Here is a 57671-nt window from a genome sequence, read left to right on the forward strand (position 1 = left end):
AGAGTCCGGGCATGTGCAGCACCTGCATGAGATGCGTCTGGACTGCGACGGCGACGTCATCATCCTGATGGTCGAGCAGGTCGGCGAGATTGCCTGCCACACCGGCCGTCAAAGCTGCTTCTATCGCGTCTTCGAGAACGGCGACTGGAAAACCGTCGACCCGGTGCTCAAGGACCCGCATGCCATTTATTCAGGACATACCCATGAGTGACACCCTGACCCGCCTGGCCCAGGTGCTGGAAGAGCGCAAGGGCGCCGCCGCCGACAGTTCCTATGTCGCCAGCCTGTACCACAAGGGCTTGAACAAGATTCTGGAAAAAGTCGGCGAAGAGTCGGTCGAGACCATCATCGCCGCCAAGGACGCCGCCATCAGCGGCGATTGCAGCGACGTGATCTACGAGACCGCCGACCTGTGGTTCCACAGCCTGGTCATGCTGGCCCAACTGGGGCAGCATCCACAGGCCGTACTGGATGAACTGGACCGTCGCTTCGGTCTGTCCGGGCACGTCGAGAAAGCCTCGCGCCCGTCCGCCTGATCAATTTTTGAGAGGAGTAGCCACATGGGTATCTTTGACTGGAAACACTGGGTCGTCATCCTGGTCGTCGTGGTGCTGGTGTTCGGTACCAAGAAACTGAAGAACCTCGGCACCGATGTCGGCGAGTCGATCAAGGGTTTTCGCAAGGCCATGAACGATGACGAGAAACCGGCCGATCCGACGACCAACCAGGCTCAGCCCGCACAACCGACCCAACCGGTACACCCACAGGCCACTCAGCCGGTGAATGCGCCGAACACCATCGACGTGCAGGCCCAGAAAGTCGAAGAGCCCATTCGCAAAGACTCGTGAGCACTGACTAATGTTTGGGATCAGCTTCACTGAACTGCTGCTCGTCGGCCTCGTCGCCCTGCTGGTATTGGGCCCCGAGCGTCTGCCGGGCGCTGCGCGCACCGCCGGTCTCTGGATCGGGCGCCTGAAGCGCAGCTTCAATGCGATCAAACAGGAAGTTGAACGTGAAATCGGCGCCGACGACATCCGTCGGCAACTTCACAACGAACACATTCTGTCCCTGGAGCAGGAAGCGCGGAAAATCTTCACGCCGACCCAGCAGGAACCGACGCCAGTCCAGCCTGTGGCCGAGCCGATCGTGGCTTCCCAAGCGCCAGAGAGTGGCACGCCGGTGGCTGAACCGGCGCCCGTGACACCGACGGCAGCGGATACAGCGCCCCACGCTGTCCCTGCGCCTAACGATCCTACTTTGCCGCCGCGAGCCCCATGAGCGATATCCCTGAAAACGACCAGCCGATGCCGCTGGTATCGCACCTCACCGAGTTGCGCACCCGCCTGCTGCGTTGCGTCGCGGCGGTTTTCATCATCTTCGCCGGGCTGTTTTCCTTCACCCAGCAGATCTACACCTTCGTCTCCACGCCGCTGCGCCAGTACCTGCCGGTAGGCGCGACGATGATCGCCACCGACGTGTCGTCGCCGTTCCTGACGCCACTGAAGCTGACGATGATGGTCTCGCTGTTCCTGGCGATCCCGGTGATCCTGCACCAGATCTGGGGTTTCATCGCCCCGGGCCTGTACAAGCATGAAAAACGCATCGCCGTACCGCTGTTGGTATCCAGCATCCTGCTGTTCTACACCGGCATGGCCTTCGCCTATTACCTGGTGTTCCCGCTGATCTTCAAGTTCTTCGCCGCCGCCACCCCGGCGGGCGTGGAGATGATGACCGACATCAGCAGCTACCTGGATTTCGTCATGACGCTGTTCTTCGCCTTCGGCGTGGCGTTCGAAATCCCCGTGGCCGTGGTGCTGCTGGTGTGGATCGGCGTGGTCGACGTGGCCTACCTGAAGAAGATCCGCCCCTACGTGATCATCGGCTGCTTCGTGGTCGGCATGATCCTCACCCCGCCGGACATTTTCTCCCAGACCCTGCTGGCCGTGCCGATGTGGCTGCTGTTCGAAATCGGCATCCTGTTCGGTGGCCTGGTGCGCAAGCGCCGGGAAGAAGAACCCGAGGACCAGCCGGTCGATGACCACAACGACCAGCCGCCAGCGACCCAAGCGTGAACCTGCTGCTGCTCGAAGAGGCCGACTTCATTGGGCCTGACCGCGTGATCCTGAGCGATCGCCGGTTGACCCACATGCAGGAAGTCCATCGCAGTGCCGTCGGTGACAGCCTGCGCGTCGGGCGCATCGGCGGGTTGATGGGCTCGGCCCAGGTGCTGCGCCTGGAGGCTCGCGAGGCCGAACTGCAAGTGACCCTCGACCAGGCGCCGCCGGCCAAGTTGCCGTTGACCCTGGTGCTGGCGCTGCCGCGCCCGAAAATGCTCCGGCGAGTGTTCCAGACCATCGCCACCATGGGCGTGCCGCGGGTGGTGCTGGTCAACAGCTATCGCGTGGAAAAGAGCTTTTGGCAGACGCCGTTCCTCGAACCCGAGGCCATTCGCGAGCAACTGATCCTGGGCCTGGAGCAGGCCCGGGACAGCGTGTTGCCTGAGGTGGTTATCGAGAAACGCTTCAAGCCTTTTGTCGAGGACCGCCTGCCGGCCATCGCCAACGGCACCCTCGGACTGGTCGGCCACCCTGGCAACCACCCACCCTGCCCGCGAGCACTCACGGAGCCGGTGACCTTGGCCATCGGCCCCGAAGGCGGTTGGATTCCCTACGAGATCGACCTACTGGGCAAGGCCGGCTTGCAACCGGTACAACTGGGCGAGCGGATTCTGCGGGTCGAGACCGCGGTTACCGCATTGCTTGCAAGGTTGTTCTGAAAGGCATCTCTGCTTCGCCACAAATAAGCCACTCGGAGAATCCTGAGCTCATTTCTACAGATCCCGTCAAAGCCGCCGATACAGTGCCCATAAAACCAATTCAGCGCTCCAAGGGAGTATCAGCATGTTCCGGTGGCTTGCCCAGGGTCTGGGAAATGTAAGCGTTAATCGCAAACTCGGTGCAGGCTTCGGCCTGGTGCTGTTCCTCACCTTGATGATCGCATTCACCGGTTGGTCCGGCCTGGGCAATGTCATCAGCCGGGGCGATAAACTGGGGTTCATTGCCAGTCTCAACGACTTGAGCAAAGACTTGAATCTGGCCAGCATCGACTACAACAGCACGCGGGGCGAGAAAGGGCCGCAACAGGTCAACGACCTGCTGGGCAAGCTCGAAGAGGGCCTGAAGACTGCTCGCCAGTTGATCGAACAACCGGCCGATGTGGCGTTGATCGATGCACAGCTGGCCGCCGTTGCCGAATACAAGAGTGCCTTCGCCCAGATGACCAGCGCCACCGTCAGCCGCGAAGACGCCCGCAGCAAGCTCGGCGCCAGCGCCGACAACGCCGTGGCCCGCGTTGCCGAGGTGGAAAAAGCATTGCTGCAAAGCGGCGACGTTACTCAATTCAACAACGTGGTGGCCCTGAGCAAGGCGATCCAGCAGGCCCGCTATCAGGTTCGCGGCTACACCTACAGCGGAAAAAGCGAGGCCCAGCAGCCCGCCATCGATGCAATCACCGATGTCCTGAAACTGCTGGCACGCTTGCCGGCCCAGCTACCCGAGGAGTTCGCCGATAGTCTTCAGCAGGCCAGCGACTCGATGAACGTCTATCGCGCGGCGGTCAGCCAGTTCCGCGACTCCCAGATCGATAATGGCGCCGCGTTGCAGCGCATGAGTGAGCAAGGCCACGTACTGATCGATTCCAGTCAGAAGCTCACCGTGTCCCAGACGGCGGTGCGAGACCACGATACCGCCCAGGCCAAGACCGTTCTCATCGCAGCGGCTGCGCTGGCCCTGCTGTTCGGCGTGATTGCAGCGCTGCTCATCACCCGGCAGATCGTCGGCCCACTCAACGACACCTTGAAGGTTGCCGAACGCGTAGCCGCTGGCGACCTGACCCACAACCTCACGTCTGACCGTCGCGACGAACTGGGCCAACTGCAACGCGCCATGCAAAGCATGACCGTGGGCCTGCGGCAATTGATCGGTGGCATCGGCGAAGGTGTCACGCAAATCGCCAGCGCCGCCGAACAGCTCTCGGCCGTGACCGAGCAGACCAGCGCCGGGGTCAACAGTCAAAAGGTGGAAACCGATCAGGTCGCCACCGCCATGCATGAAATGACCGCCACGGTGCAGGAAGTCGCCCGCAACGCCGAGGAAGCCTCCGAAGCCGCCGTCGCTGCCGACCAACAGGCCCGCGAAGGCGAAAAAGTCGTCGGTGAAGCCATCGCCCAGATCGAACGCCTGGCCCTCGAAGTGGGCAACTCCACCGCGGCGATGGGCGACCTGAAGCGTGAAAGCGACAAGATCGGCAGCGTGCTCGACGTGATCAAGTCCGTAGCCCAGCAAACCAACCTGCTGGCCCTCAACGCCGCCATCGAAGCGGCCCGTGCCGGGGAAGCAGGGCGTGGTTTTGCAGTGGTCGCCGATGAGGTTCGCAGCCTGGCGCAGCGCACCCAGAAGTCCACCGAAGAAATCGAAGAGCTGATCGTCGGCCTGCAATCGGGGACCCAGCAGGTCGCGACCATCATGGACAACAGCCGCAACCTGACCGATAACAGCGTCGAACTGACCCGCCGCGCGGGGGGCTCGCTGGAGAACATCACTCGCACGGTTTCGGCGATCCAGTCGATGAACCAGCAGATCGCCGCTGCGGCCGAGCAGCAGAGCGCTGTGGCTGAGGAGATCAACCGTAGTGTGCTGAATGTACGTGATGTTTCGGAGCAGACGGCGTCGTCCAGTGAGGAGACTGCCGCTTCGAGTGCGGAATTGGCCCGGCTAGGCGTGCACTTGCAGACGCTGGTAGGGCGGTTCAAAGTTTAGAGGCATAGGCGCGTTTGTCACCAACGGCCGCTTAACGAGTTGCTCCAAACACATAACGCATGAAGCAGTGCATCAGTCCCTATTGGAGCTGAGGCACTGCTCTACCAATATGTGATGTTCGACATGTGTCTCTGCAGATTTATCATCCTTAAATAACCTCGCTGCTTTGGCCACCGGCCTACTTTAACTTTCAGACATAATTTATAACTGCGGCATTATCGTCAAACGATCGCAGCCAACATAAACAATGACAAAAGCATCAGAAAAATCGATTGGACTTTTCTAGAGCTCACGACAGAATGGCACCTCCATTAACTATACGAAACATTCTTCACGGAAGAGGAATTATGGTCACCTTTAACAAGCTTATACCTGAACTGATTGTGTCCGACATCAAGGCAAGCTCAAGATTTTATTGCAAGATCATTGGGTTCAGCGTTGAGTATGAAAGACCGAACGACGGCTTCATGTTCATCTCCTATCACGGTAGCCAGTTAATGCTGGAACAAGACGATCACGAAGAGTCACCGTGGCGAGTAGGCCCGCTACAAAAACCTTATGGACGCGGAATGAACCTCTCAATTGATTGCCCCGATGTCAGAGCGTTAGCGAAAACATTGATCGGTTCGGGATACGAGCTGCATAAACCAATAGAAGAATGCTGGTACAAAGAGAACAACCTGCTTCAAGGTCAAAGCAATTTTCTCGTATTAGACCCGGATGGTTATTTACTTAGGTTCGCTCAATACTTAGGCTCCAAGTCCAGCCGCAATGAACTAAGGTAAGCAAATGCTTGACTGAACACTCACCTTCTTGGAGAAGGTGAGCGTTTGTCACTCAAACGCCAAAAGGCCAATCATTAGGCAATAACCAATACAGCGCATGCCAATTTTTTTCGATAAACCTTTCGAATGAAAACTCATTGATCTTAACGCCCACTGACACCATGAAGGGTTTTCACAGCCTGAAGGAAAATGTTTTTAACGGTTACTTTCTCCTGTGCCGCCAAATGCGAGGTAACCACTAACTTTTTTGCGGGCAATGAGAGCAAACCATAGGGATCATCATGTTGTCCTTTGTTATCCACCCATTCGCTGTAATAGCCATCGATAAAACAAAATGCATCCGTATTGCGATTGAGGTAGGTCTTGAGCGCACGCGGGCAGATAATTTTTGGGTTGGACAAGTTCAATATCATCAGCTCCGTTGACGCGCGGGCCAATACAGATTCATCGATAAGATTGAAGGTTTCGGCACAACCACTAAGATGAATACATAAAACATCAACGGTGTTAACCAGATCACCGAGTGAGGTATACTGCAGGCCCAATGATTTTTCCAGAGACTCCTTCCGATTCCGGGACCAATAGCACATATTTTCAGATCCACGCATATGAAGCTGATATGCCACCTCTCCCGCAATCGATCCCATGCCAACAAAGCCAACTTTAAGATTCAACAATGATCGCCTGGGCGTCTGTATCCAAGCGTTACCCGCCTTCACACCTTCAGCGCTTTCAAATACCCTTGCCGAACAGAGGACAATCATTGCCAACGTAAACTCAGCCACCGCCTGCACGTTTAGGTTGGGCGTATTGGCTAATTTTATGCCTTTGTCGGTAACACACTGCACGTCCACAAAACTGGAGGTACCTGTTCCCATCACAACTATATTCTCTAACCGAGTGGCGGCTTCAATCAGCTCCGCAGACAGGTATTCCGGCCCACCCAAAATATAGTCGTGCACATCGGGTAATACCTCTAAAATTTGCCGCTCATCAATAGGACGTCTAATGTGAATGAGTTCAATACTGTCTGGGAATACCGCCTTGTCAATATCAAAATCCCCAGTTACCAGGAGCTTTCTCATTGCGAAATCATCTCTACAGAATCATTGTAATCTTTGGCCGATTCAAGCTCGAGTAGGGCTTGTCTCAAGCGAGAGAGCGAAAACTCGAATTGATCATCAGGTTTCAAAAGCGCAATTCTTATACGGTCGTGCCCTGCAACCTCATGACTATTCCAATAGAAATACCTCCCCGGCAACACGGCCACATCATAAGTTGCAAGATAGTCAGTTAATTCAAGGTCCGATAGCCCAGTTCGTTTTATGTCAAGCCACATGACTGTCATGCCCGAATGCGAATGTGGCGAATCAACACAAACCTGTGTTCCTACGAGCTGGGATCGGACTATTTCTGCATTTTTGGTAATAATCGAATGCACATAAGTGAGCCCCCCTCTTTTTAGAGTCGCCTCAATAAATGCAATGATCACCCTCAGTACAAAATTGGAACAGCAAAGATAAACTTCTTCGTAGATGGCTCTGATTTCCTGTGCCAAATTTTTGCTATATGACAGCAGACTGGCCTTGGCATCCAACGTTGGCCATTGCTTACCGGTATCCTCCAGAACGATAAATGACGCGCCCTTTTCAACCAGGAGTGCATACTCGTCGATAGCGGTTTTATGGCAGAACCGAAAAGAGGTATCGAGGATTAAAATTATATTGAGCCGACAGCATAGCACCACAATATTTTTCATCATGGCTGCATCAATGACGAAACCTGTCGGGTTATTGGGATTGACCATGAACAAAGCGTCAAGTTTTTTGTTCTGAATAAACCTTTCTAGCAAACCCAGGTCCGAAAACATGCTTTCTGGAACAGCTTCAAGCTCGACTTCCCTACGCCGAAGTAACTGGGCGAGGTTGTCAAATGTGGGTTCGACAAGGCCTATTTTCAACTGCTTTGATCGCGCCCACGCTCCCACTATGTCTATGCTGTTTGATGCGGTAGGGCAGATCGAAAAATGCTGGTGTTTTTTTAAACCAGGAAGCGCGAAATAATCTGCAAAAACATCTTTGAAAGCCATTTCCATTTGCGGAATAGGCGTCTCGGCCGCCGAACCCCATAAGTCAGGCAACTCAGACAACACACCTCTAAAATGCGCTATCGCGGAAATGTAACTATGACCATCGGCAAGATTATATTTTGCCGACAATCCAAAAACTTCATGTTCAGTCAGGCTCTGGCTTTGGTAATCAGGCATAAGGCTCATCGGGTTTCCAATCGGCTAATTTTATATTTAGTTCGACCTTGATCCAAGACTGCCTTCCATGACGAACCAAACCTTAATAACCAGGCACCTGCATGTAAAGTTGATATACCCACAACTAGTTATCTAGATATTTCCCACGCTTAACCGACAGACAAAGCTGATACTTACGACAGGAAATTTTGTAACGTAGATATTCGACAAACCATCGACTTTATAGGCTAAAGTATTGTTACCACGACATGCCTACTAGCGCACCTACTCGCAACACACCCAATAACTTATCCCGCATTTCAAAATATCTCACAGTAATAATTTGTATGCCTTTGGCAAGCATAGGGTGGACATTAAAAATGTTACAATCTGTCACCTTTCAGTGAAAGCGCTTGACCTGCCATCGCCCACGCTGAGCACTCTCAAAAACCTATCAGTTCTGATAGTAGACAACATTTCCATTCCGGCCGAGACTGAGTTAATTGTCTGTTTCCTGGAAAACGATCGATGTCGAACACTTCTGACAGACTATTAATTCAATATCGATACGATGCTCTCGATCTTCTGGTCAGCTACGTGCCTACCAACCAACCCCGGTGTGACCGGTTCTATCTATTAGATCGGCTCGCTACAGAAATCCAAGGATCCATTCAGTATCAGGTTTTTCAGACCATGGATGTCTTGCTGGCGGAAAACTACAGAGGAAACAACCCGCGTACGTCACTCCTGTTGACCGACAAGCATCGCTCGGTGCTGCAGAGCAGCGACGGCACCTCAATCTATACGCCTTACGGTCATCGCACCGCTCAAGGGGGCCTGAGCAGTCTTCTGGCTTTCAACGGCGAAAGGAACGATACAATCACGGGTTACTACTTGCTGGGAAATGGGCACCGTGCGTTCAATCCTGTTCTGATGCGTTTTAACAGCCCTGACAGCTTGAGCCCCTTTGGGGACGGAGGACTGAACTGTTATGCATATTGCCAGGGGGACCCCATTAATCGTACGGATCCCACGGGACGGATTCCGCACGGGTTGCTGTGGTTTGCAAATGGGCTGATGGAGTTCGGCGGGAGCTATGTACTTCCGTTCCTTGCTCCTAAAGCGCTGGCACGACGGCTTCCATTTGTCGCTGGCGCCAAATTCGGGCGCGCCACCAAAGTAGTGGCGGCCAGCAGCGCCTTCGCAGGGACCGTCAGCTATATAGTGCTGAACCGAATGGAGGCGCATCATCCTGAATCACCCGTCAATGACCCGCTCCTGATCGCCCTGGTGGCGCTGGCGGCGATTGGCATGGTGAGTGGTTTTGGTGCTTTGCTGCATAAACGAGCTCAACTGCCCCGAGCTCTGAATCCATTGAACCCACGCCGCCCTGGTCACTATCTTATTGCCAAACGCCCTAGCCATTCATCAATACCTACCGCCCCCCGAGAATCTCTAGTCTCCTCACCTGTTTCCTCGACGACTCCACGAAATTCAGGTTTTAACGAACGAAGGAGAATATTTGATCAGGGCGAGTTCAGGTTTACGCTAAAAGCTTTGGATATCCGAAGAAATTCCCGTTAGCAATGACCCTATGAATGGCGCACACAAACAAAAAGCCCCGCTAGTTAGCGGGGCTCTTCGTCATGCAACTTGAGGCTGAACGCTCACCGGCTGTAGCGGCAGCAACGGTGCATGAGGGTCGGCCTTGACCGACTCACGCCACGCCGCCAGCCACTCTGGATGTGCCTCGCTCCAGACCTGCTCGTGCAGGCGAGACAAGGCCACCGGGTCGCTCAGCAGGGCCAGGCGCTCGGCATTGCTGAGACCGGCAGGGCCGACCTTCAGGGCGTGCCGAACACGCTCGACCCGCAGCCATTCAATCGGCTCGGCCTGGCCGTGACGCGAGGTGGCCAGCGCATACGCCAAGGCGTTCTGTTGTGGATCGACCACTGCCCGGATGAAACCGTCGTTCAGTGCATGCCAACGGTTCTCATGGGTGTACTGGTCCGTCGACAACAGTTCCTGCGGCGGTGCGTATTCCTCGGGAATCAGGAACAGGCTTTCGTCACGGGACTTCAAGCCCAGGCCCACGCGGCTGGAGATAACCGATACCGGGATCGACAGCATCAGCGAACCAACGATCGGCACCAGCCACCAGAGGAAGCTTGGGTTCAGCCAGATCACCAGCAAAGCCCAGAAGAAGCCCAGTAAGGTTTGTGGGCCGTGGCGCTTGACCGCTTCGCTCCATGGCGTGGAGTCGTCGTCACGTTTCGGCGAGTTCCAGGTCGCGGCCCAGCCCAGGAAAGCGGCAAGGACGAAACGAGTGTGGAAGATCATCCGCACCGGCGCCAGCAGCATGGAGAACAGCATCTCCAGCAGCATCGACATGGTCACCTTGAACTTGCCACCGAATTCCTTCGCGCCTTTGGCCCAGATCAGGACGATGCTCAAGAGCTTGGGCAGGAACAGCAGCACGATGGTCGTCGAGAACAGCGCGATGGCTTTTTCTGGATGCCATTGCGGCCACAGCGGATACAGCTGGCGTGGCTCGAGGAAGTACTGCGGCTCCATCAGCGTGTTCACCGCCAGCAGCGCGGTGGACAGCACCAGGAAGAAGAACCACAGCGGCGCCGATAAGTAGGACATCACGCCGGTCAGAAACACCGCACGGTGCACCGGGTGCATGCCCTTGACCAGGAACAGCCGGAAGTTCATCAGGTTGCCGTGGCACCAGCGACGGTCACGCTTGAGTTCGTCCAGCAGGTTCGGTGGCAGCTCTTCGTAGCTGCCCGGCAGGTCATAAGCAATCCACACGCCCCAGCCGGCACGGCGCATCAGCGCGGCTTCGACGAAGTCGTGGGAGAGGATCGCGCCCGAGAACGCACCTTTACCCGGCAACGGCGCCAAGGCGCAGTGATCGATGAACGGTTTCATGCGGATGATCGCGTTGTGACCCCAATAATGGGATTCGCCCAACTGCCAGAAGTGCAAACCAGCGGTGAACAACGGGCCATACACCCGCGTGGCGAACTGCTGCATGCGCGCATACAACGTGTCCATGCCCGAAGCCCGTGGCGCGGTCTGGATGATGCCGGCGTCCGGCGTGGCTTCCATCAGGCGCACCAGGCTGGTCAGGCATTCGCCGCTCATCACCGAGTCCGCGTCGAGCACGACCATGTACTTGTAATCACTGCCCCAACGACGGCAGAAGTCGTCGAGGTTACCGCTCTTGCGCTTCACGCGACGGCGACGACGGCGGTAGAAGATCTTGCCGAAGCCCCCGGCTTCACGGCAGACATCCAGCCAGGCTTGCTGTTCGGCCACGCAGATGTCGGTTTCGTTACTGTCGCTGAGCACGAAGAAGTCGAAACGATCCAGGTCACCGGTGGCGGCCACCGACTCGAAGGTCGCGCGCAAACCGGCGAATACCCGCGGCACGTCTTCGTTACAGATCGGCATCACCAACGCGGTGCGGGCGTCCTTGGGAATCGGCTCGTTGCCGGCGCTGGCGCCGGAAATACGGTATTTGTCATGGCCGGTGAGCAATTCGAGAAAGCCCATCAGCGCCGTCCAGAAACCCGCCGACACCCAGCAGAACAGGATCCCGAACAGAATCAGGATGCTGGTTTGCAACGCATACGGCAGCACTTGCGTAGCCGTCTGCAGCAACGGTTGGTGCAGGACTTCGTCCAGGTCCACCAGCGACCAGCCCTGGTACGGCATGATGCCTTTCATGTACCAACCAGCCACGATGGTCTGGCCGAGCATCAGGATCAGCAGGATGTAGCGGCGGATCGAACCCACGGTACGCCAGCGTGCATGGGGCAGCACGCGCTCATCCTTGGGCGGCTTCGGCGGGTTGGTACGCCCGGTCAGGCGCCGCCAACCGCGCACCAGGATATTGGTGCGCCACGGTTCCGGCACGACCTTGGTCCGGCGAATCGGCGGAGTCGCCTTCAAGCACACCCGGCCGTTGGCATCGAGGGCCAGCATTTCGGCGTCCTCGAGTTCCTCGGCGGTGCTCAGCGTCAGGCGACGGCCCACCGAGGCTTGAGCCGCCTCGTTGGGTGCGTCGAATGTCGAAGAAGCCAGGCGCTTGTGCAACTCGCTGAATGACGAGCAGCCCGCCAGCTCGGCGCGCTGCTCGTCGGTCATCGGCAAATGGGCCAGATACTCACTGAGAGATTCTGGTTGTACGGACGTATTACTCATCGGCAGGCAACTGGTAGCTCCAGGTCTCGGTCAGGACTTGTTCAGTCTGTTCCGGTTCCTGTGGGGTTGGGGTCGGCTCGGCGGCGGCGGCGGACGCCTTGACGGCCTTGGCTTCTTTCTGCTCGCCGGCTTGCTCGTTGGCTTTCTCTTTTTCGCTCTGCTGCTTGGCGACCTTGTCGGCCTTGGCCAGTGTGGTCACGGAATGCCCGCTGGCTGGCAACTCGACAGGAACCAGCGGCCTGACCAATGCGGCACGCATCTCGGTCGCTTTGCTCGGGTCCTTGATCTTCAGGCGCAGCGTCAGGCGCCAGCCTTTGGTATCAGGGTTGTAGCGCACGCTGTTCTCGACGATCTCGCCGTTGTCGCCCACGCTCACCTGGCTACGCACCTCGGCGTCTTCAGGCAGCGCTTGCAGGGACGGCCCCTCGAAATCCACCAGGTAGGCCACACTGCCGTCCGGTTGACGGATCAGGTTGGACTGCTTCACGTCACCGGTGGAACGCAGGGTCTGTTTGACCCAGGCGCTGTCCGGCGAGTGTAGGTTGGCTTCGTCGAGGGTCCAGTGCAGACGGTAGGCGAAGTCCAGCGGCTGGCCTGGCTCAGGCAGCTTTTCCGGGCTCCAGAACGCAACGATGTTGTCGTTGGTTTCGTCGGCGGTCGGGATTTCAACCAGATCGACAGTACCTTTACCCCAATCGCCTTTCGGTTCGATCCAGGCGCTTGGACGTTTTTCGTAACGGTCATCCAGGTCTTCGTAGTGGCTGAAGTCACGACCCCGTTGCAGCAGGCCGAAACCACGCGGGTTTTCTACCGAGAAGTTGCTCACGGCCAGGTGTTTCGGGTTGTTCAGCGGACGCCAGATCCACTCGCCGTTGCCGGCATGGATGGACAGGCCGCTGGAATCGTGGAGTTCACGACGGTAGTTCAGCACCTTGGACGGCTGGTTGGCGCCGAACAGGAACATGCTGGTCAACGGAGCGATGCCCAGTTTGTTGACGCGATCACGCAGGAATACGCGTGATTTCACGTCGACGACGGTGTCGGTGCCCGGACGCACGGTCAGGCGATAGGCGCCAGTGGCCCGTGGCGAATCCAGCAGGGCGAAGATCACCAAGTGCTTGTCGGTCGGTTTCGGACGCTGGATCCAGAACTCGCGAAAGCGCGGGAATTCCTCACCGGATGGCAGCGCGGTGTCGATGGCCATGCCACGCGCGGACAAGCCGTAGACCTGGCCCTTGCCGATAACGCGGAAATAACTCGCGCCCAGCATGGTCATGATTTCGTCTTGCTTGTCGGCCTTGTTGATCGGGTACAACACGCGGAAACCGGCGTAGCCCAACTGTTCGGTAGCCTTGGGATCGAACTTCACATCACCGAAATCGAAACGTGTCGGGTCGTACTTGATCTCGTCGACGGTGGTCGCGGTGATTTCGTTGATCTTCACCGGCGTGTCGAAATGCATGCCCTGGTGATAGAAGGACAGCCGGAACGGGGTCTTCTGGTCGGCCCATTCAGCTTTTTCGGTGCGGAAACGGATTTTCTGATAATCGGCGAATTTCATTTCGCGGAATTCGTTCGGCAAATTGCTGCGCGGGGCTTCGAACTTCTGCCCGGCCAATTCTTGTGCCTTCGCCGATACATCATCCAGGCTGAATGCCCACAGTTGGCCCGCGCCGAACAGGCACAACAGGGCCGAGCCCGTTACCAGGGCGCTTCTCAACCGTTTGGCAGTCATTTTTGGTGCATTACAGGGACTAACAATCACGAGCAACCCTCGCCGAAAACTGATCAAAAAACCAACGGCCAGATAAAGTATCTGCACGGTAACGGTGCTGAAAAACCGTTCCTGCGGACCACTCTTGCCAAGTTGGCGAGCATTGTTCCGACTCCGACGGGGCAAAATGATTCCCCAAACGGTCCAGGACAACTCTCTACCTAAGTCAAATGGATCAGCGAACGCTGATCCCCCGTAGCGCGCGATTATCTAGTAGCCCGCGTGACAACGCATCAGGGGTAGCAAAGTATTTATCGAGAAAACTCCCTGTTTGACCTCGAAACAGAACCGAAAAGATGTTTCAAACGCTTTCAGGACTGTAACAGGAAGGTTACCGGGCCATCATTGACCAGATGAACCTGCATGTCGGCGCCGAATCTACCTGATGCCACAGTGCCATGCACCTGTTTCGCCTGGGTCAGCAAATAGTTGAACAACTCTTCGCCCAAGGCCGGTGGCGCGGCCGTGGAAAAACTCGGGCGCAAGCCGCTTTTGGTGTCGGCCGCCAAGGTGAACTGCGACACCAGCAGCAACCCACCACCGACATCCACCAAGGACAGGTTCATCTTGCCCTCGGCGTCGCTGAACACTCGATAGTTAAGCAGTTTGTGCAGGAGTTTGTCGGCGCTGGCCCGGGTATCCCCGGGCTCAACGGCCACCAACACCAACAAGCCCTGGTCCACGGCCCCGACGATCTCGCCCGCCACTTCGACCCGGGCGCCACGCACCCGTTGCAACAGCCCCTTCATGCTTCTTCGGGCGGCAGATCAAGCAGGCGCCGGGCCATTTGCGCGGCGGCGCGCACCAGTGCATCGGTAATCCCCGGCTCCGAAGCGGCGTGACCGGCATCGCGGATCACCTGCAGCTCGCTGTTGGGCCAGTTCTGATGTAGCTCCCAGGCATTGTCCAATGGGCAGATGACGTCGTAGCGGCCGTGCACGATGACGCCCGGCAAATGGGCGATCTTGCCCATGTCGCGAATCAACTGGTTGGGTTCGAGGAAGGCGTTGTTGGTGAAGTAGTGGCATTCGATCCGGGCGATGGACAGCGCCCGTTGCGGCTCGGAGAAGCGATCGACCACCAGCGGGTTCGGACGCAGGGTCGCGGTGCGACCTTCCCAGGTGGACCAGGCCTTGGCCGCGTGCATCTGGGCGATCTGGTCGTTGCCGGTCAGGCGTTTGTGGAAAGCGCTGAGCAGGTCATCGCGCTCGTCCAACGGGATCGGTGCGATGTAGTCCTGCCAGTAGTCGGGAAACAGGCGACTGGCGCCAGCCTGATAGAACCACTCGATTTCCTGCGGACGGCAGAGAAAGATCCCACGCAGGATCAGGCCATGCACCCGCTCCGGATGGGTCTGGGCATACGCCAGGGCCAGGGTCGAACCCCAGGAACCGCCGAACAGCACCCATTTCTCGATGCCCAGGTGCTTGCGGATGCGCTCCAGGTCTTCGACCAGATCCCAGGTGGTGTTGTTTTCCAGGCTGGCGTGGGGGGTGGACCGACCGCACCCGCGCTGGTCGAAGGTGACGATGCGGTACAGGTTCGGATCGAAGTAACGACGGCTCTGCGCATCGCAGCCGGCACCCGGGCCGCCGTGAATGAACACCACTGGCAGGCCTTCCGGGGAACCGCTTTCATCGACATAGAGCGTGTGGGTGTCATCGACAGCCAGATCGTGCCGGGCATGGGGTTTGATCTGCGGGTACAAAGTCTGCATTGCGCGCTCCGTAAGGGGTCGAGTCATCCCTGTAGGGACTTCTATTTAGTCTGCCGTTCGGCATCATAAACCCGAATGACCTTAATGAGCATGCCCCCTGCGCAGTCAAAGCATGTCAGCCAGGTACGCCAACAGCGCGCGATACATCCGATCGACCTCTGGCACCTGGCCCCGGCCACGCAGGCAACCGTGGACCAACCCTTTGCCGAGATACAGCACGGCGTCGCCTCCTGCGGCGTTCAGCCGCTCGCTGTAACGGACGCCATCGTCGCGCAGCGGGTCCCATTGCGCGACGGCGACCAGGGCTGGCGGCAAGCCGCTCAAGTCGGCGGCAAGTAGCGGCATGGCATAGGGCGAGGGCCGAGCGCCACCCAGGTACAGCGCCTCATAACGTGCCAGGTCGCGGCTGCTCAGGAGTGGGGCATCGAAGCACTCGTGGCGCGAGGGCAGATCCGCGGGGCCGCCGAGCGCCGGATAAATCAAGACCTGGGCCCGGGGTAATGGTTGTCCATCGTCGCGCAAGGCCAGGCATAACGCGGCGGCGAGATTGCCGCCGGCACTGTCACCAACCACCAGCCGACGACGCGGGTCGATGGCAAACGGGGCGTCCGTCAGGTGACGCCACACTGCGAGGCAATCTTCGAAACCGGCCGGAAATGGATGTTCCGGGGCCAGCCGGTAATCCACCGCCACCACCAACGCGCCCAGCTCAGCCGCCAGCGCCATGCAGATGAAGTCATGGGAGTCCAGGTCCCCCACCACCCAACCGCCACCGTGCAGGTAAAGAAGGCATGGCCAGCCGGCAATCGGTGCCGCGCGCTGCGGGTAATAGGCCCGCACCGCCACGCCGGCCAGCTCGAAATCCTCGATGGCCAGCGTCGGCGGACATGGGGGACTGAACGCCCGGCACATTCGGCTGTAGGCCTGGCGCGAACCGGCGAGGCTGTCGTCCGGGCTGGTGAAGCTCAGGGTCTGGTCGATGAAGGCTGATATCTGTTTAGAGAGTGGATATGAGGCCATGATGAACACCACCTATTAAAATGTGGGAGCAAGGCTTGCCCGCGATGGCAGTGGTACATCCAATCGTTATGTCGACTGACACATCGCTATCGCGGGCAAGCCTTGCTCCCACAGATAAATCATTCCACCACAGATAAATCACTCCATCACAGATAAATCACCCCGCCGCAGCTAGGTAGGTCATTTTTTGAGACTGGCCTGCACCGCCGCTACGCCATCCTTGCCATCAAAGCTCGTGATGCCAGCCAGCCAGCGCTGCAAATCCTCGGGATGCTCGCGCAGCCATTGCCGGGCGACATCCTGGGGTGTCTTGCGCGCCATGATCGGCACCATCAACTGACTCTCCTGGGCAGCGGTGAAGGTGAGGTTTTCCAACAGCCGGTTCACATTCGGGCACCGCTGTGCATAGTCCGGCGCTGTTACGGTGGACACGGTCGCGGCGCCTTCGTTCGGGCCGTAGACGTCCTCGCTGCCAGTCAGGTACGTGATATTCATATTGATGTTCATCGGGTGCGGGGTCCAGCCGACGAAGACCACGAACTCCTTGCGGTTCACCGCCCGCTGCACCGCCGCCAGCATCCCCGCTTCACCGGACTCGATCAGTTTGAAGTCCTTGAGGCCGAAGTGGTTGGTTTCAATCAGGGTCTTGATGGTGGTGTTGGCGCCGCTGCCCGGCTCGATGCCGTAGATCTTGCCGCCGAGCTGATCCTTGAACCGGGCGATGTCGGCAAAGGTCTTGAGCCCCGCCGCCGCCACGTAATCCGGTACGGCCAATGTAGCCTGGGCGTCGGCCAGGCTTGGTTTGTCCAGCACCTTCACCTGGTTGGCCGCCAGGAACGGCGCGATGTTCTTGTCCATCGCCGGCTTCCAATACCCCAGGAAGATGTCGAGCCGCTTGTCGCGGATGCCGGCGAAGATGATCTGTTGCACGGCGCTGGTCTGCTTGCTGTCGTAGCCCAGTCCGGTGAGCAGCACATCGGCCATGCCGCTGGTGGCGATCACATCGGTCCAGTTGACCACGCCCATGCGCACGGTCTGGCAGGACGCAGGCTCGGCGGCCATCGCGCCGGTGCTCAAGATAGCGGTACCGCAGAGGATCGACAGACAGCCTTTGAACAGTCTTTTCATCGGGGGAGGTCTCGTGCGGCAGCGGGATTATTGTAGGTCGGTGTCTTGGCGCACCGTGACCGGAACATTACGCAGCGTCGAGGGGGCGAAGGTGAACTGTGGCGACGCGGTTTTGCACGGTGGCGACAGTTTCCGCCCGAGGCTCAAGAACAACACAAACCTGTAGCGAGAGGATCTGTGGGAGCAAGGCTTGCCCGCGATGAAGACACCGCGGTTCCCCTGAAACCGAGGCGCCTGTATCGCGAGCAAGCTTTGCTCCCACAGGTAAGTCCCCTCGCTCCAGGAGTATTGGTAGGCCTTTATTTCTTGTAAGCCTGCTGCCCCCACGCCAACAAACCTTCCAGCAATTCCCTGAGCACCACCTGGGTCGGCGCCGCCAGATCCGGGCGGTAGTTGAACGGTTCGAACTCTTCCATGTAGGTGCTCTGGCACAGTTCCAGTTGCACCGCATGGATGTCTTCGGCCGGGTTGCCATAGTGCCGCGTGATGTGGCCACCCTTGAAACGCCCGTTGAGCACGTGGGTGAACTGACCATGGCGGGCGCAGATGGCTTCGAGTTTACTGGCCAAGGTCGGATCGCAACTGGCACCGTTGAACGTTCCGAGGTTGAAGTCCGGCAGTTTGCCGTCGAACAGGTGCGGGATCATCGAGCGAATCGAGTGGGCATCGAACAGCAAGGCATAGCCGAACTCGGCCTTGAGCCGTGCCAGTTCCTGCTGCAGTGCTTGGTGGTACGGCATCCAGACCTGTTGCAGATACGTCGCCCGTTCCTCGGCCGACGGTTCCAGCCCTTCGCGAAACAACGGCACGCCATCGAACAGCGTCGCCGGGTACAACCCAGTGGTGGCGCCGACGTACATCGGTTTGTCATCGGAGGGGCGATTCAGGTCGACGACGAACCGCGAGTACTCCGCGGCCAGGGTGCTGGCGCCCAGCTCATTGGCGAATTCATAGAGCTTGGGAATGTGCCAGTCGGTGTCCGGCAGGCTCTGGGCTTCGGGGATCAACCCAGCCTTCACCGCCGGCGTCAGGCGCAGGCCGGCGTGGGGCATGCTGATCAACAGCGGCACACGCCCTTGCTTGAAATTCAGGACCTTCTCCACAACCGTTCTCCTCAATCGATTTCCACGCCGTGACGCACGACGCGTTTTTCCAGATCGCCACCGAGCCAGTACGCCAGGTCGGCCGGGCGGTCGATGTGCCAGGCGACAAAGTCCGCGACTTTGCCGACTTCCAGCGAACCGTGGGTGTCAGCCATGCCCAAGGCCTGGGCCGCATGAATCGTCGCCCCCGCCAGGGCTTCTTCCGGGGTCATGCGGAAACAGGTGCAGGCCATGTTCAACATCAAGCGCAATGACAATGCCGGCGAGGTGCCGGGGTTGAGGTCGCTGGCCACGGCGATTTTCACCCCGTGCTTACGCAGGGCATCCATAGGCGGCAGTTGAGTTTCGCGCAGGAAATAAAACGCCCCCGGCAGCAACACTGCCACGGTGCCGGCCTCGGCCATGGCCTTGGCATCGTCCTCGGTCATGAACTCCAGGTGATCGGCCGACAGCGCCTGGTAACGCGCCGCCAGGCTGGAACCGTGCAGCGACGACAGTTGTTCGGCGTGCAGCTTCACCGGCAGCCCCAGTTGTTGTGCGGTGATGAACACACGCTCGACCTGGGCCGGGGAAAACGCCAGGTATTCGCAAAAGGCATCCACCGCATCCACCAGCCCCTCGGCCGCCAGGGCCGGCAGCATCTCGGTGCAGATGTGTTCGATGTAGTCATCGGCGCGATCTTTGTATTCCGGCGGCAAGGCGTGGGCCGCCAGGCAGGTGCTGCGTACGCTGACCGGCAACTCGGTGCCAAGGCGACGGATGACTCGCAGGATCTTGCGTTCGCTGGCCAGGTCGAGACCGTAGCCGGACTTGATTTCCACCGTGGTCACGCCGTCGTGCATCAGGCTTTGCAGGCGCTTGGCGGCACTGGCGAACAGCTCGTCTTCACTGGCGGCGCGGGTGGCGCGCACGGTGCTGGCGATGCCACCGCCGGCCGCCGCGATCTCGGCGTAGCTGACGCCTTGCAGGCGCTGTTCGAACTCACCGCTGCGGTTGCCGCCAAACACCGTGTGGGTGTGGCAATCGATCAACCCCGGCGTGACCCAGGCGCCCTTGAGGTCGTTGACCGCCGGGTAGTCACCCGTCGGCAGTTCGGCACGCGGGCCGATCCAGTGAATGTGCTCGCCCTGGGTGACAATGGCCGCGTCTTCGATGATCGAGTAGACGCCCTGGGCCATGGTGGCGGCGTGGCAGTTTTGCCAGAGGGTTTTCATCCCGAGTCTCCTCGTCTCATTCAAAATCGATTCGCGAGCAGGCTCGCTCCCACAAGGGCCAGTGTGTATCCCAAATGAATGTTCAACCCCTACCCCTGTGGGAGCGAGCTTGCTCGCGATGAGGCCCTTACAGGCTCGGCAACAACTGCGCCGTGACCAATTCATTCAGGCAACGACTGGCCAACAATTCAGTAGCCGCATTGATGTCCGGCGCAAAGAAGCGGTCCTTCTCATAAAACGGTACTTCTGCACGCAGCAGTGCCCTGGCCTGCTCCAGTTTGACGGAGGTCTTCAAACCGCCGCGCAGGTCCAGCCCCTGGCACGCCGCGAGCCATTCCACCGCCAGAATCCCACGGGTATTTTCGGCCATTTCCCACAGGCGCTTGCCGGCGGCCGGGGCCATGGAGACGTGGTCTTCCTGGTTGGCCGAGGTCGGCAGGCTGTCCACCGAATGGGGATGGGACAGCGCCTTGTTTTCACTGGCCAGGGCCGCAGCGGTGACCTGGGCGATCATGAAGCCGGAGTTCACCCCGCCATTGGCCACCAGGAACGGCGGCAGTTGCGACATGTGCTTGTCCATCATCAACGAGATACGACGCTCGCTCAGGGAGCCGATTTCGGCAATCGCCAGGGCCATGTTGTCGGCGGCCATCGCCACCGGTTCGGCGTGAAAGTTGCCACCGGAAATCACGTCACCCTCGGCGGCGAACACCAGCGGGTTATCCGACACCGCGTTGGCCTCGATCACCAGCACCTCGGCGGCCTGGCGGAACTGAGTCAGGCAGGCGCCCATCACTTGCGGCTGGCAGCGTAAGGAGTACGGGTCCTGGACCTTGTCGCAGTTCTGGTGCGATTCGGAGACTTCGCTGCGCTCGCCCAGCAGATCGCGGTAAGCGGCGGCGGCATCGATCTGGCCTTTCTGGCCGCGCGCGGCATGGATGCGCGCATCGAATGGCGAACGCGAGCCGAGCACCGCTTCCACCGTCAGGCTGCCCAGGGCCAGGGCGCCGGCAAACAGGTCTTCGCCTTCGAACAGGCCACGCAGGGCAAATGCGGTGGACACCTGGGTGCCGTTGAGCAGTGCCAGGCCTTCTTTGGCGGCCAGGGTCAGCGGCGCGAGGCCAGCGACTTTCAGGGCATCGACAGCCGGCAGCCATTCGCCTTTGTAGCGGGCCTTGCCTTCACCCAGCAGCACCAGGGACATGTGAGCCAGCGGTGCCAGGTCGCCGGAAGCACCGACCGAACCTTTCAGCGGAATGTGCGGATAGACCTCGGCATTGATCAGCGCAATCAGCGCATCGATCACCTGCCGGCGAATGCCCGAAAAACCCCGGCTCAGACTGTTGACCTTGAGCACCATGACCAACCGCACCAGCGCATCGCTGATCGGCTCGCCCACACCGGCGGCATGGGACAGCACCAGGGAGCGCTGCAGGTTCTCCAGGTCTTCGCTGGCGATGCGGGTCGAAGCCAGCAGGCCGAAACCGGTGTTGATGCCGTACGCAGTACGGTTCTCGGCCAGGATCTGCTCGACACAGGCGACGCTGGCTTCGATCTGCGCCGACGCGCTGGCGTCGAGGCTGAGGGTCACGGGTTGCTGATAGATGTCACGCAATTGAGCCAAGCTCAATTGGCCGGGAATCAGGTTTAAGGCAGTCATGTATTGCTCCTTTTGAGAGTTTTGTTTTTTCACCCGCCAGTCGCTCCGGAATGTTCCGTTATCCGTCACCCTCGCCTTTTGGGCGATGGATGCCTTGGCACGCCGGCGGTTTTTTGATCAATTCAAATTCGGTAAAGCATCGTGCAGCACGGTTGGATCTTTAAGCAGCGCCGCAGCACTGGCGATGTCCGGCGCCAGCCAGCGGTCCTGGTCGTAGGCCGGTACGCGCTCGCGCAGCAGCTTCCAGGCGATGTCGGTGCCGGCGCCGAAGCGCTGGGCCTTGAGAAACTCAAAGGCCTGAGCCGCCAGCAGGTATTCGATGGCGAGGATCTGCGTGCAGTTTTCCAGCGCCCGGTGCAGCTTCAGGGCCGCGTTGGTGCCCATGCTCAGGTGATCTTCCTGCAAACCGGAGGTGACGAAGTTGTCCAGCACCGCCGGTTGCGCCAGTTGCTTGTTCTCCGCGCACAGCGACGCGGCGACATATTGCACAATCATCATCCCCGAGTTCACGCCGGGGTTGGCCACCAGGAAGGCTGGCAGGCCGCTGACGTGGGGGTTGATCAAGCGGTCGAGGCGACGCTCGGCGATGGAACCGATCTCTGCCATGGCAATCGCCAACAGGTCCGCCGCCAACGCCACCGACTGGCCGTGGGGATTGGCCTGGGACATGACCCGGAAATTCTCCGGCGTACCCAGCAGCAGCGGATTATCGGTGACCGCGTTGAGTTCGGTTTCGATCTGTTGCCGGGCGTGGGCCAACTGATCGCGAGCGGCGCCGTGCACCTGGGGAATCGAACGGATGCTCAAGGCGTCCTGGGTACGGATGCCCAGGCTCGCGGCGATGACCTCGCTGCCATCGAGCAATGCCCGTAAATTAACGCCGACCTGCTGCATGCCCGGGTGCGGCTTGAGGGCAATGACGTCGGCGTCGAACGCGGCAATCTGGCCGCGCTGGGCCTCGAAGCTCATGGCGCCGATCACGTCGGCCCATTGCACCAGGCGCGTCGCATCGGCCAGGGCTAGGCAGCTCAGGCCGGTCATGCACGGCGTGCCGTTGACCAGGCACAAACCGTCCTTGGCCCCCAGTTGCACCGGTTGCAAACCCTCTGCCGCCAAGGCCTGTTGCGCCGGGACTATTTGTCCGCGGTAGCTGACCTGGCCGACACCCAGCAGTGCGATGCCGATGTGGGCCATGTGGGTCAGGTAACCCACCGAACCTTGGGATGGCACTTGCGGTGTGATACCGCGATTGAGCAGCGCCAGCAACGCCTCGACCACTCGGCGATGGATACCGGACTTGCCCTGGCTGTAGTTGAGGATGGCGGCGCAGATAATCGCCCGGGTCTGCTCATCGGAAAGCACCGGGCCGACGCCACAGGCATGGCTGAGCAGGGTGTTGCGCGACAGCTGGCTGAGTTGTTCGTCCTTGAGCGAGACATTGCACAAGGCCCCCAGGCCGGTGTTGACGCCATAGGCGCGCTCGCCGCTTGCGACGATGCGCTGGACGATGGCCTGGGCATTGTCGATCCGTGCCCAGGTCTGGGTCGACAGCTCGAGCACAGCGCCGAAGCGGGCGACGGCGACGACGTCCTGCCAACGCAATGGAGCGCCGGTGATGATGATTTTTTCAGCCTGGGACATCTAAAGCCTCATGCACATAAAGTTGCCAATAACATTTGTGGCAAGGAGCGGACATCTGTGGGAGCAAGGCTTGCCCGCGATAAAAACAACGCGGCCTCTCTGGAACCGAGGCGCCTGTATCGCGAGCAAGCTTTGCTCCCACAGATAAATCCCCTCGCCACAACTGAGTTCAGCCTTACACCACCGCAGCCCGCCGCTGCACAAACCGATCGACATACTCATCCGCCGGCGAGTGCAGGATCTCTCTCGGCGTGCCGACCTGGATCAGCTTGCCGTCCTTGAGAATCGCAATACGATTGCCGATGCGCACGGCCTCATCGAGGTCGTGGGTGATGAAGACGATGGTCTTGTGCAGGGTCTTTTGCAGTTCCAGCAACTGGTCCTGCATTTCCGCGCGGATCAGCGGGTCGAGGGCGCTGAAGGCTTCGTCCATCAGGATGATGTCGGTGTCCGCCGCCAGGGCCCGGGCCAGGCCGACCCGTTGGCGCATGCCGCCGGAGAGCTGGTGCGGGTATTTGTTCTCGTAGCCTTTCAGGCCCACGGTGTTGATCCAATGCAGCGCGCGCTCGGCGCATACCTGCTTGCTCTCACCGCGCACTTTCAAACCATAGGCGACGTTGTCCAGCACACTCTTGTGGGGCAACAGGCCGAAGCTCTGGAACACCATGCTGATCTTGTGCCGGCGAAACTCGCGCAGGGCGTCCATGTCCAGTTGCAGGATGTCTTCGCCGTCCACCAGGATCGCGCCACTGGTAGGGTCGATCAGCCGGTTGAAGTGGCGCACCAACGTGGACTTGCCGGAACCGGACAGGCCCATGATCACGAAGATCTCACCGGTGCCGATGCTCAACGACAGGTCGTTCACACCGACCACGCAACCGGTTTCCGCCAGCACCTGGTCCTTGGTCTTGTTCTGGCGGATCAGCTCCAGGGCTTCCTTGGAGCGATTGCCGAAAATCTTGAAGACGTTCTTGACTTCGATCTTGCTGATGGCTGCGTTGCTCATTTGCTCACCTCATGCCGAGGACGACCATAGGCCTGGGTAATGCGGTCGATGACCACGGCGAGAATCACGATGGCCAGCCCCGCTTCCAGGCCGCGTCCAACGTTGAGGGTCTGGATGCCCACCAGTACGTCTTCACCCAGGCCTCGGGCGCCGATCATCGAAGCGATGACGACCATCGACAAGGCCATCATGGTGGTCTGGTTGATCCCGGCCATGATGCTCGGCAGGGCCAGGGGCAGTTGCACGCCGAACAGCTGCTGCCAGCGGTTGGCGCCGAAGGCGTTGATGGCTTCCATCACTTCGCCGTCCACCTGGCGGATGCCCAGGTCGGTCAGGCGAATCAACGGCGGCGCGGCGTAGATCACCGTGGCGAAAATCGCCGGGACCTTGCCCAGGCCGAACAGCATCAACACCGGAATCAGGTACACGAAGCTCGGCATGGTCTGCATGATGTCCAGCATCGGCATCAGCACCGAACGCAGGCGATTGCTGCGCGCCGAGAGGATGCCCAGGGGAATGCCGATCAACACCGAGATCAGCGTCGCCACCAGCATCAACGCGAGGGTCTGCATCAGTTTGTCCCACAGGCCCACCGCGCCCACCAGGAACAACAGGCCGACGATCACCGCCGTGGTCACGACCTTGCGGGTGGCGTGCCAGGCAACGCCGCCGACGATGGCCAGCATCAGCCACCAGGGCGCCATGCGCAGCACACCTTCGAGGTTGACGATGGCCCACAGCAGGGTGTCGGAGATATGCCGGAACACATCGCCATAGTTGGTCACCAGGGAGTCGACCCAACCGTTGACCCAATCGGCGATGGAGAAGGTAAAGCTTTCGGGAAACATAAGAGACTCTCGATCAAGTGGATGCGGTGAACGTCCCGGCCAGCCCTAGGGTTGGCCGGGGGTATTCGACCTACAGAGCCGCGTCGATTTTCTTGGCAGCGTCTTCACTGACCCAGGCGTGCCAGACTTCAGGATGTTCCTTCAGGAAGATCTTCGCCAGTTTCGGCGACTCGATCCGCTCCTTGGCCATACGCCCGAGGTTCTGGTTCAGGATATCGATGGGCAGGTTGACCTTTTCCAGCACCGCCACCAGTTCCGGGGCTTCGTCGTGGAAGGTCTTGGACAGGCCGACCTTGATGCTTACGCTCTTATCCACGCCCGGTTTTTCTTCCAGTTTCACCAGGTCCACCTGGCCCATCAGCGGCGTTGGCGACCAGTAGTAGAACAGGATCGGCTCGCCACGCTTGTAGCTCGACAACACCGCCGCATCCAGGGCCGGGCCGGTGCCTGGACGGAAGTTGGTGTAGGTTTTTTCCAGGCCGTAGCTTTTCAGCATTTCGCTGTTGTCCAGCTCGCAGGTCCAGCCGGCCGGGCAGTTGTAGAAGCGGCCCTTGGACGGTTCTTCCGGGTCCTTGAACACGGCAGCGTATTGGCCCAGGTCGGCAATGTTCTTCAGGCCCGGGGCCTTGGCTTCGAGCTTGCGCTTGGCGTCGCCTTCAACCACGTAGCGTGGCACGTACCAGCCCTCGATGGCGCCCACGACCGGGGCACCGACGCCGACCACCTTGCCGGCTTTCTCGGCCTTGTTCCACACCTCGCTGCGGCCGACCCACTCTTCGGCGAACACCTGGATGTCGTTGCTGCTCAGGGCGTTTTCCATGGTGATGGAGTTGCCCGGCAGGCTGTCGGTCTTGCAGTCGTAGCCTTTTTCCAGCACCACTTGCAGGACGTCGGTCAGCAGCATGCCGCTTTCCCAGTTCAGGCCGGCGAACTTCACCGGTTTACCCGACTCGCACCAACCCGCCGCTTGCGTGGCGCCGGCGCTGGCCAGCAGGCCCATGGAAAGCAATGTGGTCAGCAGGGTCTTGTTCGACTTCATTATGTGACGCTCCTAATCAGTTGGATTGGCTTACGGCAGTCAAGAGGCATCCAGCCCTGTCAACGTCCCATCAGACCGCTTGGATGCGGCCCGCCCTGCTCGGTTGTGCGTCAACCGCGTCCTGCTCGAGCGGCAGGATCAATTGATCGGGTACTGCGCTGTGCCACTTCTTGGCGAGGACGAAATACAGCGCCGCCGGGACCACCAGGCCGATGATCCAGGAGATATCCACACCGCCCATGGCTCCCACCAGCGGACCGGTATAGAACTTGGTGGCGATGAACGGCAATTGCACCAGCACACCGAAGACATAAACGCTGATGCCGAGGGCATTCCAACGACCGTAGCGACCGTTCGGGTCGGCCAGTGCCGGCACGTCATAGCGCTCGCGCGTGATGCAGTAGTAATCCACCAGGTTGATCGCGCTCCAAGGCGTAAAAAACGCCAGCAAGAACAAGATGAAGGACTTGAACGCCCCGAGGAACGAGTGCTGGCCGAGCAGCGCGATCAGGGTCGCAGCGCCGACGATGACCAGCACGAAGATCAGCCGCTGCAAACGCGTGACGTTCAGGTGCCCCCGGAAACCGCTGATGATGGTGGCAATGCACATGAAGCTGCCGTAGGAGTTCAGCGTGGAGATGGTGACCTTGCCAAACGCGATGCTGAAGTACAGCAGCGCAGCGGTGGCGCCGGTACCCCCCAGGCCCACGATGTAGGCCACTTCGTGACCGGCGAATTGCCCATTGGCCGAGGCGGCGGCAAACACGCCGAGGATCATCGCCACCTGTGCGCCGATGACTGAACCGGCGCCTGCGGCAAAAAAGGTTTTCACCGAGGACGTCTTGCTCGGCAGGTAACGCGAATAGTCAGCCACGTAGGGGCCGAAGGCGATCTGCCAGGAGGCCGCGAGCGACACCGCCAGCAGGAAACTGCTCCAGCTGAAATGGCGGATCTGCAGGAGTGCGCCAACGTCCGTCTGGCTGATCAGTCGAGCGAACAGGTAAACAAAGGCAATCACACCGATAACGCTGGCGACACGGCCAATGAAGTGAATCACCCGATAACCGAGCACCGTGACCAGCACGATGACACTGGCGAAAATGAGGATGCCGACACTGTCGCTGACGCCAAACAACTGGCCCAGCGCCTGGCCGGAAAGCACGGTTCCCGTCGCGGTGAAACCCAGGTACATCAGGCACACCAGCACGATCGGGATGGCCGCGCCATACACACCAAACTGCACCCGGCTGGAGATCATCTGCGGCAGGCCAAGCTTGGGCCCTTGGGCGGCATGCAACGCCATGACGCCACCGCCGAGCACTTGGCCGATCAGCAAACCGATCAACGACCAGAACACATCACCGCCCAGCACCACCGCCAATGCACCGGTGACAATGGCCGTGATTTGCAGATTGGCCCCCATCCAGAGAGTGAACTGGCTCAACAGCCGACCGTGTCGCTCCGCTTCCGGGATGTAGTCGATCGAACGTTTCTCGATCAACGGCTTGCTGCTTGCGCGTTCGCTGGTGACAGCCATGGTTCAACCTCTGGTGGATTGTTCTGGAATTCATTGGCTCTGCAATTTCCCTGTGGGAGCGAGCTTGCTCGCGACAGCGATGGGTCAGTACCCGCTCCATCGACTGACACACCCTCATCGCGAGCAAGCTCGCTCCCACATGGGCTTCAGGGGTTACTTGCCGGTGATCATCGGCAGGTTCAGCCCCTGTTCCTTGGCGCAATCAATGGCGATCTGGTAACCGGCATCGGCATGGCGCATCACCCCGGTGCCCGGGTCGTTGTGCAGTACGCGAGCAATACGCTCGGCCGCTTCGTCGGTACCGTCGCAGACGATCACCATGCCCGAGTGCTGGGAGAAGCCCATGCCGACGCCGCCACCGTGGTGCAACGACACCCAGGTCGCGCCGCTGGCGGTGTTGAGCAAGGCGTTGAGCAGCGGCCAGTCGGAAACAGCGTCGGAGCCGTCCTGCATGGATTCGGTTTCACGGTTCGGGCTGGCGACGGAACCAGAGTCGAGGTGGTCGCGACCGATGACAATCGGCGCCGACAACTCGCCGCTGCGCACCATTTCGTTGAAGGCCAGACCCAACTTGGCGCGCTGGCCCAGGCCAACCCAGCAGATACGTGCCGGCAAGCCCTGGAAGCTGATGCGCTCGCGGGCCATGTCCAACCAGTTGTGCAGGTGGGCGTCGTCCGGGAACAGTTCCTTGACCTTGGCGTCGGTCTTGTAGATGTCCTGGGGGTCACCGGACAGCGCAGCCCAACGGAACGGGCCGATGCCACGGCAGAACAGCGGACGGATATAGGCCGGGACGAAGCCGGGGAAGTCGAAGGCATTTTCGACGCCCTCTTCCTGGGCCATCTGGCGGATGTTGTTGCCGTAGTCGAAGGTCGGCACGCCCATTTTCTGGAAGGCCAACATGGCTTTGACGTGGACGGCCATCGATTGCTTGGCGGCCTTCACCACGGCAGCGGGCTCTGTCTTGGCACGGGCACGGTATTCGTCCCAGGTCCAACCGGCCGGCAGGTAACCGTTGAGGGGATCGTGGGCGCTGGTCTGGTCGGTGACCATGTCCGGGCGCACACCACGACGGACCATTTCCGGCAGGATTTCGGCAGCATTCCCGCACAGCGCGATGGAAATGGCCTTGCCTTCGGCGGTGTATTTCTCGATACGCGCCAAGGCGTCGTCGAGGTCTTTGGCTTGCTCGTCGACGTAGCGGGTTTTCAGACGGAAATCGATGCTCACCTGCTGGCATTCGATGTTCAGCGAGCACGCACCCGCCAGTGTCGCGGCCAGGGGTTGTGCGCCGCCCATGCCACCCAAGCCGGCGGTCAGGACCCAACGGCCCTTGAGGTTGGAGTCGTAGTGCTGGCGACCGGCTTCGACGAAGGTTTCATAAGTGCCCTGCACGATGCCCTGGCTGCCGATGTAGATCCAGCTGCCAGCGGTCATCTGGCCGTACATGGCCAGGCCCTTGGCGTCGAGTTCGTTGAAGTGCTCCCAACTGGCCCAGTGCGGCACCAGGTTGGAGTTGGCGATCAGTACGCGAGGGGCATTGCTGTGGGTCTTGAATACGCCCACCGGCTTGCCGGATTGCACCAGCAGGGTTTCGTCGTCGTTCAGGTTGGTGAGGCTTTCGACGATCTTGTCGTAGCACTCCCAGTTACGCGCCGCGCGGCCGATGCCACCGTAGACCACCAGCTCCTTGGGGTTCTCGGCCACTTCCGGGTCGAGGTTGTTCATCAACATGCGCAGCGGCGCTTCAGTCAGCCAGCTTTTGGCGGTCAGCGTGTTACCGCGAGGGGCGCGAATTTCAACGTCACGGTATTTTTCGGGTTTACGGGTAGCGTCGGTCACAGCAAAAACTCCTCAGCGATCAATCCAGACCAGCCCGGGCAGTGGGCAGCGATTTTGCGAACGTTGCGTTGAATATCGGTGACTCATACGCATACGTCTTTACTTGTATGTACAAGCATATGCAATCAAGCGGCCAACTTGTTGGAGGTGATGCTTAGGAACGGCTGGGGAATTGGCTGAAAGCCCTGTAGTTGAAGGGTTACCGAGCCGTATGAAATTTTTTAAGAGGGCTTTTAAGGGGGAGATCAGAGGGACAAGAAAGCGTGGTATTGCGCCACGCTGGGGCATTCGGTAACAAGTTAGTGCGCAGAAGAAACAGTAGGCAGGCACCTTGTGGAGAGGGGATTTATCTGTGGGAGCAAGGCTTGCCCGCGACGCAGGCGACTCGATTTTCTGGCAGACCGCATCGCCTTCATCGCGGGCAAGCCTTGCTTCCACAGGGTACTCAAGAAGCTGAAATTAGCGGGCCGTCAGCTCGATCACGCAGCATTGACCGTGGGTGGATACATCCACCAGCCCGGTGTTACCGCTCAGTTGCAAGCAGTCGTAGAGTCCCAAATCCACGGCAGATTCAGCGATCTTGATGGCCAATCCCGGGGCGGCACTGAACACCAACACCGTCCCCGCCTCGCTGAAAAACCGCTGCTGGCCGCCCAACCACTGCAACCGCACGCGGTAACGTTGTGGCGCGTAGATCAGGTTGAAGTCGCGAATCGGCCCGCCCAGCAGCGTGCAATGGACATGGCTCTCGCCGCTGAACGCAAAAGGGTCCAGCGGATGCAAAGCCCGCGTGGCCTGGCCATCGACGCTCAACGTCATGCCATCACCTTGCAAGACGCTGATGATCCGCTCGAAACCGGCGAATGTGGAAAACCCACCCGACTCACCAATATCGGCAATCGACAGGCGCCAGCCAAAACCTTCCAGGCCGGCACCGGCATCGCGGGTGATTTCCTCGGTGCTGCCACCGCCGTTTTTCCACGGCATGCGGGGGTAATCTGCTGCGCGTAAAACCTTCAACTGGCTCATTTATGAAAGCGCCCTTCCAGGCTGTGGCGGGAGCCCGGATGGATCAGGCGTGCGGCGGTCACCGGTTGGCGTCCGGACCAGGTACGACGGCGGATCAACAGGCACGGCTCACCTCGCTCGATCTGCAGCAGCTTGCATTCGCTCGGCTCGGCCAGGATCGCTTCCACCACGTGCTCGCCTTCGGTCAGTGGCGCAACCTGGTTCAGGTAGGCGTAAGGGGTCTGCACGGTGAAATCCTGCTTGAGGTAGTCTGGCGCCACCAGTGCGTTGACAAAACGGTCTTCGATTTGCACGGGGATGTCATTCTCGAAATGCACGATCAGCGAATGGAACACCTTCTGGCCTTCACGCATGTCCAGGGCCAGGGCTCGCTCGGAACCGGCCGCCTCTTCTTCCAGGGTGATCACCTTGCAGGTGTGGCGATGACCACGGGAGGCGATTTCGTCGGCAATGTTGTGCACTTCGAACAACGCGGATTGGCTCTTGGGCTCGGCCACGAACGTGCCCACCCCCTGCATGCGCACCAACAGGCCGTCGGCGGTCATTTCCCGCAGGGCACGGTTGATGGTCATGCGACTGAAGCCCAACTGGCTGACCAGCTCGCTTTCCGACGGCACGCGGTAATGCGGCGGCCAGTTTCCACTGTCGATCTGCTGGGTGATCATCTGTTTGACGCGGGCGTACAAGGGCGCCGGACTGTCACCCATGTGTGCGGCCAGCGGCGGTTTGGCAGGCGGAGTCGGCACGGCGGTTCCCTGTTCTGCGGATAAGGTTGCTAGCTTGCCGGAGTTTACCGGCCAGGCAAACGTCTGTATATGTATATACAAATTACGCACGATGAGGTTGAACCATGTCCGCCTTCTTTGCCGAACGCGCGCTGCTGCCTAGTGGATGGGCCCACGATGTACGTCTTGAGGTCGATGCCGAGGGCGTCCTGACCCATATCCAGGCCGGTTCCCACGCAGACGGCGCCGAACGGCTGGGCGGCCCGCTGTTGCCGGGCATGCCGAACCTGCACTCCCATGCCTTTCAACGGGCGATGGCCGGGCTGGCGGAAGTGGCGGGCAACCCCAACGACAGTTTCTGGACCTGGCGCGACTTGATGTATCGCCTCGTCGGAAAAATCAGCCCCGAGCAACTCGGGATCATCGCCCGCCAGCTGTACATCGAAATGCTCAAGGCCGGCTACACCTCGGTCGCCGAATTCCATTACGTGCACCATGACACCGACGGCGCGCCCTACGCCGACCCGGCGGAGCTGGCCCTGCGCATCAGCCACGCCGCCAGCGCCGCTGGCATCGGCCTGACACTGCTGCCGGTGCTCTACAGCCATTCCGGTTTTGGCGGCCAGGCGCCCAATGACGGGCAGCGCCGGTTCATCAACAGCACTGAAAACTACTTGAAGCTTCAGTCGCGCTTGCAGCCGATCCTGGCCGGGCAACCGTCCCAGGCACTGGGCCTGTGTTTCCACTCGTTGCGCGCTGTGACGCCCGGGCAGATCCAGGACGTGCTGGCCGCCAGCGACCGTGATTGCCCGGTGCACATCCACATCGCCGAGCAACAGAAGGAAGTCGACGACTGCCTGAGCTGGAGCGGCGCCCGCCCGTTGCAATGGCTGTACGAAAACACCGAGGTCGACCAGCGCTGGTGCCTGGTCCATGCCACCCATGCCAACGCCCAGGAAGTCAGCCTCATGGCCAAGAGCCGGGCGATTGCCGGTCTGTGCCTGACCACCGAAGCCAACCTGGGGGACGGGATTTTCCCGGCCGTGGATTTCCTCGCCCAGGGCGGACGCCTGGGGATCGGCTCCGACAGTCATGTGTCGTTGAGCGTGGTCGAAGAATTGCGTTGGCTGGAATATGGCCAGCGCCTGCGTGATCAACGGCGCAACCGCTTATACCGGACGGATCAGCCGATAGTTGGCCGCACCTTGTTTGACGCGGCATTGGAAGGCGGCGCCCAGGCCCTGGGACAACCGGTCGGCGCCCTCGACATCGGCAAGCGCGCCGACTGGCTGGTGCTCGATGGCAACGACCCATACCTGGCCACCGCCCAGAGCGACGGGATCCTCAATCGCTGGTTGTTTGCCGGCGGCGATCGCCAGGTGCGCGATGTGATGGTCGGTGGACAGTGGGTTGTGCGCGATGGGCGTCATGCCGGCGAAGAGGAAAGCGCCCGGGCGTTTACCCAGGTATTGCGCGAACTCCTGGGCTGATCGCAAAAAATCAATGTGGGAATACCACTGTGGGAGCGAGCTTGCTCGCGATGAGGCCTTCACACTCAACGCAAATGTTGACTGGAAATCCGTCATCGCGAGCAAGCTCGCTCCCACACTGGTTTTCGGGTGACCGTCAGTCCGAGGTCTTGGCCATCTGCCGATCCGAGGCGCGCCAGATCAGTCGTGTCGTGTCATAACCCTGCTGGCGCGCCTTGCTCAGCAGTTCCTCGCGCACGACGCTATTGACGGTCGGTGTGCGGGACAGCAGCCACATGTAGCGGCGGCTCGGGTCGCCGACGATAGCGGTCTTGTAGTCATCACTGACGTACAGCACCCAGTACTGCCCTTTCGCCACGCCCGGCACGATCCGTGAAAACCAGTTATCGAACTCGACCCAGAGCTTGTCGGTCTTGCCCGGCACCTGCGGCGTGGCGGTACCCTTGGCTTCCTCCCACTGCCAGTCCGAGGTCAGGCAGCGATTGAGCACACCCACATTGCCGTCTGGCTTGAGGGTGTAGTGAGCTTCCGATTGCGCGCAATTGCGCTGGAAATACATGGGCAGGCGGGCCAACTCATACCAGGTCCCTTGGTAACGCTTGAGATTGACGCTGTTGACCGTCTTGGGTGCCAGCGGATCTTCGCCAGAAGTGGCACAGCCAGCCAAAACCAGGCCAGCCAAAAGCACAAAAACTAACCGCATCATTATTTTTCTCCCGCAGGCCTCTGGCCTCGGTTTACTTCAGGCCTTGGCCGGAAAACATCAACACTTTGTCACCGGCGTACTGCACGCTGATAAAGCTTTTCTGGTCGCCCCAGGTGCAGCTGGACATGCCGAGGGCGCCTGAGCAATCGGTCGGTTTCCCCAGCAACGTTTCGACTTCGGCCTTGGGCATACCCGCCGACAGTTTCGAATAGTTTTCCTGGTTGACCTTGCTGCATGCGGTCAACACGACGCACATAAACAGCAGAGCGATAGATCGCAGCGACATGGTGAAACTCCTGGAACGGAAGGGAGGTGGCAGGGTGCCAACCTGATCCTTAGAAGAGAAAACCCTTATCTGGTTCCCTGACGTCCCCAGTATTTATTGGCCGTGCAGAGGTGTTTCATCGGTGAATCAACCGGTTTGTGACGCCGTCGTACCTTTCGTCGGGATTGACGCCCTGACGCCTGATGGGCCGGGCTTCTGCGCCGATAAAAAGTAACAGCGCAAAACCCTGCGCTATGGCAAATTGACAGCCCTTCCTGACCCGTCCCTCCGCGGTAGTGTTATTAATGACCAGAAACATGAAATTCAGCCATAAAATCCTGCTGGCTGCCGCCCTCGTGGTGGCCGTTGCATTCGCCTGTTTCATCCTGTTCAACGACTATCGTCAACGCCAGAGCCTGCACGCCAGCACCGAGACCTCCATGCAGGAGCTCGGCAGCCTGACCAGCCGCAACATCCAGACGTGGGTCGACGGCCGTATCCAATTGCTGCAATCGCTGGCCCAGCAGATCGCCGTGGACGGCAGCAGTGCCGACAGCCTCAAGCGCGCCGTGGGCCTGCCGGCCTACACCGGCAACTTCCAGCTCAGCTATTTCGGCGGCACCGACGGCGTGATGTTCTCGGTACCGGCCGGCAATCGCGCCGCCGACTACGACCCGCGCGCCCGTGGCTGGTACAAGGCCGCCAACAGCGCACAGCAAACCATTGTCACCGAGCCCTACATCGCCGCCTCGTCGGGCAAGCTGGTGATCACCGTCGCCACACCGGTACAGCGCCAGAACCAGATGATCGGCGTGGCCGGTGCGGACATCGACCTGTCCAGCGTCAGCGCCATCATCAACTCGCTGAACTTCGGCGGCCACGGCCACGCGTTCATCGTCAGCGCCGACGGCAAGATCCTGATCCACCCCGACAGCAAGCGCGTGCTCAAGACCTTGGCCGAGGCCTACCCCAACGGCGCACCGCAAATCAGCCCGGGCGTGAAGGAAGTCGATCTCGACGGCAAGACCCAATTCATCTCCTTCACCCGCGTCAACGGCGTGCCGGGCGCCGATTGGTACGTGGCGCTGGTGCTCGACAAGGACACCGCGCTGGCGATGCTCAGTGAGTTCCGTACATCGGCACTGATCGCCATGGTCATCGCCGTGGTGTTCATCATCGCCCTGCTGGGCATGTTGATCCGCGTGCTGATGCAGCCGCTGCTGACCATGGGCCGTGCCATGCATGACATCGCCGAAGGCGAAGGCGACCTGACCCGCCGCCTGGTCATCCACGGCCAGGACGAATTCGGCGCACTGGGCACGTCGTTCAACCGTTTTGTCGAGCGCATTCACACCTCGATCCGCGAAGTGGCCTCAGCCACCGGACAGGTCAACGAAGTCGCCTTGCGCGTGGTCAGTGCGTCCAACTCGTCGATGTTCAACTCCGACCAGCAGGCATCGCGCACCAGCAGCGTGGCCGCGGCCATCAACCAGCTTGGCGCCGCCGCCCAGGAAATCGCCCAGAACGCCGCCCTCGCCTCGCAACATTCCAGCGATGCCCGCAGCCTGGCCGAAGACGGTCAGCAAGTGGTGGATAAAACCATCGCGGCCATGCAGCAGTTGTCGGCCAAGATCAGCGATTCGTGTGGCAACATCGAAACCCTGAACAGCAACACGGTGAACATCGGCCAGATTCTTGAGGTGATCACCAGCATTTCCCAGCAGACCAACCTGCTCGCCCTCAACGCCGCCATCGAAGCAGCCCGGGCCGGTGAAGCCGGGCGCGGCTTCGCGGTGGTGGCCGATGAAGTGCGCAACCTGGCCCACCGCACCCAGGATTCGGCGCAGCAAGTGCAGAAGATGATCGAAGAACTGCAAGTCGGCGCACGGGAAGCGGTACTGACCATGACCGACAGCCAGCGCCAGAGCGAAAGCAGCGTCGGCATCGCCAACCAGGCCGGCGAACGACTGGGCAGCGTGACCCAGCGTATCGGTGAAATCGACGGCATGAACCAGTCCGTGGCGACCGCCACCGAAGAACAGACCGCCGTGGTGGAGTCGATCAACGTCGACATCACCGAGATCAATACCCTTAACCAGGAAGGCGTGGAAAACCTGCAAGCCACCTTGCGCGCCTGTGCCGACCTTGAGCAGCAGGCGGCGCGGTTGAAGCAGTTGGTGGGCAGTTTCCGGATCTAGCGCCTGGAAGGGGCCCCATCGCGAGCAAGCTCGCTCCCACAGTTGATCAGATTTCCCTGACGGAACTCGGTCAACTGTGGGAGCGAGCTTGCTCGCGATAGCGGCATCAGACGCGCAGAAAACTCAGAACCTGGACCCAGGCCTGCTCAAAAACTCCAGCTCATCAGCCGTGGACTCGCGCCCCAACACCGCATTGCGATGAGGAAACCGGCCAAACCGGGCAATGATCTTCTGATGCCGTTCGGCATAATCCAGGTTGTCTTCAAACACCGCCCGCTGCGCCTCAGGCTGCTCTCGGACCAGGTCGATAAACCGCGACACGGCTTCGTTCTGCACCGCGAGGTTTTCGCAGTGTTCGAGTACGAGGTAGATGAATACCCGCTGGATCGGTTTGAGTTGCCCGTCGAACCCCGCCGCCAGGCCCTGGGCTACCAGCGCTTGGGCACGCAGGTCGCCGGAAAAGCTTTTAGGGGTGTTGCGAAAGATCATTCGCGGGAGTTGGTCGAGTAGCAGCACCAGGGCCAGCCAACCTTCCGGGCGTTGCGCCCACTCGGTCAATCCGCCGGCCAGTGCCTGCTCGACCTGATCGCCGAAGCGCTCTCGCGCCTGGCGATCATGGCCTTTGCCAAACCACAGCTTGCCCTTGTCAGCGGCTATTTCGTCCGGTGTTTCGGCTGAACCAAACCACCAATCGAGCAACGCCTGCCAGGGCTCGGCCATGATTACTCCTTGTGATAGGCCGTGGCGCGCGCCACTTCTTCTTTCGAACCAAGGAACACCGCCACGCGCTGGTGCAGGCCTTCAGGCTTGATATCGAGGATGCGTTGGTGACCGTCGGTGGAAGCGCCGCCTGCCTGCTCCACCAGGAACGACATCGGGTTGGCTTCGTACATCAGGCGCAGCTTGCCCGGCTTGGACGGCTCGCGGCTGTCGCGCGGGTACATGAACAGGCCGCCACGGGTCAGGATCCGGTGCACGTCGGCAACCATCGCAGCGACCCAGCGCATGTTGTAGTTCTTCTTCAGCGGGCCTTCTTCGCCCGCCAGCAATTCTTCGACGTAGCGTTTTACCGGGGCTTCCCAGTGACGCTGGTTGGACATGTTGATGGCGAATTCCTGGGTGGTTTCAGGAATGGTGATGTCTTCGTGGGTCAGGACGAAGCTGCCCATCTCGCGGTCCAGGGTGAAGCCTTTGACGCCGTCGCCCAGGGTCAGCACCAGCATGGTCTGAGGGCCGTAGATGGCATAACCGGCGGCGACCTGCTCGGTGCCTGGCTGCAAGAAGGCCTTTTCATTCAGGGCTTCGTTCTGGCTCAGGTACTCGTTCGGGCAGCGCAGTACCGAGAAGATGGTGCCGACCGGCGCGTTGATGTCGATGTTCGACGAACCGTCCAGCGGGTCGAACACCAGCAGGTAGGCACCTTTGGGGTATTTGCCCGGGATCTGGTAGGCATTGTCCATTTCCTCGGACGCCATGCCGGCCAAGTGACCGCCCCACTCGTTGGCTTCGAGCAGGATTTCGTTGGACAGCACGTCGAGCTTCTTCTGCACTTCGCCCTGCACGTTTTCGGTGCCCATGCTGCCCAGGACACCACCCAGCGCGCCTTTGGAGACGGCGTGGCTGATCTCCTTGCACGCACGCGCCACCACTTCGATCAAAAAGCGCAGATCGGCAGGGGTATTGTTGCTGCGGGTCTGCTCAATCAAATAGCGACTCAAGGTAACGCGGGACATGGACGGCTCCGAAGAATAGGGGGCGGAAAAACCAGCGCAGTTTAGCGCGAGTCGGGACTTAATTCCTCCTATGAGACGGGATATGGAGGATTGAGTTCACGGGGTGGGGCCTCGCTTGGGTATTTCTGTTGATTGGGAGGACGCCATCGCGAGCAAGCTCGCTCCCACAGTTGACCGAGCTGTTTCGACGAACGCGGTCTATTGTGGGAGCGAGCTTGCTCGCGATGAGCACACCTCAATTCTTGACCGGCGGCTTGCGCAACAGGCTGAACGCCATCGCCGCGAGGAACAGCACACTGAGCAACAACACCGCCCACAGGCCGATTTTCTTCCAGTTGGTATCGTCGGTCGCGGGGGTGGCGGCGCTAGCCGGTGTCGAGGTGGTTGCCAACCCGTTCACCGTCGCAGTGCCCAGCGTCGCCAGGCGTGACGGCTTGTAATCGGGCACCAGCGTGCTCAATGGCAAGTTCGCCGCTTTGACCGTCGCGCTGCCGAGCGCCAGACTGTAGGGCCCTTCGCCGCGCGCCAGGAACACCACCTGGGTCGGGCGCACGGCAAAGCGCAGGGCCGGGGCTTCGCTCCCCAGACCACCACCACGCTCATCCACCGTCAGTTTCAATTGCTGAACGGTCTGGCCGGACAGTTGCAATTGGTTTTGCAGCACATCCTGGCCGTTCTGGGTCAGGCGATAGAGCAAACCACTGCCCAACGGCTGCCACGGCTGGCTGCTTTCCCGGCGCCCGGCCAGCGTTACCGGTGCCAGGCTGTTGGCCTGGCTCAGTTCGACCTGCACTTGCTCGATGTTCAGCCCCATGGGCAACTGCCAGGTGTATTCACCGGCCTTCGTGGTGCTGCCAGCCAAAGGCTTGGACCAGGCCAGCGGCAACGGCAGGTTTTCGCGGCTGGCGCTTTGCAACTGGGCCGAGGTCAGCACCGGCGCGGAGGACGGCGAATCCCACAACAGCCGCAGGTAACGTGCCGGCTGCCCCGGCAGGCTCACTTCATGCTGCTCGACCCGCTCATCGGCAAAGGTCAGACGCGCCACCTGGCCTTCGCCCCATGACTGCCAGTGCTGCAAGTCGTCACTGGCCTCGATGGTGAACCGCTGGAAGCCATCGCGTTCGCTGGTCCAGTCGAGAATCAACTGCTGCAGCGGCGCCTTGATCGCGCTGGCATCCAGCAACCAGCCACGCAACTCCTCTTCCCCTGCTTCGAGCCGGCTGGAGGGTTGGACTTCCACCAGTGTGCCGTTGGCATTCGATTGCACTCGCACACTGGGCGCGCGCTCGTTGTCATCGGCGGCGTTGTACAGCGGGAACCACTTCACGTCGGTGAGGGTACGGTTTTCCCGGCTCTGGGCCGACTCGCGCACCAACGCGTAAGCCTGGGCCTGCCCGGCCGCGTTGAAGACCCGCAGGTCGCTCAGGTCGGTCTGCCGCGCTTGCAGCTGAACGTCCAGTGGCAACGCGAGGCGATACCACGGCCCTTCGCCGCTCAAAGCCAACGGCACCTGATGGGCGAAATCCGCCGGTTGTTCCTGGGCCGTAGCCGACAACGCCACCCACAATCCGACCACGCCCAGCCCGATCCGATTCAACTTGCGACTCAAGATGACACTCCCTCACTGACAGGCATAGGCGGCTCATCCTGGGCGACCGTCTCCGGGCGCTTGGGCGGCAGCGGCGCAAAATAGCCCACGACCAGCAGCAACACGCCTACGCCGATAAACGAAACAATCCGCGCCAGACCGCCACGGTTACTCAATTCGACAAAGAACAGCTTGGCCACGACCACGGCGATCAACGCCGCACCGATCAGCCACACTTCACGGCGATGGCGCAGATGCCCACCGATCATCAGGCCCAGGGCGATCAGGGTCCAGACAATGGACAAGCCGGCCTGCACGAACATGGATTCAAGTAGCGCATCCAGCTCGAACGGCACCCCCATCCACTGGTGGGCAGTGCGCATCACCAGGGCGGTGAAGAACGCGAACAGCGACACACCGGCGATCAATTGGGCGATGTGTCCAACGCGACTCCATCGGCTCGTCGATTGCGCCACGGCGTTGCGGGCCCACACATAGACACCGAACAAGGCGAACAGCAGGCCCAGCTCCAAGGGGTTGAGCAACGGCACGTAAGGCAGTGGCTCGGCGGTGCCATCGCTGAAGGTGTTGGTCAGCCAGAACCAACCGAGCATCAGCAGTGCCATGGGTGCCGCCGCATAGACACGGTATTCCCGGGGCTGTGCCGAAACCGGCCATGGCCAGGCACGCGGCGCTGCCATCAGCACCAGGTACAGGCTCGGCAGGATCGCCCAGGCCAACCAGCGCCAGGCGTTGTACTGCTCGGACAGCAACAGCAGGCCGTAACGCAATTCCAGCATCAACACCGCCATCAGCAACCAGCAACCGAGCACGTGGGCCGTACTGCGCGCCTGGGCCGGCAGCGTCGGCGCCAAGTGCTTGAGGGAGAGGAAATGCACGCCGAATACCGCCAGCCAGGCCAGCCAGCCGAAATTCGCGGCCGGGTGATAGTAGCTGTGCCCCGTTGCCACCAGCACACAGCCCGCCGCCGGAATCAACAACGTGCACAGCAACCCCAGCGCCGGCCATTTCAACCGCAGCGCCAAGACCGTCCACACCGCCACACTGATCGCCGCGACCATCAGCAGCCAACTGCCTTGCAGGTTCGCCGGGGCAAAGCGCAGCACTTCGCTGACCCACGCCAACGCCCACCAACCCGCCCCCCAGACCAGCAACAGTTCGGACAGGCGCTGCAAGCTCAAGGCCTCCAGTTCCTGCGCCGCGTGCGCCCGTTGCAGGCGCCATGCGCCCACCAGCGCCGCCAACCCCAGCACCAGCGGCGTCCAGAAGCCGTTATGGGCCAGGGGCCGCAGATCTTCGGCATTGAGCGGCCCCAGCAGCGTCGGCCCCGCCGTCAGGAACGCCGCACCGCCCAGCAGTTGCAACAGCAGGCCGAAGACAAAGCTCACGCGTTGTTTCAGGTACAGGCTCAGCCAGATGATCAAGAGGCCGCTGGCCGCCCATACACCGCTCGCCGTTTGCCACGGCAGGACGAACAGCACCGCGAGGTTGATCAGCACCAGCCCCGCCAACAACACCACCGACAAGCCGCGCAGCAACCGGACATCGTTGCGCACCATGTCGTCGCGCGCCGCCAGCAACATGCCGCCGATCAACGCCAGGCCGATCAGCGAAGCACTGAGCAAACCGCTCCAGCCCGCGCTGAACACCGCCGCCGAATCGCCTTCGGCGCCTTGCAAGCGCAACAGGAATAGCGCACCGCCGAGCAATTGCACCGCGAACGCCGTGAACAGGAAGCTGCGCGATTGCAGGCGCAAGCCAACGAACAGCGTCGCCAAACCGGCCAGGGCCCAGGCGATGGCGGTGCCGTGGGTGAGGAAGAACAGCGGTGCCAGCAGATAGAGGAAACTCAACCCCAGCACAGCCAGCACCGGCTGGCCTTGGCGCTCCCAATGTGCGCAGTGCTCAGGCTCAGCCTTGTGCAGTTGGTAGAAGGTGAACAGCAAGGCGCCGCCGAGCATCAACGCTCCCAGCGGTGAACCATCGAGCAGGCTACCGTCGCCGCTGCGCAACTCGCTGATGAACGCCACTGCCGAGCCCAATTGCAGCAGCAAGGCAAAGGCCCGGGCGAATGGACGTTGCTGGCGCAGGCCCAGCCAGAAGATCCCCGCGCCCTCCACGGCCCAGGCCGCCGCGGTCCAACGGGCGTCGAGCCCCAAGGGGATCGCCAGGCTGGCAAAAATCACCCCCAGGGCCAGGCAGGTTTCCGCCAACAGCAGGGCGCGGCCGCCCATCAATAGCCGCGCCAGGCCCATGTAGATCATGCCCAGGGCCAGGGCGCTGAAGGCGGCGGCGAACTCCAGGTGCTGCACCAACGCGAACTGCAAGCCGAAGCCCACCAACGGAGGACCGAACAGCATGCTGCCGTCCACGTAATCGCCCTTGCGCGCCGACCAGCGCAGCAGCGCCTCGCGGCTGCCGTCCTCGGGAGCATCGCCCATTTCCAACAGCTTGCGGCGGGTGAACAGCAAGCCGATCGCCAGGTAAATGAGGAAGAACAGAATCAGGAACGGCTCGGTGCTCCAGAGCAGCTCCGGCGTATAGGAACGCAGGCCCCAGGCGAAACCGATGCCGAAGGTGCCGACAAAACCGATCAGGTTGAGCAGGCGCCAGGCCTTGAACCAGGCAATCGCGAGGATGCCGGCATTGAGCAGGATGAAATAGCTGAACAGCGCGACGTGGTTGCCGCTGCCGGTGGAGGTCAGGATCGGTGCGGCGAACCCGCCCAGTGCCGCCGCAGCAGCCAGGCCGAGGGCATTCTGGGTCACCGCCAGGATCGCCGAGAACACCGTCACCGCTACCAGCAAGCCCAGGGCGGCCTTGGAATCGAGCAATGGATGCAGGCGCATGGCGGCGAACACGGTCAGGTACAACACGGCGATCCCGGTACCCTGGAGCATCAACGCATAATTACTGTTGCGGTTGCGCAGCCACCAACCCAGGCCCAGCAGGCCCAAGGCGCTGGCCGCGACGCCGGCGTAACGCAACTCGATCGGCACCACCATGCCTTCGGTGGCATAGCGCAGCAGGAACGCCAGGCCGAGGAACAACAGCACCACGCCGACTCTCAGCACGGTGTTGCCGCCGAACAGCCAGTTGCGCGCGCCCATCACGGCGCGGTCGAACAGATTCGGGCCACGTGGGGCCGCCGGCTCCGCAACCATCGGTTCCAGGGGCAACGGGGCAAAGTCGCGATCGGCACGCCGACTGGACGTGGCTGGCGCGGGTTTCCAAACGTCATCGGGCAACGGCTGGCTGGCCTCGACGGCCATCGCGGGAACGGGCTCGAGGTCTGCCGGCAATTCCCAGACGAGCTGCGGTTCGGTGCGCGTTGCAGGCTGCGCGGCCTGGGGCACTACAATCTCGGGCGCTGGCGCCGGATCAGGCGGTTCGGCCACCTGACCGCGCTCGAGAACCGCCAGACGGGCTTCCAGCGTGAGCACGCTCTGCTGGGCTTCTTGCAACAAGATCTGTTGCTTGGCCGCCTGAATACCCAGACGCGCCAATCGAAACGACTGGGCGACGCCAAGCCCCACCAGTGCGCCAATCAGCGCATCGGCGAACGACTCGTCCACCACCCAGCCGAGTGCCAGGCCCAACAGCGTCAAGATCCATTGCATGGTCGATATCCCTAAGCGGCCCGTTGCGGGCGTAACCGGGGTGATGCGGTGCCTGGATCAGTCTAGTGGAAACCCCCAAACCCTGTGGGAGCGAGCTTGCTCGCGATAGCGGTGTATCAGGCGACATTGATACTGCCTGACATGCCGCTATCGCGAGCAAGCTCGCTCCCACATGGGATTTGGTATTTTCAGTACTGAGCCCGGCCACACAACCCGGCGAAACTGGCGCCTAGTATATCGACGAAGCCCAACCGCCGTTGGGCTTCGCTCACATTTCTTACAGCAAATGCTACTCCAGGGCTTTCCAGATGTCGGTGGCGTATTCACGGATGGTCCGGTCCGAGGAGAACCAGCCCATGCGCGCGGTATTCAGTACCGCCGAACGCCACCACTGCTTGGAGTCGTGCCAACGCTCTTCGACCTTGGCCTGGGCGTTCCAGTACGAGTCGAAGTCGGCGCACACCAGGAAGCGGTCGTAGTCCACCAACGAATCCACAAGCCCGGCGTAGCGCATCGGATCATCCGGCGAGAACACCCCGCCACGAATCGCCTGCAACACATCGTTGAGGCGATGGGACGCGGCGATGTCCGGCGCGGCGCTGAACTCTCCGTTTTGCTTGCGCGCCTCCACCTGCTCGGCGGTCAGGCCGAAGATGAACATGTGTTCGCCACCGATACGCTCATGCATCTCCACGTTGGCGCCGTCCATGGTGCCGATGGTCAGCGCGCCGTTGAGGCCGAACTTCATGTTGCTGGTGCCCGACGCTTCGAAACCGGCCGTGGAAATCTGCTCCGACAAGTCCGCCGCCGGGATGATGCTTTCGGCCAGGCTGACGTTGTAGTTGGGCAGGAACACCACTTTGAGCAAACCACGCACGGTCGGGTCGTTGTTCACCACCCGGGCGATGTCGTTGGTCAGCTTGATGATCAGCTTGGCCTGGTGATAACTGGCGGCGGCCTTGCCGGCGAAGATCTTCACCCGCGGCACCCAATCCACTTCCGGTTCGGCACGAATCGCCTGATACAGTGCCACGGTGTGCATCAGATTGAGCAACTGGCGCTTGTACTCGTGGATCCGCTTGACCTGCACGTCGAACATCGCCGCCGGGTTGACGGCGATGCCCAGTCGCTCGTGGATCAGATAAGCCAGGGCTTTCTTGCTGTGCAGCCGCTGCTCGGCGAACGCCTTGCGAAACGCCGGTTTGTCGGCAAACGGTTCCAATTCGATCAGGCGCTCCTCGGGGTTGTCGAGCACGCTCGGGCCGAGGGCGTCGACCATCATCGAGGTCAATTCGGCGTTGGCCTGGAACAACCAGCGGCGGAAGGTGATGCCGTTGGTCTTGTTGTTGATCCGATCCGGATAGAGTTTGTGCAACTCGGAGAACACCGTGCTGCGCATCAGTTGGGTATGCAATCCGGACACACCGTTGACGCTGTGGGAACCGAGGAACGCCAGGTTACCCATGCGCACCCGGCGGCCGTTGTCCTCTTCGATCAGCGACACCGAGCGCAGCACGTCGAAATCGTGCACGCCCTTGGCCCGCAGCGAATCGATATGCTGGGCGTTGATCAGGTAGATGATCTGCATGTGCCGGGGCAACATGCGCTCCATCAGCCCCACCGGCCAGGTTTCCAGAGCTTCGGGCAGCAGCGTGTGGTTGGTGTAGGACAGCGTGTCCTGGGTGATCTGCCAGGCCGCGTCCCAGGCCACGTCGTAGACGTCCACCAATTGGCGCATCAGCTCGGCCACGGCAATGGACGGGTGCGTGTCGTTGAGCTGGATCGCCGCGTGATCGCCCAGGGTCAGCACCGAGGTGTGCATGTTGCGATGGCGGCGCAGCAAGTCCTGCAACGAGGCGGCGACGAAGAAATATTCCTGGCGCAGGCGCAGTTCCTGGCCGGCCTCGGTGCTGTCGGCCGGGTACAGCACGCGGGAAATACTTTCAGCCCGGGCCACCTCCGCTACCGCGCCCAGGTGGTCGCCGGCATTGAAGCGCTCCAGGTGCAGGTCTTCCACGGCTCGGGCGCGCCATAGGCGCAGGGTATTGACGCTGGCACCGCGCCAGCCCACCACCGGGGTGTCATAGGCGATGGCTCGCACGGTTTCGCCCGGGGACCAGACTTGCCGGGTCTTGCCGGTGTCGTCGGTCACGGTTTCGACGCTGCCGCCAAAGCCGATCGGGTAGACCACTTCCGGGCGCTCGAACTCCCAAGGGTTGCCGAAGTCCAGCCAGTGCTCGGTCTGCTCCTGCTGCCAGCCATCGACAATCGCTTGGCGGAACAGGCCGTGCTCATAACGAATCCCGTAGCCATGACCGGCGATGCCCAGGGTCGACATGCTTTCCATGAAGCACGCCGCCAAGCGGCCAAGGCCACCGTTGCCCAACGCCGCATCCGGCTCGAGCAGGCGGATGCGCTCCAGGTCCACGCCCAGCTCGGTCAGGGCTTCACGGGCGGTGTCCAGCAGGCCGAGGTTGCTCAGGCTGTCGTAGAGCAAGCGACCGATGAGGAATTCCAGGGAGAGGTAATAGACGCGCTTCTGGCCCTTGCGGTAGATCTGCCGCGTGTGGTCCATCCAGTGTTCGACCATGTGGTCGCGGGCGGCCAGGGCAATAGCTTCGAACCAATCGTGATCAAACGCATGATCGGGGTCCTTGCCGACGGCATAAGTGAGTTTGGTCAACACAGCATCGCGAAAAGCAGCGACTTCGGCTTCGCGAACAAGTGGTTCTTGAGTCATTGATGAGACCTCGAACGAGCATGGAATTGTCTGAGCCTAGTCGGTCTGACAGGCGGTACAGGCGCAGGTTCGGTGGTTTTTCCACCGCGCCGGAGAATCGTCGCCAGGGAACTGCCATATGGACGAATGAATGCAGGGGGCGTGCCGGTCCTGGAGCGTTTTTGCCGGGATGAAAAAAAACCGGCAGATGGTCGTTCAAAATTTCACCAGTCCCGGTATGATCGCGCGCCCTGATGCATGCTGGTAAACCGTGATGATGAAGCCCAACCTGATCGCCGCCGCGGAGATCGACCGACTCGATACCTGGGCCAAGTACTCCGCCCCGATGTGCGGTTCCTGCGTGTCGAGCTGCTGCACGCTGCCGGTGGAGGTCAAGATCAAGGACCTGATCCGCATCGGTATCGTCGATGAGTTCGAACTGGGCGACCCGCCGAAGAACATCGCCAAGCGCCTGCAAAAGGAAGGGATCGTCGAGCGCTACAACCAGAAGTCGGAAATCTTCACGCTCCAGCGCATGAGCAACAACGATTGCCTTTATCTGGACCGCAAGAGCCGGTTGTGCACCATTTACGAGAAACGTCCGGACACCTGCCGCAACCATCCGCGGGTTGGACCGCGGCCGGGGTATTGCGCCTACAAGCCCAAGGAAGTGGAGCGCGAGCGCAATCCGCGGACGTTGGACAAATTCTGATCTACAGATGGTTCAGCGGTGCCTGAACCATCGCCATCGCGAGCAAGCTCGCTCCCACAGTAGATGTATGTCGGACACAAAATCTGTATCCGCTGAAAATCAACTGTGGGAGCGAGCTTGCTCGCGATAGGGCCCTGACAGACACCACATAACTTCCAAGCATAAAAAACGCCCCTGATCTCACAATCAGGGGCGTTTTTTTCAGCCGCTAACTAAGTCGAAACTCAGTTGCCGCTTTTCTTGGCAGCGCGGGTACGCTCGCTTTCGCCAAGGATTTTCTTACGCAGGCGGATCGACTTAGGCGTCACTTCACACAGTTCGTCTTCCTGCACGAACTCCAGCGCTTGTTCCAGGGTGAACTTGACCGGCGGAACCAGGGCGATGGTTTCGTCCTTGCCCGAAGCACGCATGTTGTCGAGCTTCTTGCCTTTGGTCGGGTTCACGCCCAGGTCGTTGTCGCGGCTGTTCAGACCGACGATTTGACCTTCGTAGATATCCTGGCCGTGCTCGACGAACAGCTTGCCGCGCGCTTGCAGGGTTTCCAGCGAGTAGGTCAGGGCCTTGCCGGTGGCAACCGATACCAGGACGCCGTTCTGACGGCCGGACATGTCGCCGGACTTCATCACGTCGTAACGATCGAAGATCGAAGTCAGGATGCCGCCACCGGAGGTCAGGGTCAGGAACTCGTTACGGAAACCGATCAGGCCACGGGCCGGGATGTTGTACTCAAGGCGCACACGGCCCTTGCCATCCGGAACCATGTTGGTCAGGTCGCCTTTACGCAGGCCCATTTGCTCCATGATCGCGCCCTGGGATTCTTCCGGCAGGTCGATGGTCACGTTTTCGTACGGTTCGTGCTTGACGCCATCCACCATGCGGATGATCACTTCAGGACGACCAACGCCCATTTCGAAGCCTTCGCGACGCATGGTTTCGATCAGTACCGAGAGGTGCAGCTCACCACGGCCGGAAACCTTGAACTTGTCGGCCGAGTCGCCTTCTTCAACGCGCAGGGCAACGTTGTAGAGCAGCTCTTTGTCCAGGCGTTCCTTGATGTTACGGCTGGTCACGAACTTGCCTTCTTTACCGCAGAATGGCGAGTCGTTGACCTGGAAGGTCATGGAAACGGTTGGCTCGTCGACGGTCAACGGCTTCATCGCTTCGACGTTCAGTGGGTCGCACAGGGTGTCGGAGATGAACAGTTGCTCGAAGCCGCTGATGCAGACGATGTCGCCGGCCGCTGCTTCTTCAACGTCGATGCGGTGCAGGCCGTGGTGACCCATCAGCTTGAGGATACGACCGTTGCGCTTCTTGCCGTCGGCGTCGATGGCGACCACCGGAGTGTTCGGCTTGATGCGACCACGGGCGATACGACCAACGCCGATCACACCCAGGAAGCTGTTGTAGTCCAGTGCCGAGATCTGCATCTGGAACGGACCGTCACGGTCGACTTTCGGCGCCGGTACGTCGTCGACGATCGACTGGTACAGCGGGGTCATGTCTTCAGCCATGGCGGTGTGGTCCAGACCGGCAATACCGTTCAGGGCCGAGGCGTAGACGACTTTGAAGTCCAGCTGTTCTTCGGTGGCACCCAGGTTGTCGAACAGGTCGAAGATCTGGTCCAGAACCCAATCCGGACGCGCGCCTGGACGGTCAACCTTGTTGATGACCACGATCGGACGCAGGCCGGCTTCGAAAGCCTTCTTGGTCACGAAACGGGTTTGCGGCATAGGGCCGTCTTGAGCGTCAACCAGCAGCAGCACGGAGTCGACCATCGACATCACGCGCTCTACTTCACCACCGAAGTCGGCGTGGCCCGGGGTGTCCACGATGTTGATGTGGTAGCCGTTCCAGTTGATGGCGGTGTTTTTCGCCAGGATGGTAATACCGCGCTCTTTTTCCTGGTCGTTGGAGTCCATCACGCGCTCGTCGTTGAGCTCGTTGCGCTCCAGGGTGCCGGATTGACGCAAGAGTTTGTCTACCAGGGTGGTCTTACCATGGTCAACGTGAGCAATGATGGCGATGTTGCGTAGATTTTCGATCACTTGTGTATCTCGATCAGAGGATTCGGTGTGCTGACAGGTCGTGGCAGCGATTTACGTTGAGTCCGACAAAGCCGTTACAGCCTGTCGGCGGCGTCGGGGGGCCGGTGACGCAGGCCACAGGCAAACAGCCCCGGGCACTTAGCTCGGTCGATAAACGCGCACATTGGCATGCCCCTCACTGAGCAAATGGTGGGCATGCAGGCGACTCATCACGCCTTTGTCGCAATACAGCAGGTACTGGCGAGTAGGGTCCAGTTCCTTGAAACGCGCGTTCACTGCATAGAACGGCATCGTTTGTACCTCGATGCCGGCGATACTCAGCGGGTCGTCTTCAGCGTCGTCCGGGTGACGGATGTCGATGATGATCTGACCGGCCAGCGCTTCGCCGACTTCTTCAATTTGTATGTCCTGGCCCAATTCATCGATGACCCGATCGATTGGCACCAGCCTGGCGTTTTCGAGCGCTCGCTCGAGCACCGCCATGTCGAATTCTTTCTCTTCGTGCTCCACCCGCCCGCGCTTGGCCGCCGTCTTCGGATTGACCGAGATGACGCCGCAGTACTCCGGCATGTGCCGGGCAAACTCGGCGGTGCCGATTTCGTTGGCCTGGTCGATGATGTCCTGCTTGTGGCTGGCGATCAGTGGACGCAAGACCAGCTTCTCGGTCACGCAGTCGATCACCGACAGATTCGGCAACGTCTGGCTCGACACCTGGGAGATCGCCTCGCCGGTCACCAGCGCATCGATTTGCAGGCGGTCGGCAATTCGTGAAGCGGCGCGCAACATCATACGCTTCAAAATGACGCCCATATGACTGTTATCGACTTTGCCGAGAATCTCGCCCAGGACTTCCTCGAACGGCACACTCACAAATAACACGCGTTGGGAGCTGCCGTACTTCTTCCAGATGAAGTGCGCCACTTCCATCACGCCCAATTCATGGGCACGTCCGCCGAGGTTGAAGAAGCAGAAATGGCTCATCAACCCGCGACGCATGATCTGGTAGGCGGCCACCGTGGAGTCGAAGCCACCGGACATCAGCACCAGGGTCTGCTCCAGCGAACCCAGCGGATAACCGCCGATGCTGTTGTGCTGGCTGTGGATCACGAACAACCGCTGGTCGCGAATTTCGATGCGCACTTCGATTTCCGGGTCTTTCAACGAAATACCGGCCGCGCCGCACTGCCGACGCAACTGGCTGCCGACGTATTTCTCCACGTCCATCGAGCTGAACGGGTGTTTGCCGGCACGCTTGCAACGCACCGAAAAAATCTTGCCAGCCAGCGCGTCACCATAATGGAGCATGCACTTGGCCAAGATGTCGTCGAAATCCCCCAGCGGGTATTCATCGACTTGCAAAAAATGCGCGATGCCCGGCATGCAGCTCAGGCGCTCGGTCATTTCCTTGAGGAGCTTGGGTTCGCTGACACGGGTTTCCAGTTCGAGGTTGTCCCACACGCCATTCACCACCACGGCCGGGTCCAGGTCTCGGAGCACGGCACGGATGTTCTTGGCCAACTGGCGGATGAAACGCATCCGTACCGGGCGGCTCTTGATGGTGATCTCGGGGAAGACTTTTACGATTAGTTTCATGAAAACAGCGCGCGAACGGCCAGCCGAAAAAGGGGGGCGCGGATTATAGCGGAAATTGCTCAAGGTTTAACCAGTTTATGTGCAGATGGTTTTAGATGCACCAAAACAGGTCATTATCGATTGGCGGCGCTACATTGCAGTGCGTTATTGTCTGACAATCTTTGATTTACGCCATTAAAAGCGTGGATTTGGTGCAAAAAACCCATGCTGGGGCACTGGCATGCAATTTGCTCCCTTGTGAGGCAGGTTGCCTTGGCAGAGTATTCGCGCCGGCATCACCCATATCTAAGGGCACTCCACTACCCGCCCGAAGCCACCCGGAGGACATATGTCGAAGTCGGTTCAACTCATCAAAGATCATGACGTCAAGTGGATTGATCTGCGCTTCACTGACACCAAAGGTACTCAACATCACGTGACCATGCCGGCCCGTGATGCACTGGACGACGAATTCTTTGAAATCGGGAAAATGTTCGACGGCTCCTCCATCTCCGGCTGGAAAGGCATCGAAGCCTCCGACATGATCCTGATGCCGGACGACGAAACCGCCGTCCTGGACCCGTTCACCGAAGAGCCGACCCTGATCCTGGTCTGCGACATCATCGAACCTTCGACCATGCAAGGCTATGACCGCGACCCACGCGCCATCGCCCACCGCGCCGAGGAATACCTGAAGTCCACCGGCATCGGCGACACCGCTTTCTTCGGTCCTGAGCCTGAGTTCTTCATCTTCGACTCGGTCAAATTCAAGTCCGACATCTCCGGCTCCATGTTCAAGATCTTCTCCGAACAAGGTTCGTGGATGTCCGACCAGGACGTGGAAGGCGGCAACAAAGGCCACCGTCCAGGCATCAAAGGCGGTTACTTCCCGGTCCCACCGTTCGACTTCGACCACGAAATCCGTACCTCCATGTGCAACGCACTGGAAGAAATGGGCCAGACCGTCGAAGTTCACCACCACGAAGTGGCGACTGCCGGCCAGAACGAAATCGGCGTGAAATTCAACACGCTGGTCAAGAAGGCTGACGAAGTACAGACCCTCAAGTACTGCGTACACAACGTTGCCGACGCCTACGGCCGCACCGCGACCTTCATGCCGAAGCCTCTGTACGGCGACAACGGTTCGGGCATGCACGTTCACATGTCGATCTCCAAGGACGGCAAGAACACCTTCGCAGGCGAAGGCTATGCCGGTCTGTCGGACACCGCCCTGTACTTCATCGGCGGTATCATCAAGCACGGCAAGGCCCTGAATGGCTTCACCAACCCGTCGACCAACTCCTACAAGCGTCTGGTTCCAGGCTTCGAAGCTCCGGTCATGCTGGCCTACTCGGCTCGCAACCGTTCCGCCTCGATCCGTATTCCTTACGTGAACAGCCCTAAGGCTCGCCGTATCGAAGCACGCTTCCCGGATCCGGCTGCCAACCCGTACCTGGCCTTCGCTGCACTGATGATGGCCGGTCTGGACGGTATCCAGAACAAGATCCACCCGGGCGATGCCGCTGACAAAAACCTGTATGACCTGCCGCCTGAAGAGGCCAAGGAAATCCCACAGGTGTGTGGCAGCCTGAAAGAAGCCCTGGAAGAGCTGGACAAGGGCCGTGCGTTCCTGACCAAGGGCGGCGTATTCAGCGATGACTTCATCGACGCTTACATCGCACTGAAAAGCGAAGAAGAAATCAAGGTTCGCACCTTCGTACACCCACTGGAATACGAGCTGTACTACAGCTGCTAATCCAGTAAGCGCCGCCACGCACGGCGTGAAATAAAGAAAGGCCTCCTTCGGGAGGCCTTTTTCATGGGCGCCGGTTACGTGCATGATGCCCCGTCGCTCCCCCATAGAAGACGAGACTGCCCATGACTTTGCGCTTCAAGCTCTGCCTTGCCCTGTCTGCCGCACTGCTGGCTACCACCGCCGACGCTGCCTCGACTCACGCTCCTGAGGCCCTGACCCCGCTGCTTAACGCCATTGGCGAACGCCTGGCCATCGCCGATCAAGTGGCGCTGAGCAAATGGGACAGTGGCAAACCCGTAGAGGACCGTCAGCGCGAGCGTGAAGTCATTGCCGCCGCCGTCGCCCAGGCACCGGTCTACAAGCTGAGTAGCGAAACCGTGGAAGCGTTTTTCGCCGCCCAGATAGAAGCCAACAAAATGGTGCAATACATCAACTTGTCCGACTGGGCCCTGGACGGCAAGGCCCCGGACCTTCCGCGCCCGGACCTGGTGGGGCAGATCCGCCCGCAGCTCGACCGCCTGCAAAAACGCCTGCTGCAACAACTGGCCGACTTCGCCCCCTACCGCACCGACCCGCAGTGCCCGCAATGGCTGGCCCGAGCCACCCACCACAACAAACAGCACCCGGTGCACCGGCTTGCCCTGATCCGGGCAACCGGAGAGCTGTGCATTTCAAAAAAAGCTTAAGACAGCCCCTTCCCCCGTGGGAGCGAGCTTGCTCGCGATGAGGCCAGCACATTCAGCACCTCAGTGACTGACACACCGCCATCGCGAGCAAGCTCGCTCCCACAGGGATCCAGCGTCGGCCATAAAGGCTATGAACACCACAGATCCAATGTGGGAGCGAGCTTGCTCGCGATGGGGCCAGCACATTCAGCACCTCAGTGACTGACACACCGCCATCGCGAGCAAGCTCGCTCCCACAGGGGATTGGGGGCGACAACTTGGGCCATCCGCGCCGCCTAGCCTATGCTGCACCCATCACTTTTCGCTTTCGGTCGATTTTCATGGGTCGTGGTTTTTCAATCATCCTGTTGTTGCTACTGGCTCTGCCCGCCGCCGCGCAGATCTACAAGTACACCGACGCCGAGGGCAACACCGCCTACAGCAACCAACCGCCCCAAGGCGTCCCGGCCCAGACGGTAGAGTTGCCGCCGCTCAACAGCATCGAGCGCCAATCCCCGGCCAGCCCGAGCACACCTACGCCCTCCGCCAACAGCGAAGAACCGCGCGATGCCTACGAAATCCTGGAACTGACCGACATCCCCACCGACGAGGCCCTGCGCGCCAACAACGGCACCTTCACCGTTAGCGTGCACGCTCAACCGCGCCTGCGCAGTCCGCATCTGTTCCGGTTGCTGCTGGACGGGCAGCCCTACGGCCAGCCGAGCAACGTACCGCGCCTGCAATTGGTGAATATCGATCGGGGCGAGCACAGCCTGGCGGTTCAAGTTGTCGACGGCGACAAACTCGTGCAGCAAAGCGAAACCGTCACCTTCACCGTACAACGGGTGCACCAGCCATGATCCGTGGGTGGCTTGCGCTGGGCCTGGCGCTGACGGCGCTGCCTGGGGTGGCGCAGGTCTATACCTACATCGATGCCCAGGGCAATCGCGTGTTCACCGATCAGCCGCGCCCCGGCAACGCAAAGAAAGTCCAACTGCCACCCGGCAACCGGATGCCGGCGCCCACGGGTACAACCTCGGCACCCGCGGCCCAAGCCCAGCCCGAGCCGCTGTTTCATTACGAAATGCTCAGGCTGTTGATTCCCGAGCCGGACGCAACGATACGCAGCACCGCAGGCGAACTGATCGTCAGTGTCACCAGCGAACCCGGCCTGAAAAAAGGCCACCGCTACCGCCTGTTGCTCGACGGCAAGCCAACGGGCGCACCGGGGCCGAGCCCGGTGTTTGCCTTGAGCAACATTGATCGAGGCACCCATCATCTGGCGGTCGAAATCCTCGACGAGCAGGACCGTATCGTCGAACGCACCGCCAACCAGCCCTTCCACATGCAGCGCATGTCCCTGGCGCAGAAGCGCCGCGTCAAGCCCTGTGCCACGGCCGATTACGGTCAGCGCCCCGAGTGCCCCCTCGCCGAAAAGCCTGAAGAAGAAAAAAGCAGCATCTTGCCGTTCTTCTAACGCCGGCCAAGCTTGCGCACTATATTGGTGCAATAGCTTGCACGCTTCCCAGATCCAAAACCCATTTTGGTTCGAAAGTACCCGAAAAAGCTGGCAGAACGCCACGCAGCCGACCGAAAAACACCCTTTTGAGGCTCTAAACGCTTCTTTTCGGAGCCTTGGTTTGGTTTTTGCATTTTCCTAGCAACAGCGCATCAATCGCGCGCGCAATTTGGGACCGGTCCCGAATTGCTACGCTCCAAAAGAGGTCCTGATGACCATTAGCGACGCACTACACCGCTTGCTGCTCGACAACCTCACCACCGCGACCCTTCTGCTCGACGCCGAACTGCGCCTCGAATACATGAACCCAGCGGCGGAGATGCTCCTGGCTGTCAGCGGCCAACGCAGCCACGGGCAGTTCATCAGCGAGTTGTTCACCGAATCCGCCGAAGCGCTCAATTCCCTGCGCCAAGCAGTGGAGCAGGCCCACCCGTTCACCAAGCGCGAGGCGATGCTCACCGCCCTGACCGGCCAGACCCTGACCGTGGATTACGCGGTCACGCCGATCCTCAACAACGGCGCCACCTTGCTGCTGCTGGAAGTCCACCCGCGTGATCGCTTGCTGCGCATCACCAAGGAAGAGGCGCAATTGTCCAAACAGGAAACCAGCAAGATGCTGGTGCGCGGCCTCGCCCACGAGATCAAGAATCCCCTCGGCGGAATACGTGGCGCGGCGCAGTTGCTCGCCCGCGAACTGCCGGAAGAGAGCCTCAAGGACTACACCAACGTCATTATCGAGGAAGCCGATCGCCTGCGGAACCTGGTGGACCGCATGCTCGGCTCGAACAAGCTGCCGTCCCTGGCGATGTGCAACGTCCACGAAGTGCTGGAGCGCGTCAGCAGCCTGGTGGAAGCGGAAAGCCAGGGCTGCATCACCTTGGTGCGCGACTATGACCCGAGCATTCCCGATGTCTTGATCGACCGCGAGCAGATGATCCAGGCAGTCCTGAACATCGTGCGCAACGCGATGCAGGCCATCAGCAGCCAGAACGAATTGCGCCTGGGCCGCATCAGCTTGCGCACCCGCGCCATGCGCCAGTTCACCATCGGCCACGTGCGCCACCGCCTGGTGACCAAGATCGAAATCATCGACAACGGCCCGGGCATCCCTGCCGAGCTGCAGGAAACCATCTTTTTCCCCATGGTCAGCGGCCGTCCGGACGGTACCGGGCTGGGCCTGGCCATTACCCAGAACATCATCAGTCAGCATCAGGGCTTGATCGAGTGTGAGAGCCACCCCGGCCACACCACCTTCTCGATCTTCCTGCCACTGGAACAAGGAGCCACATCGACATGAGCCGTAGTGAAACCGTGTGGATCGTCGATGACGACCGTTCTATCCGTTGGGTCCTGGAAAAAGCCTTGCAACAGGAAGGCATGACCACCCAGAGCTTCGACAGCGCGGATGGGGTGATGAGTCGCCTGGCGCGTCAGCAACCGGACGTCATCATCTCCGACATCCGCATGCCGGGCGCCAGCGGCCTGGACCTGTTGGCGCGGATTCGCGAACAGCATCCGCGGCTGCCGGTGATCATCATGACCGCCCATTCCGACCTGGACAGCGCCGTGGCGTCCTACCAGGGTGGGGCCTTTGAATACCTGCCCAAACCATTCGACGTCGACGAAGCCGTGTCGCTGGTCAAGCGCGCCAATCAACATGCCCAGGAACAACAGGGCATGGAAGAGGTGCCGGCCCTGGCCCGCACCCCGGAAATCATCGGCGAAGCGCCGGCGATGCAGGAAGTGTTTCGCGCCATCGGCCGCTTGAGCCATTCCAACATCACCGTGCTGATCAACGGAGAATCGGGCACCGGTAAAGAACTGGTGGCCCATGCCCTGCACCGCCACAGTCCACGGGCGGCGTCGCCGTTCATCGCGCTGAACATGGCGGCGATTCCCAAGGACTTGATGGAGTCCGAGCTGTTCGGCCATGAAAAAGGCGCGTTCACCGGCGCGGCCAACCTGCGGCGCGGGCGCTTCGAGCAAGCCGACGGCGGCACGTTGTTCCTCGATGAAATCGGCGACATGCCGGCCGACACCCAGACCCGCTTGCTGCGCGTGCTGGCCGATGGCGAGTTCTATCGGGTTGGCGGCCATACGCCGGTCAAGGTGGACGTGCGCATCATCGCCGCGACCCACCAGAACCTGGAAACCCTGGTCCACGCCGGCAAATTCCGTGAAGACTTGTTCCACCGTCTGAACGTGATCCGCATTCATATCCCGCGCCTGGCGGATCGTCGCGAAGACATCCCGACCTTGGCCCGGCACTTCCTCAGCCGCGCGGCCCAGGAACTGGCGGTCGAGCCCAAGCTGCTCAAGAGCGAAACCGAGGAATACCTCAAGAACCTGCCGTGGCCAGGCAACGTACGCCAGTTGGAGAACACCTGCCGCTGGATCACGGTGATGGCTTCGGGTCGCGAAGTGCACATCAGCGACCTGCCGCCGGAGTTGTTGAGCCTGCCGCAGGATTCGGCCCCCGTGACCAACTGGGAGCAAGCCCTGCGCCAGTGGGCTGACCAGGCCCTGGCCCGCGGTCAGTCGAGCCTGTTGGACAGCGCCGTGCCGGCGTTCGAGCGGATCATGATCGAAACCGCCCTCAAGCATACCGCCGGCCGCCGCCGCGACGCGGCCGTGCTGCTGGGCTGGGGCCGCAACACCTTGACCCGCAAGATCAAGGAGTTGGGGATGAAGGTCGATGGTGGGGACGATGATGACGGGGATGAGGGCTGATCAGCCTCTAGCCCTTCGCTGATCTTGAAGGCCAATCGCGAGCAAGCTCGCTCCCACAGGAGTTGCGTTTCCCTTGTGGGAGCGAGCTTGCTCGCGATGCTTTTGAAGGCTTCATGCACCGCATCAATGCACGGCGAACCGCAATTGCACATGCGCCACACGCCAAAACCCAATCGATCCAACCCGAAAAACCGCACAAACAAAAGCCAAAGCCCCGAAATACGGGGCTTTCAACCTCACTAGAAGCTTTTTTGTGACAAGCCATTAAAAACTGGCACGTCCCCTGCAATAGCTAGATCACTACCCAGTTTCGGGGACCTTGGTACAGGCAGGCCGGGGATTCCCCATTTTATACGGGCTCAGCGAGCCCACTGTTTTGGGGGCCTTGATACAGGCAGGTCAAGGTTTCCCTTCTTTACACTCAGGGCCATGCGCTAAGCGCAGCCCTCCCGTTTTGGGGACCTTGGTACAGGCAGGCCGGGGATTCCCTCTTTTATTGCTCCTGGAGACGGACCTCCAGCCGCCAGCGATCATCCACTTCGCTGCCGGTCCACTCCCCTCGCAACGGACGCGCCGCTACCAGCGTCAGCAACAATCCCTTGTCACTCAAACGCACCCGCCAGTTCACATCCTTGCCGTTGAGCTTGAGTTGGCCCTTCTGCGGCCGGCCTTCTGCTTGAAACAGTAGCGCCACTGAGCCGTCGACAATTTCTCCATGGAGCTTGGGTTCATTGTTGAACCAGGCCACCAGCGTTCCGTCTGTCACCTCGACCTGTTGCAACGCGCTCGGGTCGGGCGTGGTCAGGCGCCCAATCATCAGCCCAACCATCATGCCGAAGATAGCCAAAGAGCCCATCACCCGAAGCATTAGCTTCGAACGTCGGTCGGTTTGCGGCGTAGAATGCCGCTCATCTTTATCTGCGGAGCCGTGCATGTTTCACGTCATCCTTTTTCAACCGGAAATTCCGCCAAATACCGGCAACGTCA

Annotated in this window: 48 protein-coding genes (2 of these 48 cut by a window edge); 19 read left to right on the forward strand and 29 right to left on the reverse strand. The window is 60.4% G+C overall.

The annotated features are described in order from the left end of the window. The 8 genes from hisI to AB4N80_RS03165 all read left to right on the forward strand — a co-directional run. Positions 1 to 211, forward strand: the 3' portion of a protein-coding gene (gene hisI, locus AB4N80_RS03130) for a phosphoribosyl-AMP cyclohydrolase (protein ID WP_003196931.1). It extends 188 nt beyond the left edge of the window; 211 of the gene's 399 nt are visible here — the last part of the coding sequence; its start codon lies off the left edge, out of view; its stop codon occupies positions 209 to 211. Then, a complete protein-coding gene (locus AB4N80_RS03135) occupies positions 204 to 536 on the forward strand; it encodes a phosphoribosyl-ATP diphosphatase (RefSeq protein ID WP_003186671.1) in 333 nt (110 codons plus the stop codon). The genes hisI and AB4N80_RS03135 overlap by 8 nt, the downstream gene beginning before the upstream one ends. 24 nt (positions 537 to 560) lie before the next feature. Further along, positions 561 to 848, forward strand: a complete 288-nt coding sequence (locus AB4N80_RS03140; RefSeq protein WP_060739575.1) for a twin-arginine translocase TatA/TatE family subunit — start codon at positions 561 to 563, stop codon at positions 846 to 848. A 10-nt stretch (positions 849 to 858) separates the two neighbouring features. Continuing rightward, positions 859 to 1278 carry a Sec-independent protein translocase protein TatB gene (gene tatB / locus AB4N80_RS03145; protein ID WP_122565284.1) on the forward strand — a complete coding sequence of 140 codons (420 nt, stop codon included), beginning with the start codon at positions 859 to 861 and terminating at the stop codon, positions 1276 to 1278. Further along, positions 1275 to 2072 (forward strand): twin-arginine translocase subunit TatC, encoded by a 798-nt coding sequence (gene tatC, locus AB4N80_RS03150; RefSeq protein ID WP_060739577.1) that lies wholly within the window; start codon positions 1275 to 1277, stop codon positions 2070 to 2072. The genes tatB and tatC overlap by 4 nt, the downstream gene beginning before the upstream one ends. Beyond that, complete coding sequence (locus AB4N80_RS03155; protein ID WP_122565283.1) at positions 2069 to 2776, forward strand: 16S rRNA (uracil(1498)-N(3))-methyltransferase; 708 nt, start codon at positions 2069 to 2071, stop codon at positions 2774 to 2776. The genes tatC and AB4N80_RS03155 overlap by 4 nt, the downstream gene beginning before the upstream one ends. Before the next feature lie 124 nt (positions 2777 to 2900). Next, positions 2901 to 4817, forward strand: a complete 1917-nt coding sequence (locus AB4N80_RS03160) for a methyl-accepting chemotaxis protein (protein ID WP_122565282.1) — start codon at positions 2901 to 2903, stop codon at positions 4815 to 4817. Positions 4818 to 5164: 347 nt separating this feature from the next. Beyond that, positions 5165 to 5602, forward strand: a complete 438-nt coding sequence (locus AB4N80_RS03165; protein ID WP_122565281.1) for a bleomycin resistance protein — start codon at positions 5165 to 5167, stop codon at positions 5600 to 5602. Positions 5603 to 5745: 143 nt separating this feature from the next. Here the strand turns inward: AB4N80_RS03165 and AB4N80_RS03170 are convergent, their stop codons facing one another. Further along, positions 5746 to 6687: an NAD(P)-dependent oxidoreductase gene (locus AB4N80_RS03170; protein ID WP_460080643.1), complete on the reverse strand. Its 942-nt coding sequence runs from the start codon at positions 6685 to 6687 to the stop codon at positions 5746 to 5748. Continuing rightward, on the reverse strand, positions 6684 to 7877 hold the full coding sequence (locus AB4N80_RS03175; protein WP_460080646.1) for a pyridoxal phosphate-dependent aminotransferase: 1194 nt from the start codon (positions 7875 to 7877) through the stop codon (positions 6684 to 6686). Before AB4N80_RS03175 ends, AB4N80_RS03170 begins: the two co-directional genes overlap by 4 nt. Before the next feature lie 498 nt (positions 7878 to 8375). Here AB4N80_RS03175 and AB4N80_RS03180 point away from each other — a divergent pair, with 498 nt between their 5' ends. Further along, entirely contained in the window at positions 8376 to 9431 is a 1056-nt protein-coding gene (locus tag AB4N80_RS03180; RefSeq protein ID WP_460080648.1) for an RHS repeat-associated core domain-containing protein, read from the forward strand. A 60-nt stretch (positions 9432 to 9491) separates the two neighbouring features. Here the strand turns inward: AB4N80_RS03180 and mdoH are convergent, their stop codons facing one another. The 17 genes from mdoH to hutC all read right to left on the reverse strand — a co-directional run bounded on the left by mdoH (position 9492) and on the right by hutC (position 31327). Next, on the reverse strand, positions 9492 to 12062 hold the full coding sequence (mdoH, locus tag AB4N80_RS03185; protein WP_122565277.1) for a glucans biosynthesis glucosyltransferase MdoH: 2571 nt from the start codon (positions 12060 to 12062) through the stop codon (positions 9492 to 9494). Beyond that, the gene (locus tag AB4N80_RS03190; protein ID WP_122565372.1) at positions 12055 to 13827 is read right to left on the reverse strand and encodes a glucan biosynthesis protein G; all 1773 of its coding nucleotides are present in this window, start codon (positions 13825 to 13827) and stop codon (positions 12055 to 12057) included. The genes mdoH and AB4N80_RS03190 overlap by 8 nt, the downstream gene beginning before the upstream one ends. Before the next feature lie 320 nt (positions 13828 to 14147). Next, positions 14148 to 14585, reverse strand: coding sequence for a D-aminoacyl-tRNA deacylase (dtd, locus tag AB4N80_RS03195; protein ID WP_053117600.1), 438 nt, complete (start codon positions 14583 to 14585; stop codon positions 14148 to 14150). After that, positions 14582 to 15553: a prolyl aminopeptidase gene (gene pip / locus AB4N80_RS03200; RefSeq protein WP_003196909.1), complete on the reverse strand. Its 972-nt coding sequence runs from the start codon at positions 15551 to 15553 to the stop codon at positions 14582 to 14584. The genes dtd and pip overlap by 4 nt, the downstream gene beginning before the upstream one ends. 105 nt (positions 15554 to 15658) lie before the next feature. Beyond that, entirely contained in the window at positions 15659 to 16573 is a 915-nt protein-coding gene (locus tag AB4N80_RS03205) for an alpha/beta hydrolase (RefSeq protein WP_460080653.1), read from the reverse strand. 180 nt (positions 16574 to 16753) lie between these two features. Next, positions 16754 to 17701, reverse strand: coding sequence for a choline ABC transporter substrate-binding protein (locus AB4N80_RS03210; protein WP_122565275.1), 948 nt, complete (start codon positions 17699 to 17701; stop codon positions 16754 to 16756). 299 nt (positions 17702 to 18000) lie between these two features. Then, positions 18001 to 18804, reverse strand: coding sequence for an N-formylglutamate deformylase (gene hutG, locus AB4N80_RS03215; protein ID WP_122565274.1), 804 nt, complete (start codon positions 18802 to 18804; stop codon positions 18001 to 18003). Between the two features lie 11 nt (positions 18805 to 18815). Next, positions 18816 to 20018 carry an imidazolonepropionase gene (hutI, locus tag AB4N80_RS03220; protein WP_460080657.1) on the reverse strand — a complete coding sequence of 401 codons (1203 nt, stop codon included), beginning with the start codon at positions 20016 to 20018 and terminating at the stop codon, positions 18816 to 18818. Between the two features lie 127 nt (positions 20019 to 20145). After that, complete coding sequence (gene hutH / locus AB4N80_RS03225) at positions 20146 to 21678, reverse strand: histidine ammonia-lyase (RefSeq protein ID WP_460080659.1); 1533 nt, start codon at positions 21676 to 21678, stop codon at positions 20146 to 20148. 117 nt (positions 21679 to 21795) lie between these two features. After that, positions 21796 to 23319: a histidine ammonia-lyase gene (hutH, locus tag AB4N80_RS03230; protein WP_354338163.1), complete on the reverse strand. Its 1524-nt coding sequence runs from the start codon at positions 23317 to 23319 to the stop codon at positions 21796 to 21798. A 175-nt stretch (positions 23320 to 23494) separates the two neighbouring features. Further along, complete coding sequence (locus AB4N80_RS03235) at positions 23495 to 24325, reverse strand: quaternary amine ABC transporter ATP-binding protein (RefSeq protein ID WP_050586211.1); 831 nt, start codon at positions 24323 to 24325, stop codon at positions 23495 to 23497. After that, positions 24322 to 25173 (reverse strand): ABC transporter permease, encoded by an 852-nt coding sequence (locus tag AB4N80_RS03240; RefSeq protein ID WP_460080664.1) that lies wholly within the window; start codon positions 25171 to 25173, stop codon positions 24322 to 24324. Before AB4N80_RS03240 ends, AB4N80_RS03235 begins: the two co-directional genes overlap by 4 nt. A 70-nt stretch (positions 25174 to 25243) precedes the next feature. Continuing rightward, positions 25244 to 26212: an ABC transporter substrate-binding protein gene (locus AB4N80_RS03245; RefSeq protein ID WP_014336129.1), complete on the reverse strand. Its 969-nt coding sequence runs from the start codon at positions 26210 to 26212 to the stop codon at positions 25244 to 25246. Between the two features lie 70 nt (positions 26213 to 26282). Beyond that, positions 26283 to 27749 carry a purine-cytosine permease family protein gene (locus AB4N80_RS03250; RefSeq protein ID WP_122565269.1) on the reverse strand — a complete coding sequence of 489 codons (1467 nt, stop codon included), beginning with the start codon at positions 27747 to 27749 and terminating at the stop codon, positions 26283 to 26285. 153 nt (positions 27750 to 27902) lie between these two features. After that, the gene (hutU, locus tag AB4N80_RS03255) at positions 27903 to 29591 is read right to left on the reverse strand and encodes a urocanate hydratase (protein WP_460080667.1); all 1689 of its coding nucleotides are present in this window, start codon (positions 29589 to 29591) and stop codon (positions 27903 to 27905) included. Positions 29592 to 30050: 459 nt separating this feature from the next. Continuing rightward, positions 30051 to 30620: a HutD/Ves family protein gene (locus tag AB4N80_RS03260; RefSeq protein WP_122565268.1), complete on the reverse strand. Its 570-nt coding sequence runs from the start codon at positions 30618 to 30620 to the stop codon at positions 30051 to 30053. Continuing rightward, complete coding sequence (hutC, locus tag AB4N80_RS03265) at positions 30617 to 31327, reverse strand: histidine utilization repressor (RefSeq protein ID WP_170845945.1); 711 nt, start codon at positions 31325 to 31327, stop codon at positions 30617 to 30619. Before hutC ends, AB4N80_RS03260 begins: the two co-directional genes overlap by 4 nt. A 143-nt stretch (positions 31328 to 31470) precedes the next feature. On the opposite strand from hutC, the gene AB4N80_RS03270 reads away from it, so the two are divergent. Continuing rightward, a complete protein-coding gene (locus tag AB4N80_RS03270) occupies positions 31471 to 32835 on the forward strand; it encodes a formimidoylglutamate deiminase (RefSeq protein ID WP_460080670.1) in 1365 nt (454 codons plus the stop codon). 136 nt (positions 32836 to 32971) lie between these two features. Here AB4N80_RS03270 and AB4N80_RS03275 read toward each other — a convergent pair whose 3' ends face one another. Then, entirely contained in the window at positions 32972 to 33541 is a 570-nt protein-coding gene (locus tag AB4N80_RS03275; protein WP_122565265.1) for a lipocalin family protein, read from the reverse strand. Positions 33542 to 33572: 31 nt separating this feature from the next. Beyond that, positions 33573 to 33827: a hypothetical protein gene (locus AB4N80_RS03280; protein WP_003186715.1), complete on the reverse strand. Its 255-nt coding sequence runs from the start codon at positions 33825 to 33827 to the stop codon at positions 33573 to 33575. 284 nt (positions 33828 to 34111) lie between these two features. Between AB4N80_RS03280 and AB4N80_RS03285 the strand changes: the two genes are divergently transcribed. Next, positions 34112 to 36004, forward strand: a complete 1893-nt coding sequence (locus AB4N80_RS03285) for a methyl-accepting chemotaxis protein (protein ID WP_305469312.1) — start codon at positions 34112 to 34114, stop codon at positions 36002 to 36004. Between the two features lie 123 nt (positions 36005 to 36127). Here AB4N80_RS03285 and AB4N80_RS03290 read toward each other — a convergent pair whose 3' ends face one another. From AB4N80_RS03290 to AB4N80_RS03310, 5 genes are all read right to left on the reverse strand, one after another. Beyond that, entirely contained in the window at positions 36128 to 36724 is a 597-nt protein-coding gene (locus AB4N80_RS03290) for a DUF924 family protein (RefSeq protein ID WP_122565262.1), read from the reverse strand. 2 nt (positions 36725 to 36726) lie between these two features. Next, a complete protein-coding gene (locus tag AB4N80_RS03295; protein ID WP_018607993.1) occupies positions 36727 to 37737 on the reverse strand; it encodes a class 1 fructose-bisphosphatase in 1011 nt (336 codons plus the stop codon). Positions 37738 to 37972: 235 nt separating this feature from the next. Continuing rightward, complete coding sequence (locus AB4N80_RS03300) at positions 37973 to 39346, reverse strand: DUF3999 domain-containing protein (protein ID WP_305469309.1); 1374 nt, start codon at positions 39344 to 39346, stop codon at positions 37973 to 37975. Continuing rightward, positions 39343 to 42966: a DUF2339 domain-containing protein gene (locus tag AB4N80_RS03305; protein WP_460080677.1), complete on the reverse strand. Its 3624-nt coding sequence runs from the start codon at positions 42964 to 42966 to the stop codon at positions 39343 to 39345. The genes AB4N80_RS03300 and AB4N80_RS03305 overlap by 4 nt, the downstream gene beginning before the upstream one ends. A 289-nt stretch (positions 42967 to 43255) precedes the next feature. Further along, the gene (locus AB4N80_RS03310; protein ID WP_122565259.1) at positions 43256 to 45706 is read right to left on the reverse strand and encodes a glycogen/starch/alpha-glucan phosphorylase; all 2451 of its coding nucleotides are present in this window, start codon (positions 45704 to 45706) and stop codon (positions 43256 to 43258) included. 253 nt (positions 45707 to 45959) lie between these two features. On the opposite strand from AB4N80_RS03310, the gene AB4N80_RS03315 reads away from it, so the two are divergent. Continuing rightward, positions 45960 to 46397, forward strand: a complete 438-nt coding sequence (locus AB4N80_RS03315; protein WP_003196865.1) for a YkgJ family cysteine cluster protein — start codon at positions 45960 to 45962, stop codon at positions 46395 to 46397. Between the two features lie 224 nt (positions 46398 to 46621). Here the strand turns inward: AB4N80_RS03315 and typA are convergent, their stop codons facing one another. Together typA and thiI are read right to left on the reverse strand one after the other, a co-directional pair. Beyond that, positions 46622 to 48442 (reverse strand): translational GTPase TypA, encoded by a 1821-nt coding sequence (gene typA, locus AB4N80_RS03320; RefSeq protein WP_003186725.1) that lies wholly within the window; start codon positions 48440 to 48442, stop codon positions 46622 to 46624. A 138-nt stretch (positions 48443 to 48580) separates the two neighbouring features. After that, positions 48581 to 50035, reverse strand: a complete 1455-nt coding sequence (gene thiI / locus AB4N80_RS03325; protein WP_122565257.1) for a tRNA uracil 4-sulfurtransferase ThiI — start codon at positions 50033 to 50035, stop codon at positions 48581 to 48583. A gap of 328 nt (positions 50036 to 50363) precedes the next feature. On the opposite strand from thiI, the gene glnA reads away from it, so the two are divergent. The 6 genes from glnA to ntrC all read left to right on the forward strand — a co-directional run bounded on the left by glnA (position 50364) and on the right by ntrC (position 56684). Further along, complete coding sequence (gene glnA / locus AB4N80_RS03330; RefSeq protein WP_014336114.1) at positions 50364 to 51770, forward strand: type I glutamate--ammonia ligase; 1407 nt, start codon at positions 50364 to 50366, stop codon at positions 51768 to 51770. A 122-nt stretch (positions 51771 to 51892) separates the two neighbouring features. Further along, complete coding sequence (locus tag AB4N80_RS03335; RefSeq protein ID WP_354338156.1) at positions 51893 to 52456, forward strand: chorismate mutase; 564 nt, start codon at positions 51893 to 51895, stop codon at positions 52454 to 52456. Positions 52457 to 52776: 320 nt separating this feature from the next. Next, the gene (locus AB4N80_RS03340; RefSeq protein ID WP_122565255.1) at positions 52777 to 53295 is read left to right on the forward strand and encodes a DUF4124 domain-containing protein; all 519 of its coding nucleotides are present in this window, start codon (positions 52777 to 52779) and stop codon (positions 53293 to 53295) included. Further along, positions 53292 to 53912: a DUF4124 domain-containing protein gene (locus AB4N80_RS03345; protein ID WP_122565254.1), complete on the forward strand. Its 621-nt coding sequence runs from the start codon at positions 53292 to 53294 to the stop codon at positions 53910 to 53912. Before AB4N80_RS03340 ends, AB4N80_RS03345 begins: the two co-directional genes overlap by 4 nt. 253 nt (positions 53913 to 54165) lie before the next feature. Beyond that, a complete protein-coding gene (gene glnL / locus AB4N80_RS03350; RefSeq protein ID WP_122565253.1) occupies positions 54166 to 55251 on the forward strand; it encodes a nitrogen regulation protein NR(II) in 1086 nt (361 codons plus the stop codon). Beyond that, complete coding sequence (gene ntrC, locus AB4N80_RS03355) at positions 55248 to 56684, forward strand: nitrogen regulation protein NR(I) (protein WP_060739603.1); 1437 nt, start codon at positions 55248 to 55250, stop codon at positions 56682 to 56684. The genes glnL and ntrC overlap by 4 nt, the downstream gene beginning before the upstream one ends. A gap of 493 nt (positions 56685 to 57177) precedes the next feature. Here the strand turns inward: ntrC and AB4N80_RS03360 are convergent, their stop codons facing one another. Further along, a complete protein-coding gene (locus AB4N80_RS03360; protein ID WP_122565252.1) occupies positions 57178 to 57618 on the reverse strand; it encodes a hypothetical protein in 441 nt (146 codons plus the stop codon). Here AB4N80_RS03360 and trmL point away from each other — a divergent pair. Beyond that, positions 57617 to 57671, forward strand: the 5' portion of a protein-coding gene (gene trmL / locus AB4N80_RS03365; RefSeq protein ID WP_053117534.1) for a tRNA (uridine(34)/cytosine(34)/5-carboxymethylaminomethyluridine(34)-2'-O)-methyltransferase TrmL. Its footprint extends 401 nt past the window's final position; only the first 55 of its 456 coding nucleotides appear in the window; the start codon lies at positions 57617 to 57619; its stop codon lies beyond the right edge, outside the window. The two genes, AB4N80_RS03360 and trmL, sit on opposite strands and share 2 nt — an antisense overlap.

Source organism: Pseudomonas sp. H3_A02, assembly GCF_054671965.1.

What these genes read in the sequence shown, in the direction of transcription:
- tatB (WP_122565284.1), top strand. Translation starts at nt 859, where the DNA reads ATGTTTGGGATCAGCTTCACTGAACTGCTGCTCGTCGGCCTCGTCGCC.
- pip (WP_003196909.1), bottom strand. Translation starts at nt 15,553, where the DNA reads ATGCAGACTTTGTACCCGCAGATCAAACCCCATGCCCGGCACGATCTG.
- hutH (WP_354338163.1), bottom strand. Translation starts at nt 23,319, where the DNA reads ATGTCCCAGGCTGAAAAAATCATCATCACCGGCGCTCCATTGCGTTGG.
- AB4N80_RS03135 (WP_003186671.1), top strand. Translation starts at nt 204, where the DNA reads ATGAGTGACACCCTGACCCGCCTGGCCCAGGTGCTGGAAGAGCGCAAG.
- AB4N80_RS03205 (WP_460080653.1), bottom strand. Translation starts at nt 16,573, where the DNA reads ATGGCCTCATATCCACTCTCTAAACAGATATCAGCCTTCATCGACCAG.
- AB4N80_RS03235 (WP_050586211.1), bottom strand. Translation starts at nt 24,325, where the DNA reads ATGAGCAACGCAGCCATCAGCAAGATCGAAGTCAAGAACGTCTTCAAG.
- mdoH (WP_122565277.1), bottom strand. Translation starts at nt 12,062, where the DNA reads ATGAGTAATACGTCCGTACAACCAGAATCTCTCAGTGAGTATCTGGCC.
- AB4N80_RS03250 (WP_122565269.1), bottom strand. Translation starts at nt 27,749, where the DNA reads ATGGCTGTCACCAGCGAACGCGCAAGCAGCAAGCCGTTGATCGAGAAA.
- hutC (WP_170845945.1), bottom strand. Translation starts at nt 31,327, where the DNA reads ATGGGTGACAGTCCGGCGCCCTTGTACGCCCGCGTCAAACAGATGATC.
- AB4N80_RS03310 (WP_122565259.1), bottom strand. Translation starts at nt 45,706, where the DNA reads ATGACTCAAGAACCACTTGTTCGCGAAGCCGAAGTCGCTGCTTTTCGC.
- hutI (WP_460080657.1), bottom strand. Translation starts at nt 20,018, where the DNA reads ATGAAAACCCTCTGGCAAAACTGCCACGCCGCCACCATGGCCCAGGGC.
- AB4N80_RS03160 (WP_122565282.1), top strand. Translation starts at nt 2,901, where the DNA reads ATGTTCCGGTGGCTTGCCCAGGGTCTGGGAAATGTAAGCGTTAATCGC.
- AB4N80_RS03340 (WP_122565255.1), top strand. Translation starts at nt 52,777, where the DNA reads ATGGGTCGTGGTTTTTCAATCATCCTGTTGTTGCTACTGGCTCTGCCC.
- tatC (WP_060739577.1), top strand. Translation starts at nt 1,275, where the DNA reads ATGAGCGATATCCCTGAAAACGACCAGCCGATGCCGCTGGTATCGCAC.
- AB4N80_RS03360 (WP_122565252.1), bottom strand. Translation starts at nt 57,618, where the DNA reads ATGCACGGCTCCGCAGATAAAGATGAGCGGCATTCTACGCCGCAAACC.
- AB4N80_RS03175 (WP_460080646.1), bottom strand. Translation starts at nt 7,877, where the DNA reads ATGAGCCTTATGCCTGATTACCAAAGCCAGAGCCTGACTGAACATGAA.
- AB4N80_RS03305 (WP_460080677.1), bottom strand. Translation starts at nt 42,966, where the DNA reads ATGCAATGGATCTTGACGCTGTTGGGCCTGGCACTCGGCTGGGTGGTG.
- dtd (WP_053117600.1), bottom strand. Translation starts at nt 14,585, where the DNA reads ATGAAGGGGCTGTTGCAACGGGTGCGTGGCGCCCGGGTCGAAGTGGCG.
- hutH (WP_460080659.1), bottom strand. Translation starts at nt 21,678, where the DNA reads ATGACTGCCTTAAACCTGATTCCCGGCCAATTGAGCTTGGCTCAATTG.
- AB4N80_RS03280 (WP_003186715.1), bottom strand. Translation starts at nt 33,827, where the DNA reads ATGTCGCTGCGATCTATCGCTCTGCTGTTTATGTGCGTCGTGTTGACC.
- AB4N80_RS03170 (WP_460080643.1), bottom strand. Translation starts at nt 6,687, where the DNA reads ATGAGAAAGCTCCTGGTAACTGGGGATTTTGATATTGACAAGGCGGTA.
- AB4N80_RS03260 (WP_122565268.1), bottom strand. Translation starts at nt 30,620, where the DNA reads ATGAGCCAGTTGAAGGTTTTACGCGCAGCAGATTACCCCCGCATGCCG.
- AB4N80_RS03275 (WP_122565265.1), bottom strand. Translation starts at nt 33,541, where the DNA reads ATGATGCGGTTAGTTTTTGTGCTTTTGGCTGGCCTGGTTTTGGCTGGC.
- AB4N80_RS03180 (WP_460080648.1), top strand. Translation starts at nt 8,376, where the DNA reads ATGTCGAACACTTCTGACAGACTATTAATTCAATATCGATACGATGCT.
- AB4N80_RS03245 (WP_014336129.1), bottom strand. Translation starts at nt 26,212, where the DNA reads ATGAAGTCGAACAAGACCCTGCTGACCACATTGCTTTCCATGGGCCTG.
- glnA (WP_014336114.1), top strand. Translation starts at nt 50,364, where the DNA reads ATGTCGAAGTCGGTTCAACTCATCAAAGATCATGACGTCAAGTGGATT.
- AB4N80_RS03285 (WP_305469312.1), top strand. Translation starts at nt 34,112, where the DNA reads ATGACCAGAAACATGAAATTCAGCCATAAAATCCTGCTGGCTGCCGCC.
- glnL (WP_122565253.1), top strand. Translation starts at nt 54,166, where the DNA reads ATGACCATTAGCGACGCACTACACCGCTTGCTGCTCGACAACCTCACC.
- AB4N80_RS03270 (WP_460080670.1), top strand. Translation starts at nt 31,471, where the DNA reads ATGTCCGCCTTCTTTGCCGAACGCGCGCTGCTGCCTAGTGGATGGGCC.
- AB4N80_RS03345 (WP_122565254.1), top strand. Translation starts at nt 53,292, where the DNA reads ATGATCCGTGGGTGGCTTGCGCTGGGCCTGGCGCTGACGGCGCTGCCT.
- AB4N80_RS03315 (WP_003196865.1), top strand. Translation starts at nt 45,960, where the DNA reads ATGATGAAGCCCAACCTGATCGCCGCCGCGGAGATCGACCGACTCGAT.
- AB4N80_RS03165 (WP_122565281.1), top strand. Translation starts at nt 5,165, where the DNA reads ATGGTCACCTTTAACAAGCTTATACCTGAACTGATTGTGTCCGACATC.
- AB4N80_RS03335 (WP_354338156.1), top strand. Translation starts at nt 51,893, where the DNA reads ATGACTTTGCGCTTCAAGCTCTGCCTTGCCCTGTCTGCCGCACTGCTG.
- AB4N80_RS03140 (WP_060739575.1), top strand. Translation starts at nt 561, where the DNA reads ATGGGTATCTTTGACTGGAAACACTGGGTCGTCATCCTGGTCGTCGTG.
- AB4N80_RS03295 (WP_018607993.1), bottom strand. Translation starts at nt 37,737, where the DNA reads ATGTCCCGCGTTACCTTGAGTCGCTATTTGATTGAGCAGACCCGCAGC.
- AB4N80_RS03210 (WP_122565275.1), bottom strand. Translation starts at nt 17,701, where the DNA reads ATGAAAAGACTGTTCAAAGGCTGTCTGTCGATCCTCTGCGGTACCGCT.
- thiI (WP_122565257.1), bottom strand. Translation starts at nt 50,035, where the DNA reads ATGAAACTAATCGTAAAAGTCTTCCCCGAGATCACCATCAAGAGCCGC.
- AB4N80_RS03240 (WP_460080664.1), bottom strand. Translation starts at nt 25,173, where the DNA reads ATGTTTCCCGAAAGCTTTACCTTCTCCATCGCCGATTGGGTCAACGGT.
- AB4N80_RS03290 (WP_122565262.1), bottom strand. Translation starts at nt 36,724, where the DNA reads ATGGCCGAGCCCTGGCAGGCGTTGCTCGATTGGTGGTTTGGTTCAGCC.
- ntrC (WP_060739603.1), top strand. Translation starts at nt 55,248, where the DNA reads ATGAGCCGTAGTGAAACCGTGTGGATCGTCGATGACGACCGTTCTATC.